This window comes from Vibrio hepatarius (assembly GCF_043642085.1).
Lineage (GTDB): Bacteria > Pseudomonadota > Gammaproteobacteria > Enterobacterales > Vibrionaceae > Vibrio > Vibrio hepatarius_C.
In genome coordinates, this window is the sequence record NZ_JBHZSA010000006.1 from 178,119 (window position 1) to 235,789 (window position 57,671).

Here is a 57,671-nt window from a genome sequence, read left to right on the forward strand (position 1 = left end):
CAATTGGCTTTATTTGGATTTGATTAGCCATATTCAAAAGCTGGGTTAGCTCTTTTTGCACTGTGCGGATCAAGATGACGCTTTCTACACCTTCGGCTTCAAGCTGACGGAGTATTCTTTGCGAGCGTTTTGCTTTACCTGCAAGTAGGGCATCAATCCAGTGAAAAGCGGTAAAGTGGTTATGGCGACTTAGCGACTCTTCCAGTCTGACTAGGTTTAATATGCCATCAGGGTATTGTAACGCTAGCTTCTCAAGGCTCTGGGTTAATGCGAACAGGTTACCTTCATGCCACTGAGCAAGCATTTGCACGGCTTCCTGATCCGGTTTTAGGTTTAATGCGCGGCAACGAGCTTGAACAAACTGGGGTAACCTTTGAATATCAGGGGATAAGCAGTTTACCCAACAACCATTATTTGCCAGCGCTTTAAACCATTTAGCATTTTCTTGAGCTTTGGTCAGCTTACTGCCAATCAGCACAAAGATAATATCGCTATGCAGCATCTCTGATACGGAGAGCAGTTCTTTGGCAATGCCAGCGTTAACGCCAGACTCCGGTAGTTCAAGTTCTATGATTTGTTGAGCTGAGAATAGGCTCATAGCTTGGCAGCAGTCGTAAACGGCATTCCAATCAAATGAGCTATCAATGGCAAAACGATGGCGCTCTTCAAAACCTTGCGCAAAGGCGGCTTTTTGAATGGCTTGGCGAGACTCCTGAATGAGTAAAGGTTCACTGCCAAAGATAAGGTAAGTAGGGTGGAGCTGCTTATTGAGCTGCTCCACTAAACGGTCGGCGAAAATTCGCATAATAATTATTGATTCACTGGCGTTTCAGAAGTTGTCTGACCTTGAGCATCTTCAGTGTAGAAGGTTTTCACTCGGTACTGCTCTTCTTCCGCTTTCAACTGAGCTTCTTGTTCTTGCTCAAGCAGTTCATTAGCTTCAATATCGGCTCTTAAACGGCCCATCTGGCGAATGATTTGCGTTGCGGCAAGTTTACGCATTTCGTCTTCGATCATGTCGCGTTCTACCGATTTCGCAAGGGCAGTTAGCGGGTTATCTAGGTAACTACGCGTTACGCTGGTTGAGAAAGTTTTTGTTCCAAGGTCTGGAATCGTCACACGGTAAGAAGTGCGGAACGTCAGTTCTTTTTCTGCTGCGCGGGTATTTTGGTATAGAGATAGAGTACGTTCACCAACGCCCTCACTCACTAGGTGAAGGTTAGGAACGTTTGCTGCAGGTGGAACAACTTTGATTTCACTCATGCGCAGCTGGCCTTTCATCATGCGAGTAAAGGTGCTGTATTGGTCATAACTGGTTAGAGAAATTGTTTCTAGCTCTTCTGGTACAGAGTAATCACCGCGAAGATGGAAACCACAAGCAGATAGAAGGCTGGCCATTAGAACAACACTGGTTAGCTTGATTGATGACGTTGAGATCAGGCGTGATGCGCTATGAAACATGGATATAGGGCTCTCGATTATTGGAATATTTATCTTACGATTCTATGCCTTGAGTAGAGGCTAAAACCTTAAGATAAATAAAGCAGGGTAATGCTTTTGTTCAAGAGAACAGAGTTACCCTGCTTATGACTTATTTAACAGCGATTAGCTCGCCGCAATTTATTAGTTTGCCACAATGTTGAGAAGTTTACCTGGTACGTAAATTACTTTACGAACAGTTTTATCTTCTGTGAACTTAGTGACATTCTCATCGTTTAGGCCTAGTGCTTCAATATCTTCTTTTGAGATATCTGCAGGGACTGTCAGCTTCGCACGTAGCTTGCCGTTAACCTGAACGATGATTAGCTTCTCGTCTTCAACTAGCGCTTTCTCATCGTGAGTTGGCCATGCCGCGTTGTCGATATCAACTAAGTCTTCAGAACCTTGACCCAAACCTGCCCACATTTCGTAAGAGATGTGCGGAGTGATTGGGTAAAGCATTGCTACGACTGCTTTTAGTGCTTCATCTAGGATTGCACGATCTTGCGCTGACTCTTGAGGCGCTTTCGCTAGCTTGTTCATCAGTTCCATGATCGCAGCGATTGCCGTGTTGAACGTTTGGCGACGAGCAACATCGTCCGTCACTTTCGCGATAGTCTTGTGGACGTCACGACGTAGAGCTTTTTGGTCGCCAGATAGCGCTGAAGTATCAACAGCTTCTGCCGCGCCTTTTGATGCGTGCTCGTTAACCAGTTTCCAAACACGTTTCAGGAAGCGGTTTGCACCTTCAACGCCAGATTCTTGCCACTCAAGTGTCATGTCAGCAGGTGATGCAAACATCATAAATAGACGTACTGTGTCAGCACCGTACTTGTCTACCATCTCTTGTGGATCGATACCGTTGTTCTTCGACTTAGACATCTTGATCATGCCTGAGTGTGTTACGTCACGGCCTTCGTTATCTTTTGCCGAAGTGATGCGGCCTTTACCGTCACGCTCTACAGCAACGTCAGTTGGAGCAACCCACTCTTTACCGCCTTTATCGTTCTCGAAGTAGAACGCATCCGCTAGAACCATGCCTTGACATAGTAGCTGCTTGAACGGCTCGTCAGACGTTACGTAACCAGCGTCACGTAGCAACTTGTGGAAGAAACGAGAGTACAGTAGGTGCATACAAGCATGCTCGATACCACCGATGTACTGGTCTACAGGTAGCCAGTAGTTGGCTTTTTCTGGATCTAGGATGTCGTCAGCTTGTGGTGAACAGTAACGCGCGTAGTACCAAGAAGACTCCATAAAGGTATCGAATGTATCTGTCTCACGTAGAGCAGGTTCGCCGTTGAAAGTTGTCTTCGCCCATTCTTTATCAGCTTTGATTGGGCTAGTTACGCCGTCCATTACCACATCTTCAGGAAGAATTACTGGTAGTTGGTCTGCTGGTACTGGGTGAACTTCACCATCTTCAGTCGTTACCATTGGGATTGGCGCACCCCAGTAGCGTTGACGAGATACACCCCAGTCGCGTAGACGGAAGTTAACGGTTTTCTTACCTTTGCCTTCTGCTTCTAGCTTCGCAGCAATTGCGTCGAATGCTTCTTGGAAAGCAAGACCATCGAACTCACCAGAGTCGAACAGTACGCCTTTCTCAGTGTAAGCCGCTTCAGATACATCTAGTTCAGAACCATCTTCTGGCTTGATTACTGGAATGATATCGATGCCGTACTTAGTCGCGAACTCGTAGTCACGTTGATCGTGAGCTGGAACCGCCATTACCGCACCTGTGCCGTAATCCATCAGAACAAAGTTTGCTACGTAAACAGGAACAACACGACCATTAAGAGGGTGGACAGCCGTTAGGCCAGTATCCATGCCTTTCTTTTCCATCGTTGCTAGTTCAGCTTCAGCAACTTTAGTGTTACGACATTCTTCAACGAATGCAGCAAGCTCTGGGTTGTTCTTAGATGCTTTCTCTGCAAGTGGGTGACTAGCAGCGATACCAACATAAGAAACACCCATTAGTGTGTCTGGACGAGTTGTGTAAACTTCTAGTGGCGCTTCTTCACCGTTAACAGCGAAAGATAGCTCAACACCTTCAGAACGGCCAATCCAGTTGCGCTGCATGGTCTTAACCATCTCAGGCCAACCTTCAAGGTTGTCTAGATCGTCTAGTAGCTCCTGAGCGTACTCAGTGATCTTAATGAACCACTGTGGAATCTTCTTTTGTTCTACAGGCGTATCACAACGCCAGCAGCAACCGTCTTCAACCTGTTCGTTAGCTAGAACGGTTTGGTCGTTAGGACACCAGTTAACTGAAGACGTCTTCTTGTACACCAGGCCTTTGTTGTAAAGCTTCGTGAAGAACTCTTGTTCCCAACGGTAGTACTCAGGAGTACACGTTGCGAATTCACGGTTCCAGTCGTAACCAAAGCCTAGAAGCTTAAGTTGGTTCTTCATGTACTCAATGTTTTCGTAAGTCCATGGCGCTGGCGCAGTGTTGTTTTTTACTGCTGCGTTTTCAGCAGGTAGACCAAACGCATCCCAACCGATTGGTTGCATTACGTTTTTACCTTGCAGGCGTTGGAAGCGAGAGACTACATCACCGATAGTGTAGTTACGCACGTGACCCATGTGCAGTCGGCCACTTGGGTAAGGGAACATAGATAGACAGTAGAATTTTTCTTTGTTTGGGTCTTCACTTACAACAAAGGTCTTGTTGTTGTCCCAGTGCTGTTGAACTTTCTGTTCAATATCTTGCGGGTTGTATTGTTCTTGCATCGATGATGTCCGGTTATCTTGGAATTTGTGAGTTCGGTTAGAACAGACTTAAATAGATCGTCATAGAATACCTAAAGGAACGAGGTACAACAATAGCTATCCCCGTCATACTTCTATTTAGGGGAGCACATGGATTGGAATCTTGAGGAGGTTCGCTATGCCAAAACGCAAAGCAGGTTATGAAGAGATGCTAGATGACGTGGTTGAAACACTCAAACATAGCCCTGATGAAGTGAACCACGTCATTGAAACGTCGGGGAAAGTGGCTCAAGCCGCGAATGACTTGACTAAAGATGAGGTGGCATTGGTTTCAGCATACGTTAAGTCAGATTTAAAAGAGTTTGCAGACAGCTATGAAGATTCTAAAGGCGGCCCATTTTATCTGATGGTTGCTGACTCTATTTGGCAAGGTTTGCTCGATATCACTGACCGAACCAAGGTGGAATGGGTGGAACTATTCCAAGATCTAGAGCACCAAGGTCTATATCAAGCCGGTGAAGTGATTGGTTTAGGTCATTTAGTCTGTGATGACTGTGGGCATAAAACTCAATACAACCACCCAACGGTTATTATTCCATGTACCAAGTGTGGCTGTAAGGGGTTTAGCCGTCAGGCATTGAAGCCGTAAAGCTTTACCCAATTAGACAATAACTGTCATTCCATTGAGTGACGAAGGAGCGAGTAGGGAGTCTCGCTAAGTATTCTACTCGCTTCAAGAGATCCCCAACTCACACGTTCCTCGTTCTTGGGGATGACAATGATAAAATGAGAAGCGTCATTCCATTGAGTGACGAAGGTGCGAGTAGGGAATCTCACTAAGTATTCTACTCGCCTCAAGAGATCTCCAACTCGGTCGTTCCTTCTTCTAGAGGGGGCAGTAAAAAAGAGGGTTGATGTTTTCACACCAACCCTAAGATTTTCTCGCTAGTCTCTCAACTTCCAACCAACAACCAGACTCAACACCACCCAAATATACAGCGGCCAAGTGCCCACTTGTCGATAAGGTGTTTCACCTGTGGTAGATGTGATTTCTGCTCTTAATACCGCAGTTTCAAACTGTGGCACTTGCGCAGTGATATGGCCCAAATAGTCAGTCACGGCGGTGAGGCCGTTGTTGGTCGCACGAATCACCGGTTTACCTAGCTCTAGAGCGCGCATGCGCGCAATTTCCATATGCTGTAACGGGCCAATTGATTTACCAAACCACGCATCGTTAGATAGTGTGAGAATGTAATCTGTTTGGTCGTTGACGTTTTGTCTGACTTGCTCGTTAAAGATGATTTCATAACATAGCGCTGGTGCCATCTGCTTATTGTTGGCACTGATGTTCGGCTGGATAAAGTCACCACGGCTAAATGAAGACATTGGTAAATTAAAGAAAGGCGCAATTGGTCTTAAGATATCTTCGAACGGAACAAACTCACCAAATGGAAGTAGGTGATGTTTGTGATAGCGCTTGTCCATGTCGTAGCTGTAATCACCGTAAGGGGTTTGGCCTAGGGTCAAAATGCTGTTGTAAAACTGCTTATCTTCGCCTTGGTTTACGATACCTGTGATAACCGCACTGTTATTCATACGAGCGGCAGCATCTAAGTTGCGTAAGAACGATGAAATCTCAAATTCAAAAGCAGGGATGGCTGCTTCAGGCCAAATGATGATGTCCGCATCCCAGTTCTCTCGAGTGAGATCAGTGTACTTCATGATGGTTGGCCAGCGCTCGCTCGGCTTCCACTTTAGCTCTTGAGGAACATTGCCTTGAATCAGAGCGATCTTAGTGATCTTTTCAGGGCTAGGTGTCACCCACTGAGCCGATTGCAGCCCGTAGCCAGTCATAACAATAACTGCTGGGATCACTAGGTGTAGCCATTGTCGGTTTAGCGCCGAGTAGGCAATAGCGCCAGCACTAACAACGACAAGTAAAGTGAGTAGCTCAACCCCCCCAATAGGGGCGAAGTTAGCCAGTGGACTTTCTATTTGACTGTAGCCCAACCATAACCAAGGAAAGCCAGTCATCACCCAGCCACGTAGCCAGTCAAAAATGAGCCACAGAGCCGGTGCCGCTAACAAATAGCGGGTACGATTACCGTTAGGGAAGAAACGATTCAGGCTCCAAGAAAAGAGCGCCGAATAAATGGCAAGGTAGCCGATAAGCAGTGACATTAAAAACACACTGGCTATCTTTGGCATGCCACCGAAGTTATCAATACTGACGTGCACCCAACTGACGCCGGTTGCAAATTGACCTAGGCCCCAAGCATAGCCAACCCACAGTGCGCGCTTAGCGGATTGCTGGTGGATCAGTAAAAGGAGCAGAGCAGGGCTGATAAAAGCGATAGGCCATAGCTCGTAAGGAGCAAAGGCAAGAGTCGTGGATGCGCCAACAAAAACGGCCGCGAGCGGCCGTTTGAGGCGATGAAAAAAGGAATTGATCATCGGTATTATTCTTTTTGTTCCCGCAAGGGAGCGTAGCGTTACTCTTCGGTAGAGTCTGTAATGAGCTCTTCGTCAGGGATGGTCACTTGTAGCTGTAACACACGACGGTTGTCAGCAGAGGTAACTTTGAAGTTGTACCCTTCAATTTCGACTACTTCACCGCGTGATGGTAGATGACCAAACGCAGTCATTACCATACCACCTACAGTATCGACCTCTTCATCACTAAATGATGTGTTGAAGGTGTCATTGAACTCTTCGATTGTTGTCAGAGCTTTTACTGCAAATGTGTGTTTGCTTAGTTTGCGAATATCCAGTTCTTCTTCATCGTCAAATTCATCTTCGATTTCACCAACGATTTCTTCAAGAATATCCTCGATAGTCACAAGGCCAGAGACCCCACCAAACTCATCAACAACGATAGACATGTGATAACGTTCTTCACGGAACTCTTTCAGTAGGCGGTCTACACGCTTACTTTCAGGAACAACCACCGCAGGACGGATAACTTGTTCGATATCAAATGGTTCGCTGCCAGAGCCTAAGTATTTAAGTAAGTCCTTCGCAAGCAGAATACCTTCTACATGGTCTTTATCTTCACTGATAACTGGGTAGCGTGAGTGCTGAGCATCAGTAATGAGGTTAATTAGAGTGTCTAAATCGTCACTACGATCAACCGTAACCATTTGCGAACGCGGTAACATGATGTCACGCACACGCATTTCAGAGATCTCCATAACACCTTCTAGCATATCGCGGGTGTCGTGGTCGATCAGGTCGTTTTCTTCTGAGTCGCGGAATACTTCCACAAGCTCTTGGCGATCTTTTGGTTCACCTTGAAAAATTTGACCTAGGCGTCCGAAGAAGGACTTTCTACTCGGACCTTCAGATTTTTCTTTCTTACCTTCTAGAGAAGAGGGCGAATTGTCTTCGTTCATTGTTTCTCATTTAAGTAACGCTATCAGATGTGTGATAGCTCACGTCAGTAGTGCTAAGTAAGATTACTTACATTACTCTTTCTCATCAATGTAGGGGTCATTAAAGCCCATACGTTGCATGATTTCTGTTTCGAGTGACTCCATCTCTTCAGCTTCGTCATCCTCGATATGATCATAACCTAGCAGATGCAAGCTGCCATGTACAACCATATGCGCCCAGTGAGCCATTAGAGGTTTGTTTTGCTCGATGGCTTCACGTTCAACAACTTGGCGGCAGATGATTAAATCACCCAATAAATCCATCTCAATGCTTGGAGGCGCTTCAAACGGAAAAGAAAGCACATTGGTTGGCTTGTCTTTGCCACGATAGTCATGGTTAAGCTGGTGGCTTTCTTCTTCATCCACTAAACGAACCGTTACTTCGGCCTGTGGTTGAAAGCTTGTCACAGCAGAGCTTAACCAGAGATGAATATCGTCAAAAGTCGGTAAGCCGTTTTCATCTTCGACAGCTAATTGAAGATCCAGTTCAATACTCATGCTTAGTTACTCTCTTTTGCCGTCGTATTACTTACCGTTGCCGCAGCGTCAACTAGAGCTTGGTTAGCGGCCTGCTGAGCTTCACGCTCTTCACGGCGGATGCGGTCACGCTCTTTACGCTCTTTCTGATCTTTCGCTTCCCACTTCTCATAAGCGTTAACGATGCGCGCTACCACAGGGTGGCGAACAACATCATCGGCTAAGAAGAAGTTGAAGCTGATGTCATCGACATCACTTAACACTTCGATCGCATGACGCAGGCCTGATTTCGCCCCACGAGGCAAATCAATCTGAGTAATATCACCGGTAATCACCGCACGAGAGTTAAAGCCGATACGCGTCAAGAACATCTTCATCTGTTCTACGGTGGTGTTTTGACTTTCATCTAAGATGATGAATGCATCATTGAGTGTTCGACCACGCATATAAGCCAGCGGCGCAACCTCGATAACGTTACGCTCAATCAGTTTCTCTACCTTTTCAAAGCCTAACATTTCAAAAAGGGCATCGTATAGTGGACGAAGGTATGGGTCGACTTTTTGGCTTAAATCACCTGGTAGGAAGCCGAGCTTCTCACCTGCTTCTACTGCTGGACGAGTAAGCAAAATACGACGAATTTCTTGGCGCTCTAAAGCATCAACTGCTGCAGCAACTGCTAGGTAAGTTTTACCTGTACCTGCCGGACCAATACCGAAAGAGATGTCATGGGTAACCATGTTCATCAAGTATTGACCTTGGTTTGGTGTACGCGGTTTGATGACGCCTTTTTTGGTCTTGATGAACACTTCTTTGCCGTGCTCGAAGCTCGCTTCTAGATCTTGCTCTAGTACACCTGTTTCTTTAATCGCAAGATGGATTTCGTCTGGTTCAACATCAGGAATGTTGCCGCGAACAGGTGCCGTATTTACGTAAAGTGTTTTAATGATTTCAAGCGCTGCAGCACTGGTATGTGGCTTGCCTACGATGGTAAAGAAGTTACCACGGTAGCTGATTTCAACGCCTAAGCGACGTTCTAAGTGCTTGATATTATCGTCGAAAGGACCGCAAAGGCTAGCTAGACGGCGATTGTCAGAAGGTTCTAGATTGATTTCTAGAGTTACAATTTTATTGCTCAAAGTTGCCTCTCAAAGTGTGCCACTCTAAAAAAGCCCGATTTAGACCGGGCTTCTAATGGCGATCGTTACCTATCTCTAAGATGGTAACTTATACAGCGATTTTCAAGCTTAAGGCGTAAAGGTTGCTACACCTAGCTCATCTTCGCGCTTTGTTTTTGCCATCATCTGAGTAGGAGAGATGACTGTGCGAAGGTCCATGTCTTTTTCAGTGCGAACCAGGTCCCCACGTAAAGAGTTAGCAAATACGTCAGTGATCTTCACATCAACAAACTGACCGATTAGGTCTGCACTGCCTTCAAAGTTCACTACACGGTTGTTTTCAGTACGTGCGCGAAGCTCCATAAGGTTCTTTTTCGACGGGCCTTCAACAAGAACGCGCTGCTCTGTATCAAGCATAAGGCGTGAGTAGCGCATTGCTTGTGCATTAACCGTTTGTTGCAGTTCGTATAGACGCTCTTTTTTCTCTTGCTCTGGCACGTCACATGGGTAGTCAGCAGCTGGCGTACCTGGACGTGGAGAGAAGATAAAGCTGAAGCTCATATCGAAATCAACGTCTTTGATTAGCTTCATTGTGTCTTGGTGATCTTTCGCTGTTTCACCAGGGAAGCCAACAATGAAGTCAGAACTGATTTGAATGTCAGGACGCGCTTTACGTAGCTTACGAATGATTGACTTGTATTCAATCGCTGTGTGAGGACGCTTCATCATAGTAAGAATGCGGTCACTACCACTTTGTACAGGTAGGTGCAGGAAGCTTACAAGCTCAGGCGTATCTTCATAAACTGCGATGATGTCGTCAGTGAACTCTAGTGGGTGGCTGGTTGTAAAGCGAATACGGTCGATGCCATCGATAGAAGCAACAAGACGAAGCAGTTCAGCGAATGAGCAGATATCACCTTCGTGTGTTGGACCACGGTATGCGTTTACGTTTTGACCTAGTAGGTTGACTTCGCGTACACCTTGATCAGCGAGCTGTGCGATTTCGAATAGTACGTCATCCATTGGACGGCTTACTTCTTCACCACGAGTGTAAGGTACAACACAGTAAGTACAGTACTTAGAACAGCCTTCCATGATAGAAACGAATGCTGTTGCACCTTCAGCGCGAGGCTCTGGTAGACGGTCAAACTTTTCAATCTCAGGGAAAGAGATGTCCATTACTGGCGCTTCATTCGATTGAGATTGTTTGATCATCTCTGGAAGGCGGTGCAGTGTTTGTGGACCGAAGATTACGTCTACAAAAGGTGCACGTTCACGGATGTGGTCACCTTCTTGTGTAGCAACACAGCCGCCAACACCGATAACAACGCCTTCTTTCTTATCTTTTAGCGTTTTCCAACGACCAAGCTGGTGGAACACTTTCTCTTGCGCTTTTTCGCGAATTGAACAGGTATTAAGAAGTAGTACGTCTGCCTCTTCTGGTTCTTCCGTCAGCTCATAGCCGTTAGCCGCGTTCAGTAGATCCGCCATTTTTGATGAATCGTATTCGTTCATCTGGCAGCCCCAGGTTTTAATTAGCAGTTTCTTACTCATTTTGTTCGCTCGATCGTTAGTTTAAATTAAGGGAGCAAATCGCCCAGTGTTACTTATAGTCATCTATAAAATGTAATGCTTGATGACCGAATTTTCTGCTCACAATGCAGAGAGCGGCGTATTGTACTGCTTTAAAAACCAACTGACTAGTGTTGCGGATAAATCAATTCAAAGCGTTATCAAACAAGGGATTTGCCCGTATGGCAATTGAGGTTTTTGGTTACATTTTGGTAATGAAAACGTACAATAAAAAACAGCAAATAATCAATATGATGAAGTACAAATTATGAGCAATTTTGATGTTGCAGTGATTGGTGGAGGCATGGTTGGGGCCGCAACCGCGATTGGTTTTGCCAAGCAAGGCCGCAAGGTAGCGGTCGTTGAAGGTGCCAAACTCAAGCCGTTTAGCCCAGAGCAACCATTAGATATTCGTGTTTCTGCCATTTCTGAGCATTCAGTTTCTATTTTGACAGAGTTAGGTGCATGGAATGTAATCCAATCTATGCGTGTTTGCCCTTACCGACGTTTAGAAACGTGGGAGCATCCTGAGTGTCGAACTCGCTTCCATGCTGAATCTCTGGGTATGGAGCAACTGGGCTACATTGTTGAAAATCGGCTGATTCAACTTGGTTTATGGCAGCAGTTAGAATCGCTCGATAACGTAACACTTTATTGTCCTGACACACTTGATGATATTATCTTTGGCGAAACGAATCAGGTTAAGCTGTCATCTGGTCAATCTATCTTTGCGGAGTTAATTGTCGGCGCTGATGGCGCTAACTCAAAAGTTCGCCAGTTGGCTGGTATCGGTATTACCGCTTGGGATTATCGTCAGCACTGCATGTTGATCAATGTTGAAACGCAGCTTCCTCAGCAAGATATTACTTGGCAACAGTTTACGCCGTCTGGTCCAAGATCGTTTCTTCCTCTTGCATCGCTTCACATTGATGGAAAGGAGAGTACTCAAGGCTCGTTGGTTTGGTATGACTCTCCAAGTCGTATTAGGCGGTTATCAGCGATGTCATCAGTTCAATTGCGCGAAGAAGTATTGGCTCACTTTCCGCAAGAGCTTGGTGATATCAAAGTGCTTCAAGCTGGTTCATTCCCATTGACGCGTCGTCATGCGCAATCTTATTCCGCCAACCAGTGTGTGCTTGTCGGCGATTCCGCTCATACGATTAATCCACTGGCAGGGCAGGGTGTGAACCTTGGCTTTAAAGATGTTGAAGTGCTACTTGAAGTGACAGAAGGCAAAGACGCGTTATCACAAAGTGTTTTAGCGCAATATGAAAGGAAGCGCCGCCCAGATAATTTGCTGATGCAGTCAGGAATGGACTTTTTCTACAAAGGGTTTAGCAATGATATTGCGCCGTTAAAACTCGTGCGTAATGCGGCACTGAAAATTGCTGAAAATACAGGGCCTTTGAAAGCCCAGGTATTGAAGTACGCATTGGGGCTGAAATAGCCTGAATAAAATACTGAGATATAAAAAACGCAGCCAATCGGCTGCGTTTTTAATGTTTGGCTAAGTAAGATTACTTAGTTACACGTAGTACTGGAGTTTCACCAACAGTTACAGAACCAGCAAGCTTGTTCAGCTCTTTGATTTCGTCCATGTTTGAGATAACTACAGGAGTAAGAGTTGACTTAGCTTTCTCTTCTAGAAGAGCTAGATCGAATTCGATGATAGTGTCACCAGCTTTAACTGATTGACCTTCTTCAGCGATGCGCTTGAAGCCTTCGCCTTTTAGTTCAACAGTATCGATACCGAAGTGAACGAATAGCTCAACGCCGTCGTCAGATTCGATAGAGAACGCGTGGTTAGTTTCGAAGATCTTACCGATAGTACCGTTTACAGGAGCTACCATTTTGTTGCCAGCAGGCTTGATCGCAATACCGTCACCAACGATTTTCTCAGCAAAAACAACATCTGGCACATCTTCGATGTTTACGATTTCACCAGAAAGAGGTGCGATGATTTCGATTGCACCAGCGTCAGCGCTGTCGTCAGATACTAGCTTCTTAAGTTTGTCAAACAGACCCATTGTGTCATGCTCCTAACGTTTTCGTTTAATTCTGTCGAATTATAGTATACCAATCTTGCGAGATAGACGACTTTTTTTACCGTCTATCTCATTGGAATTAGTTGATTATTGAGTTTTCTCTGCGATGAATTTTTCTACAACTGCTTCAATTTCTGCTGCTGTTGGTAGAGAAAGCGCTTCTTCAGCCATCGCTTTAACTTCTGTGAAGTTAGAGTTACGGATAACTTTCTTCACTTTAGGGATAGAAATACCGCTCATTGAGAACTCATCTAGGCCCATACCTAGTAGAAGTAGCGTTGCACGCTCGTCACCTGCAAGCTCACCACACATACCAGTCCATTTGCCTTCAGCGTGAGAAGCATTGATAACCTGCTTGATCACTGTTAGTACTGCTGGAGATAGTGGGTTGTATAGGTGAGAGATCATCTCGTTACCACGGTCTACTGCTAGTGTGTACTGAGTAAGGTCGTTAGTACCGATTGAGAAGAATGCTACTTCTTTCGCTAGGTGGTGCGCGATAGCTGCTGCTGCAGGTGTCTCAACCATTACACCGATTTCGATGTTTTCGTCGAATGCTAGACCTTCAGCGCGAAGTTCAGCTTTGTACTCTTCGATTGCATTCTTCAGTTCACGGATCTCTTCAACAGAGATGATCATTGGGAACATGATGCGAAGCTTACCGTGTGCAGATGCACGTAGGATACCGCGTAGTTGGTCACGAAGGATCTCACGACGGTCTAAGCTGATACGTACTGCGCGCCAGCCTAGGAATGGGTTCATCTCTTGTGGAAGGTCCATATAAGGAAGATCTTTATCACCACCGATGTCCATAGTACGGATGATGACCGACTCACCGCTCATTGCTTCAGCAACTTCTTTGTACGCTTGGTACTGCTCTTCTTCAGTTGGAAGTGCATCACGGTCCATAAATAGGAATTCAGTACGGTACAGACCAACGCCTTCACCACCGTTACGGATGATGCCGTCACAGTCTTTTACAGTACCGATGTTACCGCACACTTCTACACGGTGACCGTCTAGAGTTTCAGCGTGTAGGTCTTTTAGCTTAGCCAGTTCTTCTTTCTCAGCAACGAATGCCGCTTTTACTGCTTTCGCTTCTTCTAGCTCTGCTTCAGATGGGTTGATAACGATCTTGTTGTTCATCGCATCAAGAATCAGCATGTCGCCATTCTTAACGCGCGATGTGATGTCGTTAGTACCAACGATAGCAGGAAGTTCAAGTGAACGAGCCATGATTGAAGTGTGAGAAGTACGACCGCCGATGTCACAAGCAAAACCAAGAACGTAGTCTAGGTTGATCTGTGCCGTTTCAGATGGCGTTAGGTCGTAAGCCACTAGGATAACTTCTTCATTGATATCGCTTAGAGAAACAATGTTGATGCCTAGTGCATTTTTAACGAAACGTGTACCGATATCACGGATGTCAGTTGCACGTTCCTTTAGGTATTCGTCGTCTAGAGATTCTAGAGCAGCTGCTTGCTCTTCGATAACAGTATAAATCGCGTTATCAGCGTGCATCTTGTCTTTTTTGATTAGTGCTAGGATTTCTTCCTCTAGCTCTTCGTCTTCAAGAAGCATGATGTGACCTTCAAAGATCGCTTCTTTTTCTTCACCGAAAGTCTCAAGTGCTTTTTGCTTAACAACTTCTAGTTGAGCTGAAGATTTGTTACGAGCGTCAAAGAAACGCTGAACTTCTGCTTCAACTTGGTCTTCAGTGATAGTGTTAGTGTTTAGAACGATTTCATCTTCTTGAAGTAGTAGTGCTTTACCGATAGCAATACCAGGAGATGCTAGGATGCCTGAAATCATAGCCTTACCTTAAATTGGTCAACTTTAAAAACGGGAGAATAATGAGTGCGCTAACGAATATTTGTAGCTTATATTTTGGCCTATTTCCAACAAAGCCATTTTGCTTTCACAAAATGGCTTTGATAATAGGAGACCGAATTAGTGTAGTTGGTCCATTAGAGCAACTAGGTGGTCTACAGCTTGTTGAGCTTGAGGGCCCTCAGCTGAGATAGAAACTACTGTACCTTTAACTAGGCCAAGAGTTTGTAGCTTGAAAAGGCTCTTAGCGCTAGCGCTTTTACCGTTAGAAGTCACAGTGATGTCCGCGTCGAATGCTTTAGCTTCTTTAACGAACTGTGCAGCTGGACGAGTGTGAAGACCGTTTTCTGCAGTGATTTCTACTTGCTTCTCGTACATGTTATATACCCCAATTGATTTATTTTTTGATAGTTTCTTAACCAGAACTAGCTTAACTCCAAATATTATATTCTGCTAGATGCAGAACGTTCATTTCGTGTCAGAACTGATACTGGTTGTAAATTATTCAATCGCGATTCTAGTCTATGCTTTCTTTCGCCATTGATAGAAATTCTTATTTAGCTCTTTATTTTGAAGCTAGAAATAAAACAGCCCTGATATTACCAAAGGTGAGGCAGGGATCAACAAAAAAGCCCCTGAATGGGGCTTTTTTAGGCGAAAAATTGATTTGACACCGTATTACTGTTGGTTCTCTTTCTCAGTAAAGATGCCAGCAAATAGGGCTGTACTTAGGTAACGTTCACCTGAGCTAGGAAGGACAGTTACAATAGTTTTTCCTGCAAATTCAGGTAGTTCCGCCAAGCGGTTTGCAGCTACAACTGCAGCGCCTGATGAGATGCCCGCTAGAATACCTTCTTCTTCCATTAGGCGACGAGCCATCTCAATCGCTTCATCAGAAGAAACGGCTTCTACGCGGTCTACAACTTCTAAATCTAGGTTGCCAGGGATGAAACCTGCGCCAATACCTTGGATTTTGTGCGGAGCTGGTTGAATTTCTTCACCTGCTAGTGCTTGAGCAATTACTGGAGACTCAGCTGGCTCTACGGCAACTGAAACAATGTTCTTGCCTTTCTCGCCTTTAATGTAACGGCTTGTACCTGTGATAGTACCACCGGTACCAACACCTGCGACGAATACATCGATTTCGCCTTCAGTTGCTTCCCAAATCTCAGGACCAGTCGTCTTTTCATGGATTTGTGGGTTAGCAGGGTTGTTGAACTGTTGTAGTAGTAGGAATTTTTCAGGGTTGCTAGCAACGATTTCTTCCGCTTTAGCAATTGCGCCTTTCATACCTTTTGCCGCTTCTGTTAGCTCAAGGTTAGCACCAAGGGCTTTAAGTAGCTTACGACGCTCAAGGCTCATCGATTCAGGCATTGTTAGCGTTAGTTTGTAACCACGAGCTGCTGCAACGAACGCAAGTGCAACACCAGTGTTACCACTTGTTGGCTCTACAAGTTCTACGCCTGGCTTAAGAGTGCCTGCCTTTTCCGCTTCCCAAATCATGTTTGCGCCGATACGACACTTAACACTGAAGCTTGGGTTACGTGCTTCTATTTTTGCCAGAACTTTACCGTTGCTGACTTTGTTAAGGCGTACTAGAGGAGTGTTACCAATAGTTTGAGAGTTGTCTTCGTAGATTTTGCTCATGGTGTAATCCTTCATCTGATTAAGTGCTTACTTAAATCAACACTATAGGGGATAAGTAAGCTTATGTTCTATATATGACGATTATGTCTGTCTGCTTAGAAGGTTATGGTAGGAATCAGGCCGAGAAAAGGATTAAAAAGTTATATGATATGAATTCAGACGAAGCGCACATAATTATATGCGCTTCGCTTTAGGGGGATAAGTTAATTATGTTGACTCTTAAACTCGTTTACCCACATTGACGTTGCGCCACAAACGGCAACAGGCATAACAATCAAGTTGAGCACTGGAATGGTTGTGAACACAGAAACGAGCATTCCAAACCCATACGCCTTGCCTTGTTTTTGTTTCAAACTGTAACGCATGTCATTAAAGGTGACTTTGTGATTATCAAATGGGTAGTCACAGTACTGAATCGCCAAAATCCAAGCAGTAAAAACAAACCACAGGATAGGGCCGACGGTTTGACCTAAAGCGGGGATTAACAGCAACAAGAATAAACCTATAGCTTTCGGCAGAACGTAGACAAGTTTGCGCCATTCGCGAGCTAAAATACGTGGCGTATCTTTAATCACCGCCAGCATTCCATCTTCATTCACTTTCTTTTGGGTTAAGTGCTCTTCCACTTTCTCTGCGAGTAACCCGTTAAATGGCGCAGCGATAAAGTTCGCCAATGTACTAAAGAAGTAAGAGAAGGTTGCCAAGATAGTTAGAACTAATAAAGGCCATAGTAAGTAACTGAGCCAAGAGAGAAAGTCAGGTAACTGACCCATTAACTGCTCAATCCAAATATTGAGGTTTGAGAAAAGATAAAACAGCGCTCCGCCAACAAGAATGATATTGGCAAGCAGTGGCATTAGAACAAATTGACGAATGCCAGGAGTGAGTGCGAGTTCAATGCCATGAAAGAAATATCCAAAGCCGGAACGTTGTTGCAAATGTGTTTTCATAATCATTACTAGTGGTGTAAAAACGAACGCTTTCTATCTTAACAAGAAAAAAGCGTGTTCAAAATCACAACATTAAAGGAACTTCTAACATTAAGTTGTTCTAAAACAGGGGAGAGTTTTGGTAGAGTAACTCATAGTAAGGTTAAAACAGATTTGATATGAGTTATGTTAATTAGCTGATATCGAGCAAATGAGAGCTAAAAATGCAGGAACTGCGATTTGTACTCATAATTGTCGGAGCATTGGCGATTGCCGCTTTATTGTTCCACGGATTATGGACAAGTAAAAAAGAAGGGAAGGCCAAGTTTGGCAATAAACCGCTTGGCAAGTTGGATGTCGACAATGATGGCACGGACGTAGTACCTGAACGAGCGTTTGCTCCAGAAGATGATTTTGAAATCATCAAGAAAGAGCGTAAAGAGCCTGGCTTTGTTGAGCAAGAGGAAATGGCTGCCGATCCGTTGATCGATAGTTACCCAGCTCCTGAAGCTCCAGAAACACAAGCGTACTCAGAAAAAGCGACTGTTGCTGAAAAAGAGCAAGAAATTGAACTTGAGGTCCCATCATTCTCAACTAAGTCGCTTGATGAGGTGGAAGAAATTGCGCCTGTAGTTGCTGAGCCTGTGATTGAAGAGCCAGTTGCGGAGCCAGAACCAGAAGTTGAGCAAGAAGTTCCATTGGAAGTGATTGTTCTAAACGTTCATTGCGCGGGAGATGAATCATTTGTTGGCACTAAGCTCTTTGATAGCATGCAGCAAAATGGTTTGATCTATGGTGAAATGGATATTTTCCACCGTCACGCAGATCTTTCAGGAACTGGTAAAGTGTTATTTAGTGTCGCGAATATGATGCAGCCTGGTACATTGAAGCATGATGATCCCGCTGAATTTACCACCAAAGGCATCTCATTCTTTATGACCATGCCATGTTTTGGTGACGCAGAGCAGAACTTCAAGTTAATGCTCAGGACTGCTCAGCAGATAGCAGATGATTTGGGTGCTAATGTTCTTGATGACGCAAGAAATCTAATGACGCCAAATCGATTGGACAGTTATCGAGCGCAAATTCAGCAGTTTAAAGCGGCTCAACAAGCTTAAGCCAACTTAACTAATTTAGAAGGCTCCTTTTAGGAGCCTTTTTTCGATCACGATAGAGTTGCGAACAGTGATGGGGATGTTCATACTCCCATTTTCAAACTCAGATGATTTAACTAATCACCTCGCATTAAAGAAATAATAGAGTTAGCCATGTCGATAGAGATTCAAGAAAAGCTTAATCAGCTACGTGAAACGCTCCACTACCACGGAGTGAAATACTACGTTGAAGACAGTCCGGAAATTCCAGATGCCGAGTATGACCGCTTAATGCGCGAGCTTATGGCGCTTGAATCTCAGCACCCAGAGCTAATGAGTATAGATTCACCAAGTCAACGTGTTGGTGGTACACCTTTAGATGGTTTTGGCTCAGTAAAGCATGAGATCCCAATGCTATCGCTTGATAATGCGTTTGATGATGGTGAGTTAGAAAGCTTCCACAAACGCATGAGAGATCGCATTGCGGGGGCGACATTTGACGTATTTTGCTGTGAACCCAAACTTGATGGTTTAGCGGTAAGTCTTTTATATGAAAACGGTGTGCTAGTTCAGGCGGCAACGCGAGGTGATGGCGCAACAGGTGAAAACATTACCGAGAATGTTCGTACGATTAAAGCGATCCCACTGAAGCTACAAGGTGAAGGTTGGCCAGCGCGTATTGAAGTGCGTGGTGAAGTGTTTATGCCTAAAGCGGGTTTTGACAAACTTAATGAGCTAGCGCTGAAAAAAGGGGACAAGGTTTTTGTTAACCCTCGTAATGCAGCCGCTGGTAGCTTACGCCAGTTAGATTCTCGAATTACCGCAACACGTCCATTGAGTTTTTATGCTTACAGCGTTGGTGTCGTTGAGGGGGCGGAACTTTCCTCTAGCCATTATGAGCGCTTCCTACAGCTCAAAGGCTGGGGGCTACCAATGTGCCCAGAGACGAAACGTGTTTCTAGCCTTGATGAAGTCAAAGCGTACTATCAAGATATCCTCGAACGCCGTGAGTCACTAGCGTATGAAATCGATGGTGTGGTGATTAAAGTTGACGATATTGCACTCCAAGAACAGCTTGGCTTTGTCGCTAGAGCGCCTCGTTGGGCTATTGCTTATAAGTTCCCTGCGCAAGAAGAGATTACCTTACTTAATGATGTCGAGTTTCAAGTGGGACGCACTGGTGCAATTACACCGGTAGCGAAACTAGAGCCAGTATTCGTTGGTGGTGTGACTGTGAGTAACGCAACGTTGCACAATGCCGATGAAATAGAGCGTCTTGGTGTTATGGTTGGCGATACGGTTGTTATCCGCCGCGCGGGCGATGTGATTCCTCAGATTGTGTCGGTTGTTAATGAGCGTCGCCCAGATACCGCTCGTGAGATCGTATTCCCTGAGAATTGCCCTGTATGTAAATCTCAAGTTGAACGTGTTGAAGGTGAAGCGGTAGCACGTTGTTCTGGTGGTCTTGTCTGTCAAGCACAGCGCAAAGAAGCTCTTAAGCACTTTGTTTCTCGTAAGGCACTTGATGTGGATGGCTTGGGTGAGAAGGTGATTGAGCAGCTTGTTGATCGTGAAATGGTCGAAACGCCAGCCGATCTGTTTAAGCTCTCTGCAGGTATTATTACTGTACTAGACCGCATGGGGCCAAAATCTGCACAAAATGTAGTTGATGCGCTAAACAAGTCAAAAGAAACTACGTTGCCTCGTTTCCTATATTCATTGGGTATCCGTGAAGTCGGGGAAGCGACAGCTGCAAACCTTGCTCAACACTTTAAAACCTTGGATGCAGTTAAAATGGCAACTCATGAAGCCTTGGTTGAAGTTCAAGATATAGGCGAGATTGTCGCGAATCATATCACCGCGTTCTTTGCTCAAGAAAAGAACCTTACCGTGATTGATGATCTTGTGCTGCAAGGCGTTCACTGGCCAGATATCGAAGAGAAAGATGACAGCACTCCACAGCCATTAGCAGGTAAGACAGTTGTTCTTACTGGTTCTTTGTCGCAATTGACACGTAGTGATGCTAAAGCTGCGTTGCAAAATTTAGGTGCGAAAGTGACGGGGAGTGTGTCTAAGAAGACTGACATTCTTTTTGCCGGTGAAAATGCTGGCTCTAAACTGGCAAAAGCGCAAGAACTAGGCATCGAAATACGAAGTGAAGAAGACTTAATTTCCCTTATGTAACCTTCTGTTTTGATGAAAAAGCCACCACTGAGGTGGCTTTTTTTATATCTGGAATAATGTCTGATTTTTGACCTTCATATCATGGGATATGCTTCTGTGATTGATCTCTTATTCATGAGTAAAACGTAATTTATCAAATAAAAAATGCGAGTCACTTCAAGTTGGTTTATCTTTTTTGTTTTGTAACCTTCTGTTTTTATGTGGTTTTTATGTTTTATGGCTATTTGGTGGCGTAAAATGGAGATCTGGATCACTGGAATTATAAAAGTTTGTAGCGGGTCATATTTTTTTATATGGAAATTAAGTTCTGGTTGATGTTTTTCGATGCGAAGTTAGTCTGAGAAGCATGGATACACCGCGTGTATGCAGGAAAAAGAAAATTGAAGTTCATGATGAGTTTTGGTTTTCAACATAGGAAATGCTTTCTCCCTTCGGCGGCCAACTTAAGGTGAGAAAAAATAATAAGACAGCTATATCCATTTTTAGGAGTTTATTCCATGGACAAAATGTTTAAACGTACTCTTCTGGGTGCAACTATCGCACTAGCGTCATCAGGCGTAATGGCAAAACAAGTAGGTATCAACTCAGATTTCACAGTTGAAGTTTACGGTGTTGCAGCAATCTCGCTTGTAAACTACAACACAACAGATAACGATCTAGCAGATAGCTCAACGGGCATTGACCAAGGCTATGTTGTAGAAAACGAATCACGAATCGGTTTCCGTGCTCATAAAGATATGTTTGAAAACTTTAAAATCACGATGCAAATCGAATCAGGATACGTAGATAACACTGATTGGGGCCATGGTGGCGTTTCTGGTGGTGTGCTAGGTTTCCGCGATACATACATTGGAGCTTCAGGTGACTGGGGTAACCTACGTGTAGGTCGTGTTCTGACTCCAACTTACGAATTGATTGACTGGCCATTCTCTAACCCAGGTCTAGGCTCTGTATTTGACTGGGGCGGCATTAACGCTCATTACGACCGTCAATCTAACCAGATTCGTTACGACTCTGCGAAGATGGGCGGCTTCTCGTTTGCTGCTTCTGTTGGTCGTGATGATGGTGCCAATGGTGGTGGTTTAGAGACAACCAAGGATTCGACATTTGTAAGTGCGAACGCTAAATACAGCTTTGACAAAGTGACTTTAATGGCTGGTGTTGAAACCGGTAGCGATTTCCGTAAAGTTGAAAACCAAGATAACTTAACTTATTTATTCGGCGCAGAGGCAAGTCTACCAGGTGGCTTTGGTCTAGCAGCAGCTTATAAAGTTGAAGAGCTTGATAATTTTGAAGGAATTATTGGTGCGAATGTTGATCAAGCTTCTTACTCTATTGTTGGTCAATACTGGAATGGCCCTCTAGGTATTAAGTTAGGCTATGCTGCTAACGAAGATGCTAAGTTAAATGGTATGAAAGTTGAAGACACAGACTCCAATACAGTTTCGCTTCAAGTTATGGGTGTAATTGATGGCTTCGTACCATACGTTCGTGTAGCTGGCCGTACGTTAGGTTCACTTGATACTGATATCGTAACTCGCTTCGGTCTTGAGTACGGCTTCTAAGATTACTTAACAAATCGTTCATATTTGTGATAGTGATGAGTATAAAACGCTGGCTTTATGTCAGCGTTTTTTATAATAATTTAGTAACTAAAAAAAGTTGCCAACCCGTCATGTAGTGAGGTAGATGTATATGCAAAAAATGGGTGTTGTATTAGTGAGCTTTGCTCTTGGAGCTTGCTCATCATTAGATGCAAACAGTGATTTTATTGATGCAATTGATACTGTAAAAGATCGAAAGAATTTTGTGGAAGTTATTGCAAAGGATTACTCGCCTTCATTTAAGACTATTAATGGCGCTGATATTATGAGGTCAGGGCTAATTTTAACAGCAAACTTCCCTAAAGCTGATGCAAAAGTACCAGAGTCAAATGTATATTTTGAAGTAAGCTATTTTCAAACCCATGATGAATATACCTCAGTGAGTTATGGTGGTTCGACTTATCCACTTAAAGCAGAGAAGGAAAACTTCCAAAACTGCAATGAGCATTGTACTACGACACAGTATGTTAGTTTTCCCATAGATATTGATGAAATTGAGCAGGCTGCAGATAAAGGTCTAGACTTCACACTTTCATCATCGGGTAAAGGGATGGTGACAGAATTTGAAATCCCTGCAGGTTATTTTAATGCAGTCGTTGAAGAAGCTGAAAGGTACACTGTATCTCAACCTGCGGTAGTTGCTGCACCTGTTGTGGTTGCAAAGGCCCCAGTAGAAGAAGCCTCCAAATCAGTCCAAATGACAGAATATTGGTATCAAGAAGCAAGTAGTGAAGTTAAGTCTGAGTTTGCAGACTGGGCATTCGAAAATCGTAAAGGGCAGGTATCTGAATTTGGCAGTGCTGAACAAAGTGCACAAATGCTTGAATATTGGTTTAGTAAGTCTAGTGAATCGGAGAGAAAACAAATTATTAAATGGTTACTAGAACAATAACCGTATAGTAAGAAACCTCTACCAAAGTAGAGGCTTTTTACTTTTTGAATGTTAATTTCAGTGTACAATTTTACCACCGCTGTGTTTGCAAATAACAACTGGAATATATTTTATGTCTCCAGACTCAAGTTCACAGGTTACATTTGGACCCGTGGCAGAGTGGCCCGGTTGGCTTGCAAATGTTGCGCTTGATACTAGAGCTAAAATCAGAATTGCTAGAAATCTCATAATTATGTCCTCATCAAAGTAAAAGTTCATCTCTATAAGAGATACGTTTAGTATGATAAGTGACCGATAAAGATCACAAATAATTACAAGAAATCAAAATTTTCCATTATAAATAAGTGACGAGATTTATATCAGGCGCTCTTATATACTTCTGATTTTGAAGGGTGTTTTAATAATGGGCTTATGATTAAAACGTTTAACTCGGTAAGTTTTCTCTGAGTATGCAGTTACTTAATTTTGCGAATTAAATCTTAAATTAATAGTATTATCAGCCAGTTAAGTATTTTAACTGACTGATAATAGTCATGTGGTGGAATTTAAAGTGTGAACTCTAACTTTTGTGCGGTTCTATAGTTAAAATAATTCCTTTTACTTGGGTTATTTGTGCCAATTCACCTGCGGTAATAAAGCTATCTGACTGTGCACTCCAAGTAGTATCGCCCACTTTAATTCGTCCTTTACCAACTGGAAAGTCTTCTTCAAGGCGGATAGTTTGGCCAATTAGCTGCTTACTCTTTTGGTTGAGCTCTCGGCTAGCGTCACCTTGCTTATCTTTTTTAAACTGCTTACGCCACCACAACCAAGTTGTGGCAAGTGAAAATGCGCCAAATGATACCCATTGAAGCTGCCAACTCATAGGGATAAACGTGAGTAGCGCCCCAACGATAAGTGCGGATAAACCTAGCCATAGAAAGTAGCCAGCAGTGCCAAGCAACTCTAGTGCTAGCAAAGCAAGGCCGAAAGCTAACCAGTGCCAGTGATTAATACTGTCTAATAATTCAATCAAATTGACCTCTACTCACTCTTATCATTCGAGTGCTTAAACATTTCGGCGATGCCCGCGACTGATCCCATTAAGCCGGTAGCTTCCAGCGGTAGCATGATAATTTTACCATTCTCAGCCTGGCCGATTGATTTAATAGCATCGGTATAGCCCTGCGCAATAAAGTAGTTCACAGCTTGCATGTCGCCTTTCGCAATAGCCTCAGAAACCATGGTAGTCGCACGTGCTTCGGCTTCTGCCGCACGCTCACGAGCTTCTGCTTGAAGTATAGCGGCTTGCTTATCACCTTCTGCCTTTAAAATCTCTGATTGTTTGTGGCCTTCCGCGCGTAGGATCTCTGCTTGTCGAACACCTTCAGCCTCAAGTACTTCCGCTCGTTTATTACGCTCTGCTTTCATCTGCGCGTTCATCGCAGCGGTTAAATCTGCTGGTGGTTGAACATCTTTAATCTCAATACGAGTAACTTTCACACCCCATGGGTTGGTTGCTTCATCGACAATAGACAGCAGCTTAGTGTTGATCATGTCGCGCTGGCTAAGCATCTCATCTAATTCCATTGAGCCGAGTACAGTACGAATGTTTGTCAGGGTTAAATTACGAATCGCGTGCTCAAGGTCGTTGACTTCATAGGCTGCTTGAGCGGCATCGATGACTTGAACAAAACAAACGGCATCAATGGTGACATTTGCGTTGTCTTTTGAAATTACCTCTTGGGCTGGAATGTCTAAGACTCGTTCCATCATGTTGATTTTATGACCAATACTATCAATAAATGGAATGATAATGTTGAGACCCGGTTTTAATGTATGAGTGTAGCGACCAAATCTTTCGACGGTCCAATTATTACCTTGAGGGACGGTTTTGACGGCGGCAAAGATCAGCGCAACCGCTACGACGAGGAAAACACCAATTGTAATCAATGAATCAATAGCCATATCTGAAGTTCCTTATGAGAATAGTTGACTAATTGTTGCTTAATTGCTCAATTGAAACAATGGTATAAATGAGAACTCTGGCATATTTCAGGCAGAATAAAAGCCGGATAAACCGGCTTTAAGTAATTGATTTAGAAGAGTCTAATAAAGAACAGAGTAAAGTTGACGACGGTATTTACCTGCTACTGGGTTGCCTTGTCCTAATGCCGCGAGGATATCCATAAATGATTTCTTTAGCTCGCCATCAAGCGCATTAAGATCAGACTTAAGAAGGTTCCAAAGTAACTCTAATGCTTCTTCGTCACGATTGACTTGGTGATAGCTCAAAGCAAGCTTGTTGATGAGTTCGATGCTATCGGGCTCTTGCTCTAGTGAAGCTTCAAGAAATTGGATTTCTGGGCTGTTAGCCGCTTGTGCATGTAACTCTAACTTAGCGACTAGACCTTTATAGTAATTGTCTTGGTATTCTAGTGGGATGTGCTCTAGCAAGGCTTTTGCTTGATCAAAACTTTGCGTTTCAAGGTAGCAATCTGCAAGGGCAAGTTTAATGTCGCCTTTCTGTTTTAAAGCGTCTTCTAATCCTTCGAGAAGGGGTAAAGCTTGGGCGTGCTGACCAGCCTGAATTAATTCACTAACTTGCTTTAAGGTAAGCTCATCTTGGCTAGGTAAATGCTTGGTTAGCATCTCTTTTATCGCTTCAATCGTTTGTGGTCCACCCATGCCATCGACCGCTTGGCCGTTGAGAAATAGGGCAATTGTTGGCAAGGCTTGAACACCAAACTGACTTGCAATCGCCTGCTCTTGTTCACAGTTGAGTAAAGCGAGAGTAAACGCGCCATTGTATTGCTGAGCGAGCATTTGTAGATCTGGAATGATTTGCGCACCTTCTTGGCTCATTGGGGCCCAAAAATGGATGAGCACAGGCGTTTGCATTGAGCCTTCCAGGACTTGACGGAAGTTCTGTTCATTTAGCTCGACAATAAAAGGTGATTGCATCTGAGTTTTCCTTGCAACGTGGTCTATACAGCAAAGATATGGGCAGAGAGATAAGACTTCAAGATAAGTTATTGAACAATGTCATGATGATAAACAAAAATACCGCCAAATAAGGCGGTATTTTTGTTTCCCGAAAGGGCAAGCGAAGGTGTCTATAAAACGATAAACAACGTTAGCGCAACACCGACACTCAGCCAGTTTAACTGGTTTAATGACATATTATTATTCCGAATGTAGCGCTTAAATCTATTGGTTAGGGTATGCCCTAATGGTTAATTTAACGTCTTATTGTTACGGAATAATTACAAACATACATTTTGTTTTACGCGGCTTGTCTCAATATCTTATCTAGTAGCCTAGTTGGTAAGAGTCGCTTTAAAACAGCAAATACCTTGGTTGGCGTTGTGATTCTATAGCGTATCTTTGGTTTAGGGGACTCCAACGCATCAATCAATGGTGCGATGCAGGACTCAGCGGGTAACACAAATGCATTGTTGGATTTATCTTTGTCTAGGCGCGCCATTTGTTGATGGTATTGAGCTTCATGTGCGCTCCCCTCAACGGAAATCCAGCGTTGGAAGGCGAGTAAAGCATTGGCGCGAAATTGTGTTTCAATAGGGCCTGGCTCAATTAGGCTTATATGGATATTTGTGTCCATTAGCTCTAATCGCAATGTATCTGTCCATCCCTCAATAGCAAACTTTGAAGCATTATAAGCTCCACGATATTTCATCGCTGCAAATCCCAATACTGAGCTATTTTGCACAATGCGCCCATGGCCTTGCTTTCGCATTGTTGGTAGTAGTGAACATACCAATTGATGCCAACCAAAAAAATTGGTTTCAAACTGCTCTCTAAGCCCGTCTGTAGGGAGATCTTCGAGTGCACCTGGCTGGCCATATGCTCCGTTGTTAAACAGCGCATCTAGCTTTCCATTGGTAAGGCGTAGCGTCTCAGTTACCCCTTGCTCAATGCTGTCTGGGTTCGCTAGATCTAGCTGTATACAGGTTAAACCCTCAGATTGCAGTCTCTGCACATCTTGTTGTTGTCGGCAAGAAGCGATGACTTGGTAGCCTCGCTTATGTAACGCGTGGGCACAGGCGTAACCGATACCTGTTGAACATCCGGTAATGAGAATAGATTTGTTCATTTTGAGCGAGAAAAGTTATCCATAAGACGGACTAGGTTACTGGATTATTCATGGTGTTGTAATAGGTTTTTTAACGCGGGTTCAATGCGTGAGTAACTAAAGTGGAAACCAAGTTCTGTCAGTTTCTTCGGTTTAGCTCGAATGCTATCAAACAGTAAGACTGAGCTTTCACCCATCGCAAGAGACATGATCCATTTTGGCGTTTTGAGAATATGAGGTCGCTTGAGTGTCTTGGCTAAGGTTTGGCTAAACTGCTTATTGGTGACGGGGTGGGGAGCACAGAGATTAAACTCACCATGTGCATGAGGTGTGTCGAGGAGATAGATGATACCGCGCACCATATCTAGCATGTGGATCCACGGCATATATTGGTCACCTTGCCCAAGAGGACCACCAAGTCCGAGACGGTATGGAGGCAGCATCTTATTTAGTGCCCCTCCCTGCGGTGCTAAGACAACCCCTGTTCTTAGTAAGCAGACACGGGTCATTTCAGAGCGTGCACGATTGGCAATCTGCTCCCACTTCGCGCATACCTCATGAGGAAAGCCTAGGTCACTCACATGCAGTGTTTCATCAAAAGGATGTTCTTGTTGGTCACCATAGTAGCCCACCGCTGAGCCACTAATAAATACTTCAGGAGGCGTGGTGCTTGCGTGAATAAGCGCCACTAAATTCTCAGTCAGTTTCCAGCGACTATTACAGATAGTGAGCTTTTGTTTCTTTGTCCAACGTTTATCAGCAATCGGTTCGCCAGCTAAGTTAATGACGGCATCAAAATCATTCAGATGGTTAAATTGGTCAAGATCAGAAATATAGGTGACATTTCCCATGTCTGTGTGACTGAGGGCGCGTTTGGCCGCTTGAGGGTTTCGAGTGAGTAACACCACTTCATGAGTGGTTAAATGTTTTAATAGCTCTCGCCCGATAAACCCTGTTCCACCTGTCAGCAATACCTTCATTTGAATCTCTTTCACTCCGTTAGAATCGGTTTTTATGCCACCGTTAGTCTTTAACCATAGCCAACTATTGTTACTAATTATAGCGACTTAGCGCCAAACGTGATCACATGTAGCAATATCACATAATTCACATTTGGTTACATTTGTCATGCGCTATGTCGCTGCTATCACATTCGAAAGGCGAATTGTTTGCCATGCTTAGATTATACGGAGCGCTAAGACTAAGTAAGGACAACTAATGGAAGCAATGACCGCGCTGCTAAAAGCGCTTTTTGGTAGCTTACGTGATTTGATGCCAATTATTCTTGTGATTGCGTTCTTTCAGCTCATTGTTTTGCAAGAGCCCCTGCCCAATTTAGTCTCGATTCTATTAGGACTCTTGCTTGTCGTATTCGGTTTAACCTTTTTTATTTTTGGCTTAGAGATGGGGCTATTTCCTATCGGGGAAAGTATGGCCCAAGCGTTTGCACGTAAAGGCAGTGTTTTTTGGTTACTGATCTTCGCATTCTGTTTGGGTTTCGGCACTACGGTGGCTGAACCAGCTTTAACTGCCGTCGCTGGCGAGGCGGCTGAAGTGGCAGCGGAAGGTGGGATGATCGCGAACGATGTGCTTGCGATGGAAGAGTATGCCAATGGTCTTCGCTACACTGTAGCACTGTCAGTTGGCATTGCGATTTTGTTAGGCGTGCTGAGAATCCTTAAAGGCTGGCCGATACAGTACATGATCATCGGCGGTTATATCGGTGTCGTTATACTTACTATGTTCGCTCCGCCTAGCATCATTGGTGTTGCGTATGATTCAGGTGGCGTCACCACATCGACGATTACCGTCCCTCTAGTGACAGCGCTTGGGGTCGGGCTGGCTTCTGCGATTAAAGGACGCAATCCAATGATTGATGGGTTTGGTTTGATCGCTTTCGCTTCTTTATTGCCGATGATGTTTGTCATGGTGTACGGGATGGTGGTGGCATGATCGCGTGGAGTCATTTTGCTGAGATATTCATTGATACGGTTAGCGATGTTGTGCCGATCGCGAGCATCATTTTTGGTTTCCAGTTTGCTGTATTAAGAAAACCGATTGCCAACCCTGCCAAGGTGATGTTGGGCTTTTTTTACGTGATCCTCGGCTTATCCCTGTTTCTTATTGGTCTTGATCTCGCTTTGTTTCCACTCGGTGAGATGATGGCATCTCAACTCACAGCGCCAAACTTCATTAAGCAATTTCAGCTTTCGCTAGGGGCCGACTTTGAGTGGTTTGATTACTACTGGGTTTACCTTTTCGCCTTTTTTATTGGTTTTAGTACCACCATTGCTGAGCCATCGTTAATTGCCGTAGCTCTAAAAGCCAATCAGGTATCCGGTGGCAGTATCAGTGTCAATGGACTACGAATAGCCGTCGCGCTTGGGGTTGCTTTTGGTATCTCGCTCGGGAGCTATCGGATTGTGGTTGGCGATCCTATTCATTACTACATCATTTTCGGTTACGTAATTGTAGTTATTCAAACCTTTTATGCTCCCAAGCTCATTATTCCATTGGCCTACGACTCTGGTGGGGTCACGACTTCGACTGTTACTGTGCCTTTAGTCGCGGCATTAGGTTTAGGGCTTGCCTCTACGGTTCCGGGTCGTAATCCAATGATTGATGGTTTTGGCTTGATTGCGTTTGCGAGTTTATTTCCAATGATTTCCGTTATGGGGTACGCGCAAATAACGCAGTGGCTCAATAAAGAAACAAAACGTGAGGATGAAGAAAATGCGCTTTAAATTGCTATTGGCCTTCGTTGAAGACAGCAAAACAGACGCGGTACTGACTGCAGCAAGAGATGCAGGTGCTACCGGGGCAACAGTGATTAACAATGCTCGAGGCGAAGGGCTCAATCAGAAGAAAACCTTCTTTGGCCTGACGTTAGAGGTACAAAAGGATGTGCTTTTGTTCGTAGTGGAAGAGCATTTATCTCGTCATATTCTAGAAACTATCAGTGATGTAGGCGAGTTTGATCAAGAGTCGGGGCAAGGAATCGCAATACAAATTGATATTGAAGATGCCGTTGGCGTAGCACACCAAGTCGAGAAGTTAACCAAAGTGGTTGAGGATGAATTATGAATCAGCAAACGAAAGTCCGTGTTCGGGATGTTATGGCCAATACTTATGTGATTATTGATGGCTTAACAACGGTTAAAGAGGGAATTCACTTAGCGCGAGAGCACGGGGTTAAAGCGCTGGTGGTCAATAAGCGCTGTGATGATGACGAATATGGTTTAGTTCTAATGAATGATATCGCGAAAAAGGTACTCGCTCAAAACCGCTCTCCGGAACGGACTAACATTTACGAAATTATGACCAAACCTGCGCTAAGCGTTGAGCCTGAGATGAACGTCAAGTATTGCGCACGATTGTTTGAACGATTTGGTATTAGTCGAGCGCCTGTGATTGAACAAGGAAAAGTCATCGGTATGGTCAGTTACAATAATATCGTCATTAACGGCATGGCTAGGGATGACTAATCGACAAAGTGTGCGTAGAATTTCCTGATTAATTTTGAGGAGATGATGTCGTGAAACTCTTTTTTGCCTCTGATCTACATGGCTGTTTGCCTGCAACTGAAAAAGTACTGGCTGAATATAAAAAATCTGGCGCTGAGACGTTGGTTATTTTAGGTGATGTGCTTAACCACGGCCCACGTAACCCTGTGCCGGAAGGATACAACCCACCAGCGGTTAGTGAGCTTCTCAACCAATATGCTGACCAGATCATTGCTGTACGTGGTAACTGCGACAGCGAAGTTGACCAGATGCTGCTCTCGTTTCCTATGATGATGGATTATGCTTGGGTGATGCTACCTTCTGGGCAGCGTTTGTTCTTAACTCATGGCCATCTCTATAATTCCAATAAGCGACCACCATTGAAACAAGGTGATGTCATTGTTCATGGGCACACGCATATCCCAGTTGCAGAGTTGGATAATGGTCAGTTTATTTTTAACCCAGGTTCGATTACTTTCCCGCGCGATGGGTACGCCGCGAGTTATGGTTTGCTAGAAGACAACCAACTTAGCGTGGTTACTTTTGACGGTGAAGTGCTAGCACAAACGTCACTCAGCTAGTTGAATGGCAGGCAGCCTTGCTTGGCTGCCATAATTTTGAGGGCGATGAGATAGGTTACTTACTATCCGAATGGCCGAGATCTCTTTCCGGATCAATTTCATCTCTTACGCGTTGCTTTAGAACTTTTGCTTCAGGAAAGCCGCCATCCTGTTTTCGCTCCCAAATCATCTTCCCATTGCAGTGGATTTCGAATCTCCCCCCAGTGTCAGGATGTAGTGAGACAGTTTCGATTTCTTCGCTAAACGTGTGCAATAGCTCTTGTGTTAACCAAGTTGAGCGTAGCATCCAGTTACACTGGCGACAGTAATAAATATCAATTTTGGCTTTTTCCATTTCATCCTCTTCAGACTAATAATTTAACGCCAACCGCGAATGTGAGAACTTCAAAACAGGTTTTTATTACCTTGTTACTATAACGTGTCGTAAGGTAGGCGCCAAGGCTACCGCCTAAAAATGAACCCAGTAGCAACACAGGTAACCAAGGCCAGTAAATAGGGGCACCAGCTTGGGCAACAGCGATGCCGCCAATCCCATTCCAGAATAGACCAACGCATAGCATGGTCAGGGCAACCGCTTGTTTATAGCTGTATCCAAACCAGCGGACAAGAAACAAAGTAACCAGCAAACCAGAACCGGCGGTTAACGATCCATTGATCACCCCGATCAGCATCAGTCCTATCCCACCTATAAACCAACCCAGTGGATCACGGTGAGATTGAACTTCTTCTTGGCCAAGTTGCTTTTTGAGGCGAGAGTAGATACCCAGCGCCAAAATCATTATCCCAAGCATTTTTTGAGCAAGGTCTTCTGGAATGAGAAGGACAATGTTGGCACCGATCACGACGCCAATGCTACCCACGCAAATTAAGTAGACGGCAACGCCAACTGAGAAGCTTTTATTTTTGATATGCGCGTATGCCGCGCCAAGCCCAAGAGCAACACTGGCGATTTTATGCGTCGCCAAAGCGACCGAAAAAGGTAAACCAAAGAAAATCAGTAGCGGAAACTGCAGCAATCCCGCACCACCACCAGAGAGTGAAGCGAGTGTATTAGCTAGCAATGAACCAAGAAATAGGGCGAAGGTATTAATCCAATCCATGATACTAAGAAAAAGAAAGGGGCTTCATGCCCCTTTAATTGAATTTAGTTACTGAAAAGTACGCTAGAGCCGTGACTCAGACTGGTCAGTAATAAGGTCTTTTCATTGACGATATCGATGCGGCGGCTTTGCTGCGCATCCATCTTAAAGATCTGAGTGATGAGCTTAAGCTGCGCTTCAGTAAAGTCTTTGCTTTGTGCAGAGGAGACATCTTTGAACTCAGTTGGAGAGACCAACAGGTAGTTGTCGCTAATGTCCCAATCACCGGTTTCAGAGATGTTAATAACACTCTCAGCAGACTGATCATCATTGGCGTATAAACGAACTGTGGCGACACGGATATACGTATTGTTCGGCAAATACTTCACGTTAGAAGAGACATCTACTTTACGTAGTGGACCAACCGACTCTTCCTGAAGTGGTGCTGTAATGACGGTAACCATCTTTGATTGCCACTCATGAGAAGTAATGACTTGCTCAACTTTTAAGTCGCTACCCCAATATAGCCATCCACTAAACAGTGCTGAAAAAACAAGTAGGCCTGCTGCAATTTTCTGATTCATTGTGATGCTTCCTATTGGCAAACTTTACTTAGATCTTCTTGTTCAGCGAAGATGCGTAGTGTGATGTTTTGACCGGAATGATCTAACGAGTGAATGTAGTTCAGCACCAGTTGATTATTCTGACCTCCGGTTGCAATCACTTCAATTGGCGCAACGTCATCCAAGTGTGTCTCATTGTATTTTTTCACACACTGCTTAATTGAAGGGTACCACTGAGTTAAGTCTGGGTGGTTGATTGGCGTTTTCACTGGAGTATTGCCAAATACACCCAATTCACGGAATTCAGATTCTGCAGGATTAGTAAATAACACAACACATAATGGTAGGAATAAAGCCAATGCCAAGAACAACTTAGATGTCAGGCTCCAAGCTTGACGCGGGGCTGGCTGTTCCACTGATTTTGCTGGCTGCGATTCTTCAACCTGAGGGCTAACTGGTGCCTCTGCGACTGTATCAGTATCAATGATATCGACAATTTCAACGTCATCTGTCGCGACGTTTTCTTCAATATCAGACTCGCCACTCATTAACGGAGTAGTACGTTCTACAGTACAAATTAGCTGATAACCACGCTTTGGCACGGTTTTCACAAACATTGGAGATTTAGTGGAATCTTTAAGGAGCTTTCGTAGCGTCGAAATTGCTTGTGTTAGGCTTGAGTCATCAACCTCAAAGCCTTGCTTGCGCCAAACGAAATCATGCAGATCGTTTCGGGAGACAATTTCACTCGGTTTTTCACACAGTAGCAGAAGAATACGGCTCTCGTTGCTTCCTAAGCGAATAAGCTCATTATCGGTTTCCTTATCGATAAGAGAGTTTGTATTCGGGTCAAAAGTGAATCTGTTTGCAAGATTAAACTTAGTACCTATATTACTCATCAATCATTGGCCATTTTTTGTAAGGGTTTCAGAAGGTCGTACTTGCCCAGTACTAACTATCACTTGTGCAAAAAGTGACTAGTTTAGAAATTTTGATTTTTTAGAGGTGCAAGGATAGTCAAAATAAAACCAAAAAAACACTGTTTTTATGCTTATTGACCTTGAATTTACATTTGTCACCCTCATGTTAACTGACAGATTTCGGCCAATTACAAATTCTTACTATGAATGTATTGGCTTGATAAGTATAGAACTTATGGAGTTATCATGAGCGAAACTGCAACACATAACAAAGAAACTCGTGGCTTTCAGTCAGAAGTAAAACAACTACTTCATTTAATGATTCATTCTCTTTACTCCAACAAAGAGATCTTTCTTCGCGAGCTAATTTCGAATGCGTCTGATGCTTCTGACAAACTGCGTTTTCAAGCATTGTCTAATTCGGATCTTTATCAAGGCGACGCCGAGTTAGGTGTAAAGCTCTCTTTTGATGAGACATCGAACACTCTAACGATTTCAGACAATGGCATCGGTATGAGCCGTGAAGACGTTATTGAGCACCTAGGTACTATTGCTAAATCGGGTACTGCTGATTTCTTCTCTAAATTATCTGAAGACCAATCTAAAGACTCTCAACTGATTGGTCAATTTGGTGTTGGCTTTTATTCTGCCTTTATTGTTGCTGATGCAGTGACGGTTCGCACTCGTGCAGCAGGTCTTGCCTCAGAACAGGGCGTGCAATGGCACTCTGCTGGTGAAGGCGAGTACACGATTGAAGATGTGACAAAAGAATCACGCGGTACGGATATCATTCTTCATATGCGTGAAGAAGGTAAAGAGTTCCTAAATGAATGGCGTCTGCGTGAAGTGATCAGCAAGTATTCTGATCACATTGGCATCCCTGTTTCAATTCAGACTGCTGAACGCGATGAAGAAGGCAAAGAGACAGGTACTAAAAAGTGGGAGCAAATCAATAAAGCTCAAGCACTATGGACTCGTAATAAATCAGATATCGCTGAAGAAGAGTACCAAGAGTTTTATAAACATGTTTCACACGACTTTGCTGATCCACTTGTATGGAGCCATAACCGTGTAGAAGGCAAGAACGACTACACAAGCTTGCTTTACATCCCATCTCAAGCGCCTTGGGATATGATGAACCGAGACCACAAATCAGGTCTAAAGCTTTATGTACAGCGTGTATTCATCATGGATGACGCTGAGCAGTTTATGCCATCGTACCTACGCTTTGTTCGCGGCTTGATAGATTCAAATGATCTTCCATTGAATGTTTCTCGTGAGATCCTGCAAGACAATAAGGTGACTCAGTCGCTGCGTGGTGCGTGCACTAAGCGTGTTCTGACTATGCTTGAGCGCATGGCTAAGAATGATGAAGAGAAATATCAAACCTTCTGGAAGCAGTTTGGCCTAGTAATGAAAGAAGGCCCTGCTGAAGACATGAGCAATAAAGAGAAGATTGCAGGTCTTCTACGCTTTGCTTCTACTGAAGTGGATTCTGCGGATCAGACTGTTGACCTAGCCTCTTATGTTGAGCGCATGAAAGAAGGCCAAGATAAGATCTACTACCTAACAGCGGACAGCTATGCAGCGGCAAAAAACAGCCCTCACCTAGAGCAATTTAAAGCCAAAGGTATCGAGGTTGTTCTAATGTACGATCGTATTGATGAGTACGTGATGAACTACCTAACTGAGTTTGATGGTAAGCTGTTCCAGTCCATTACGAAAGCTGGTCTTGATCTCAGCAAGTTTGAAGACGAAGCGGAAAAAGAGAAGCAGAAAGAGACTGAAGAAGAGTTTAAGTCTGTGGTTGAACGTACCAAAGAATATTTGGGTGACCGCGTTAAAGAAGTTCGTACGACATTCAAACTGGCAAGTACACCAGCGGTTGTTGTTACTGATGACTTTGAGATGGGAACTCAGATGGCGAAGCTTCTAGAGGCAGCAGGTCAAGCGGCTCCTGAGGTCAAGTACATCTTTGAAATCAATCCAGAGCACGCTTTAGTTAAGCAAATGGCAGATGAAGCAGATGAACAAGCGTTTGGTCGCTGGGTCGAGGTTTTACTGGGCCAAGCTATGCTGGCTGAGCGTGGTTCAATCGAAGATCCATCTCAGTTCTTAGGCGCAATCAATACGCTTTTGACTAAGGGCTAATAGCTCATTTGATACAAAAAGCTCGCATCTTGCGGGCTTTTTGATTTATTTGCGCTTATCGTGAATAAAATTGCGTGAAAGAGTCGGGAGTGTGAGTGTTTAAGCATTCTTTAGTCGTAAACCGCGCTTTGGTTTTAAATTGTATGGTAGAATGCAATCTTGAAACCAAGTGAACAGGCGTGTAATGTGCACGCCTGTTTTATTGCTAAATACAAGAACGGTTATACCGAAACTTACCGTGACAAGCGGCGAAGTCGTGACTTGGCTAAGTATAGTGAGCTTCGGTATAAATCATTATTATCTTAAGAGGATTCAACATGCGCATCATTCTTCTAGGTGCTCCAGGTGCAGGTAAAGGCACACAAGCTAATTTCATCATGGAAAAATACGGTGTTCCGCAGATCTCTACTGGTGACATGCTACGTGCTGCTATCAAAGCAGGTACAGAGCTTGGTAAGCAAGCTAAAGCTGTAATTGACGCTGGTCAGCTAGTTTCTGATGAAATCATCCTTGGTCTAATCAAAGAGCGTATTGCTCAAGATGACTGCGAAAAAGGTTTCCTACTAGACGGTTTCCCACGCACTATCCCACAGGCTGACGGCCTTAAAGAAATGGGTGTTGACGTAGATTACGTTATTGAATTCGACGTTGCTGATGATGTGATCGTTGAGCGTATGGCTGGTCGTCGTGCTCACCTACCATCAGGTCGTACTTACCACGTTGTTTACAACCCACCTAAAGTGGAAGGTAAAGACGACGTAACGGGTGAAGAACTCGTTGTTCGTGATGACGATAAAGAAGAGACAGTACGTGCGCGTCTAGGTGTATACCATGATCAAACGGCTCCACTAATCTCTTACTACGGTAAAGAAGCTGAAGCAGGTAACACTAAGTACCTTAAGTTTGATGGTACTAAGCAAGTTGCTGAAGTTAGTGCAGATATCGAGAAAGCACTAGCATAAATCGCTAACAGCGATTTTTGAAAATTTGTTATAGTGAAAGCGACCTTTATTAGGTCGCTTTTTTTATGTTCGCGCTTTGATCCATGTTGGACCTTTTCACGTAAAGAACGATTTGAGTATTGATAGGAACCTATGCAAAACAATAAAAAACAAGGTGTGTTACTGGTTAATTTAGGGACACCTGATGAAGCAACTGCTCCAGCAGTAAAACAATTCCTTAGTCAATTTTTGCATGATAAGCGTGTTGTTGATATGACCCGCTGGCTATGGTGCCCAATCTTACATGGTGTCATTTTGCCGATTCGTGCGCCAAAGGTTGCCAAACTTTATCAGTCGGTTTGGACGGAAGAGGGCTCTCCTCTTATGGTGTACTCAAAACGTCAGGCTGAAAAGTTAAAGCAGCTGGTGGATATGCCAGTTGAGTTGGGCATGACTTACGGTAATCCAAGTCTGCAAACAGGGGTTGAATCACTGCTAGCTCAAGGGGTTGAGGAGGTAATCGTGCTGCCTTTATACCCGCAGTATTCCGGTACCACAACGGCAGCAGTCTCTGACGGTTTGACTAAAGCATTTAAGAAGATCCCAGTTACGCCAAGTTTTCAGTTTATCCGTGACTACCATGACCATCCCACCTATATCAAAGCACTAGCAGAAAGTGTCAAATGCTCATGGCAAGAGAAGGGAAAGGGTGACTACTTACTCTGTTCTTACCATGGTATTCCAAAGCGCTATGCTGATAACGGTGATATTTACCCTCAGCACTGTCAGCGCACGACAGAACTATTGGCACAAGAGTTAGGGTTAACTTCAGAGCAAATCGGAATGACTTACCAATCTCGTTTTGGACGAGAGGAGTGGTTACAGCCATACACAGATAAAACCTTAGAAGCACTACCTACCAAGGGGATAAAAAAGCTTGATATCATGGCACCTGCCTTTTCCGTTGATTGTTTAGAGACATTGGAAGAACTTTCAGAAGAGTGCCGTGAGATCTTTATTGAGCATGGGGGAGACACTTTCACATATATCCCGTGCTTAAATGACGATGAGCTTCATTTAAAGATGATGGCAGAGGTAACTCGCTGTCACTAAGTGATAAGTTTTCGTTTGAGAAGGCTGCCGTGAGGCAGCTTTTTTTATGCCCATGGTTTGCTGAGTCAAAAGTGTTAAAGGATTCGTATTGATCATGCTTATATTGAAGTGATCGAGATCTCATTATTATTATTGAAAATTAAGTGGAATCTAAATCCGGTGTGACCCAGACCCATATAGTTATACGGTATAAGGATGGTAGTGTGATAACGATCACTTCTCGTCATTTTTGATATTTTTACCTTTATTTAAGTCATTGAAAATAAAGAGTTAAATTTCTTTTCCGTTTTTGACGGTGAGCCATGTCTCACTAAGTGGGTATTTATTTTTCATTGGAAAATAATTCTTGCAGTATGAAAAGCAAGCCAGGGAGGCAAACCTTCTTTGCGGTCAATGGTAAAGAATTACCGGAATAAGAACCGCGGCGACTTTTGATATATTAAGGCAGATTCTAATGAAAACACTATTTACGCTAAGCGCACTTTCTCTTGCTTTCGCTTCAACGGCATTCGCGGGTTCTTCATACGTAACAGGTAACGTTCAATTCCATGATGATGGTCGTATCCACGGCTCTAGCGCGACTTCAACACTAGAAGCTGGCCATACTTTTGATAACCAGTTTGGTGGTCTAACAGTTTACACTGAGTTTGATGGTATTCAGCTTGGTAAACTTGAAACTGAAAATGGCGGTGCAGGTAATACTACTCCAGCGATCACCGTAGGTGGTGAGCAATCATTTAACATCACTGATAACCTATGGGTTGCGGCTGGTTACCAGCACCTATTCTCAGCGGGTGAAAACATTCAATACCGCCCATTAGTTAAAATTGGCTACAACTTTGACAACGGCATCTCTCTAAGCAACCGTACTCGTGCACACATTGATGCAACTGACGCTGATGCGAAAACAGATTACCGCATGGATAACCGCATTGGTTACGTAATGGATGAAAACGTAACGTTCAGCTACAACAACGTATACATGATTGAAGCTGAAACAATGGACCACGAGCTTCGTGCAACGTGGACGCGCCAAGGTGTTCAACCATACTTCGAGTTCCGCTCTCAGGCTCATGGCGCTGAAACGGTAACAGGCGATAGCCTAGTTAACAATGCATTCGTATTCGGTGCATCTTACGGCTTCTAAGTCCAACTTATTACTGTCCTAAAAAAGCCCAGCATCTGCTGGGCTTTCTTTTAGTCTTGATTGGTTGGGGCACAAAAACGCTCGACTCCTTGCCAAAGGATGCTATTCGGCATATGGATAGAACCAATATTAGCGAGCGCATCTTTCCATAGACCTAGGCAGGCAAATTGTTTGTTTTCGCTGGTGTAGTGTTCGAGCACCTGAGTGGCAGGTAGAGTAATGGTTAGTGCTGCTGTAGCTTTAAGATAATTACTTAAGTACTGCTCGATGTTGTGTGTTTTATGACTAATGTTCGCTTGTAGCATCAATATTAACGCGTTACTTGGTATTTCAGCGACATATTCTCTTTGTAGCATCTGCAGGCTTTTCTCTATGTCTCCAGCACGATAGGTGAGAAGGGCCAACAACATGTGTAGTTCTGGAGAAGGGGGAGTTGTCTGTTTAACTTTATTAATCCATTGAGTAAGTACTTCTTCGGACTGAGTGCTGAACAACAGTTCCCTAGTATAAAAGCTGATCTCTGCGTCACTCATATCTTGGTTAACTAATTGTTCAAACTGGATTTCTGATAGCGTACTTAAGTCGGTTTTTAGATTCTGCTCTATCGATACAATCGGTTTAGGTAGTTTGAAATACTCGGTTAAATCGGAGTTGAGTCTGTTGATGGTCTCTACCAATTGCTGGCCGTTTAGCGTGTATATATTTCGCCACGCGACACGAGCTGAAGCTGAATGGTTAAGAATGACTTCAAGTTTGTCCGTATCGCTGTCATCTTTTATCAAGTTAAAGGTGAGTTTGTAGTCTGAATCATTAAGCGCATCAGAACCTGGGAAGTAGTCATGCTCGCTAAGACTCATTAAGTAGTAACTTGGCGAACGCATATTGGCCAAGTGGATGTAAGGAGAGTGGCTGTACGAGTGAAGAAGCAACACTTTGAGCTTGAGTGCGTCTCGACGTGTCGTCTGCTTAGATGAAGATATTTGATCAAGTAAGAGACGAACTTGAGGAACATATAAAGCCTGCCCCTTGGATTTAACTTTTACATCAAAGAAAGTATTTACTAGGGTAACTAGGATGGTAAGGCTAGCAACAACGAGCAGCGATAACGATAAAGTTTTTTTTGAAGAAGTTGGCTTCGGCGTGTTTTTTGCGATATTTTCGCAAGATACTCTAGAGGCTTTGTTGAATGGTTCGACAAGTTGGACGTGGCTTTGAGGTATGTAGTAACCTTTTTTGGGGTAGGTTACGATAAGCTTATTTGAATCAATATCAGGTATGTTTTCGCGTAAAATATTACGTAGTAAACTGATTCGATTTGTTACCACATTTTTAGAAACATACTGACTCTCCCAAACCTGCGTTATAAACTCTTCAATAGAGGTTGGCTGGTTGATATTTGATAATAATACTTCGAGCAATGCGATATTGCGGGGCTCTAACGGGATATCTTTATTGCCATCGCTGAGCGTTTTACTTGCGGGATTATAAATTAGATTAGCGAAAGCAATAGCATTGCCAGTTCTTTTTGCTTCGTCAAGTAGGTCCATAGTTAGTATAGTGATGTTAAACGTATGCTCAGTATGTTACAAGAATAGCTTCATAACTAATAGCCTACCCAATGTTTTCCTAATGTTGGAAAGAGAGCTTGGTACTTAATAAGCACCAAGCTTGGCGCTTAAAACTTAAAAATGCCATTTATGAACGCAATGTTTGACTCTTTAAAGGTACCAAACTCAGCGTTTCCAAACTTGTGCTCATTGCCAACAAAATAGCTATAGCGATAGCCTGCCTCCATGCCAAGTTTGTTGGTGAACATATATCCGACTCCTGTATTTAAACCGTAAGTTACCCCTGAATTGCTACTAGTTATTTTTGAGGTTGAATTTAATAGTCGATGTTCTAATTCCAGTTCACTTTTATAGTAGCCAATCCTTGCTCCAGCCAATAGATAGAGGTTACTGGTTAGGTTGTAGGTGTAGTCCGCGCCTAAACCAAGCTGATGACCATTCAAAGTAAATGTTTCTGACTCTAAAAGCATGCTTTGTGTGTATTCTGACTCAGCATCAAACTGAAAGTATCCATAAGAGCGAAAGTTGTCATTGATGATAAAACCACCTTTAACTGCAAGGGAACCGACTTCATCCATGTCATGGATGATCGCATCATCACTCGGCACTGATGTGCTGGTGTTATATTTACCACCTGCCAGTTCAACGGCAATGTATGGCGAGTTAGCAAATGATGGCAAGGAAACGACAGCAGTTGCCGCAGCAATAAGTAGATGTTTACGCATATAGTACTCAAATGTATCCGATAGTAGTGTTTAACTCTGCATCTCTGGTTGTGTCGTCGATGCAGTTAGGCAATGGTGAACGCTAGAGAGCAGGGCATTGCTCAGCAGGAGGGAAAGTTATCTGAGGATAGAACAAAGTGCCAAAAACAAAACTACACGGAGTTAAACTTGATCTATATTTAGATCTATATTTTTGATTTTATGGGATAAATTTGCGCTTTCTTCAGTGTCACTGAATAAGAAAGCGCAGTCCAAATCTGATCAACAGATTTTGTTATTGGTTACCTTTATAGTGGCGGTATTCAAACACCTGACCTTTTTCATTAAAGGCGTACACTGAGTACTCATCTTGTTTGTCGCCATATTCCATACCTGGTGAACCCATTGGCATTCCTGGTACCGCAAGACCTTTCGCATTACGTGGTGGGTTTTCAAGGAAGGCTTTAATGTCATCGGCAGGAATATGCCCCTCAAAGACATAGCCATCGATCTCTGCGGTATGACATGAAGCTAGTTCAGTCGTTACGCCAAACTTTTGTTTAATCGGGTTCATATTCTCATGCAGTTTTTCTTCAACGGTGAAGCCAGCGTCTTGCATGTGTTTTGTCCATTCGGTACAGCAGCCACAGTAGGGAGACTTATGGTTAAGAACGTCAGCTGCGATGGCATTACCTGACAAAAGGAATAGTGCCGTAAGGGCGAAAGTTTTGCTTTTCATAGGAACCTCTACGAAGTTTTAAATAATCTTAATCGGTTAGCGTTACTAACCACGGTAATCGAAGAAAGGGCCATGGCAGCCCCTGCCACCACAGGGCTCAATAAAAAGCCAAATGTTGGGTATAAAACACCAGCAGCGATCGGAATTCCCAAAGAGTTATAGATAAACGCGCCAAATAAGTTTTGCTTCATATTTCGCACGGTTGCTTTGGAAAGTTCAATTGCTCTGATTATTGAAAGAGGTGATGAATTGAGTAGTGTCATTTGTGCACTCTCGATAGCGACATCACTGCCACTGCCCATTGCTACCCCGACGTTAGCTATCGCCAGTGCTGGAGCATCGTTGACACCATCACCGACCATTGCAACGCACTTACCTTGTCGTTGAAAACTTTCAACATGGCTAGCTTTCTCGTCGGGTAAGACTTGCGCAATTACTTGGTTAATTCCTAGCTGCATGGCAATCGCTTCAGCCACCACCTGGTTGTCACCAGTGAGCATCACAGGGACAATATTCATTGCTTTTAAAGCGGTGACGGCTTTTTTTGCATCCGTTTTGATTGGGTCAGCTATCGCTATCACACCTTTAACTACACCGCCCACTTGGACGATAATCGGCGTCCAGGCATTATTGAGATATTGCGTGAGAGTGGGGTGTAGCTCTTGGATATCCCATTGTTTTTGCTCGGCAACATTAAGTGATACTAGTGAGATAGGGCTATTGTCGTATAATGCTTCGACCCCTTGTCCTCGATGATTTTTAAAATCGGAGACATCTACGAGTGCGATGTTTTTCTCTAGTGCTTTATTAACGATGGCTTTTGCCAAAGGGTGCTCTGAGTATTGCTCCACGGAAGCGCTGAGTGAAAGAAGTTCCTGCTCATTTCCGCTCAAGGCATAGATAGCTTGGACTTGCGGCTTACCTTCGGTCAATGTGCCTGTTTTATCAAACACAACCGTATCTATTTTACTCGCTGATTGTAAAACATTGGCGTCACGGATCAGAATGCCCATTTCAGCCGCTTTTCCAACCCCAACCGTCACAGATAAAGGCGTCGCTAGACCCAGAGCACATGGACACGCGATGATCAAAACAGTGGTAGCGACGACCAACATATAGCTCGCACTTGGCTGAGGGCCAACTAAATACCAAACCAACGCCGAGATAAGTGCAATAGCGACGACGATAGGAACAAATACTGCGGAAATTTGATCGGCAAGTTTGGCAATTTTTGGTTTGCTGCTTTGGGCCTGGCGAACCATTGTGACAATGCGTGCTAGCATTGTATTGTTGCCAACGCCCTGAGCTTCAATAACCAGAGCTCCATCTTGGTTGATGGTGCCTGCTGAGACGGTATCGCCGATCTGTTTGTTAACCGGCACAGGTTCGCCTGTCAGCATTGACTCATCTAAATAAGATTCACCCGATTGAACACGTCCGTCTACAGGAATTTTCTCACCGGGTTTTACCCTCAGTTGCATACCAACTTGAATAGTTTTGATATCAATAACTTGCTCACCTTGATCGGTAACTAAATTCGCAGTTTGAGGCTGAAGGCCAATTAGCGCTTGCAGAGACAAGGTGGTCTTAGCTTTGGCTTTGGCTTCGATATAGTGGCCAAGGGAGATAAGACCGACGATCATGGCGCTTGCTTCAAAATAAACATGGCGCGATGCTACTGGGAAAAAATCAGGCACTAGCACAACCAGCATTGAAAATACCCATGCGGATCCAACACCTAATGCTACCAGCGTATCCATGGTAGCTCGTTTGTGAGTGAGTGCTTGCCACGCATTGACAAAGAATGAGCGGCCCGCTGTTGCAAGTAGCCAAAGACAAATCAGGCCGACAATCCCCCAAGCAACTTGGTCTTGGGAGCTGCGAATCATCATATTTCCGCCCAGCACTCCCCAAAGCATAAGTGGGGCTCCGACGGCTAAGCCAAACCAAGCGCTGCGTTTGTGGTGGGCTTGTATCAACGCTTGCTGTTGCTGCTGTTTTAGTTGTTGCGTTTCAGAGTCAGTTACAAGTTGCGCCTGGTAGCCTGCCTTAGCTATTGCAGGAAGTAGCAGGGCCTCAATTTGGCTGCTTGCTAATGCGCTATAAACAATCGCACTTTGTTCTGCGAGGTTAACTTGTACTTTATCTATACCAGCGACGCTGATTATTGTTTTTTCAACCGACGCAACACAGCTTGCGCAAGTCATGCCAGAGATCAGAAGCTGGTGGGTATGAAGTGCATCAATACTGTTGTTCTCTATCGATGAGGTTTGGAGTTCTTCTTCAGCTTCTTCTTCCGGAAGCTCATTTATTGTGGCTTGATAGCCAATCGATGCAACTAAAGCCTGTAGGGTTTCTAACGAATGTAGGGATGAGACTGAAAGTTCACTTTTTGAGGCGCTGAACTGACCGACATACGCATCCTCATTCAACGCTTTTTCGAGCTTGGCGACACATTTTCCGCAATTGAGTCCACTGAGGTGTAGCTGATAATGATTACCAGCTTGGTAGCCAAGTTCCTCTACTGACTTCTCTATATCAAGAAATGTTTGTGCGCTCTCTATTGAGATAAAGGTTGGTGAAAGCTCATAGACTGATGCATCAAGCTCAGAAGTGAGTTTATTCTCTACTTTTCTCGCGCACCCCATGCAATTGAGCCCTGATAGGGGAATATCAAACTTAGCCATAACCTTACCTGCATTAAAAGCGATGATGACTAAGCATAAACCTTAACTCAAGGGCAAGGTCAAACATTGATTATGCGAAAGTCAAAATCGTTAATCTTTGTTTTTTGCTTAGGACTTTTAACGTCTTTTTATGCGAGTCACCTCTAACTTTTTTATTGGTGAATATAAAGTTCCGTAAAATGTTCAAAAATTAATGAGATGTAGATAACGATTTTAGTGGGGAATTGGCAGTGTTTGGCTTGTTTTTTCTAAAATTAACGTTTTTTATGTTTTATGTTTTTGTTGTAAGTTGTTGATTTTTAATAGTATGTAAGAGGTTTGGCTAAGCCCGTTTTGAAGTGAGTCAGATTTTTCTTTGGATAGTTTTTTGAAGCAAAAAAAGTTTGCCAAGATGAACCCGTCCATAAATGGTTCTCCCCGTTAAATCATTCAGTTAGACGGTTTTCTGGGGAGTGCTAACAAAAAATAAATTCTTAATAATAGGGGTTAATCTTATGTCTCATTTCAAAAAGACACTGCTTGGAGCAGCTGTATCAAGCTTAGTTTTAAGTGGTGCTGCATTTGCTGATGGCGCAAATAGCGACGCTGCGAAGAACTACTTAACTAAAGATTCGTTTGCATATGAAGTCTACGGTATTATTGCGATGCAGGCCGCGTATCGCGATTATGACTCAGGTAGTAATGCGACTGATGATGATCTTGGAGGCATGCAGTTTAACAACGAATCACGTATCGGTTTCCGTGGTAAAAAAGACTTTGCTAACTTCGGACCAACGTTTATTTGGCAAATTGAAGGTGGCTATGTAGACCCAAGCTTTGGTGGTGAGGGTGCTGGTCTTGGTGAGCGAGATACGTTTGTCGGTTTTGAAGGTGAGTCGTTTGGTCAGGTACGTGTCGGTCGTGTATTGACACCTATGTATGAATTGGTTGACTGGCCTGCTTCTAACCCAGGTTTAGGTGATGTATATGACTGGGGTGGAGCTATCGGCGGTGCTAAATACCAAGATCGTCAGTCAAATACTGTTCGTTGGGATTCCCCAATGTACGCAGACAAGTTCTCATTAGACATCGCTGCTGGTGCTGGTGATAGCGCTGGTATGGGGGCTGGTGATGATTACTGGGGTGGTATTGCAGCTCATTACAAGTTAGGTCCAATCCAATTGGATGCTGCGTATGAAGGCAACCGTAATATTGAAGCTGAAGGTCAAACGTGGGAAAACAACAGTTACCTAGTTGGTGTCCAAGGTTGGTTCGAAAATGGTATTTCATTCTTCGCTCAATACAAATATATGGAAGCGGACGCAAATAACGGTGTTAGCGAGAAACAAGATGCTGTTTCTGCTGGCCTGATGTACACGACTGGTGATTGGCAGTACAAGTTAGGTTACGCAGCAAACTTCGACTTAGAACGCGATGGTCAAACAATCGACAATACGGGTGATGACGTACTATCAGCACAGATCATGTACTTCGTAGATCCATCAGCAGTACTTTACGCTCGTGCTCGTACGCTAGACTTTGGTGACGGTGCGTCTCAACTAGACAAACCAACAGAAGCACGCTGGAAGTCTGCTGACTACGATGAGTTCTCTGTAGGTGTTGAATACTACTTCTAATTTAGAAGTAGCTAAAAGGGCGGAAACGCCCTTTTTGTATTGATATCTATTCACATAAGCCATTGAAATGACCGGCCTGTTAGTTTCAGTGGCTTATCTAAATTGGTATAAGACGAGAAAACCATGATGAAAAAAACAACCACACTATTAGGATTTTGCGCACTACTTTCTGCGCCTGCATTTGCTGCTCAACTGACTCTGCAAGCGGAATTGGTTCCTCGCGTTATCAACGGTGAGTTCGTCTACCCTGAGTGGATCTCTGACAACAACAGTATCAAAGTTGAAGATGGCGCAAACCAACTGGCTGTGAATGTGGGTCAAATTGTGTTTGAAGATGGCAAGCGTCGTAAGTTCGATTCACAGCCGCTTTTATTAGAGTTTGATGCTCCGAAAGATGCTAAGTTAACGCTAACGTACAACAAGTTCCGTACCATTGAAGAAGCAAATGCTTTTGAAATGGACCCAAAACTGACGCTAAAAGACGCAAACGGCAAAGATGTTGATTTTTCTATGGTTCAACTGCGCAAAGGTGGCCTACAAGGTTTCCGCGATTACGAGCGTGAAGTGGCCGATTACAACAAGGCTATGAACAAGGAATCGACTAAGGCAAGTATCGCTGCTTCTCCGGCGGTAACCAAAACGTTGAAAGAATCGTTCCATGATTTAAGCCGTGAAGAGCAACAAGAGTTCATGCAGTGGGCGATGAAGAACTTAAAGTAACTTATTTCCAAATAGCGTAGTAAGAAACAGTCAGGGCAGTACCCAATAGGGTGTCTGCCCTTTTGCTATTTCTGCCATCAATCAGCACGGAATGATTGTAGTATTGACTTTCGGTGGTAAAATGTCGCCACTTTTATCCTTGATATATCATCGAGAGCTCTCTCGTTGCTCATTACCCTTAAGGAACTCAAATGACGGTTAAAACTCGTTTTGCTCCTAGCCCTACAGGCTACCTTCACGTTGGTGGTGCACGTACTGCACTTTACTCTTGGCTATATGCTAAAAGCCAAGGCGGTGAATTCGTTCTACGTATCGAAGATACAGATTTAGAGCGTAACTCTCAGGAAGCTGTGGATGCGATCCTAGAAGGCATGCAATGGATGGGTCTAGAGTGGAATGAAGGTCCTTACTTCCAATCTAAGCGTTTTGACCGTTACAACGAAATGGTTGATAAGCTACTTGCTGAAGATAAAGCATACAAATGTTATGCGTCTAAAGAGCTGCTAGATGAAATCCGTGCAGAGCAAGAAGCAGCGAAAGAGATGCCTCGTTACGATGCTAATCACCCAAAAATCGTTGCAGCTAATGCTGAAGCGAAAGAAGGCGATGCGTTTGTTATCCGCTTCCGTAACCCGAAAGAAGGCAGCGTAGTATTTGATGACCAGATTCGTGGTCGCATCGAAATTGCTAATAGCCAGCTAGATGACCTAATCATCCGTCGTACTGATGGCGCACCAACGTACAACTTCGTGGTTGTGGTTGATGACTGGGATATGGGCATTACGCACGTTGTTCGTGGTGAAGACCACATCAACAACACACCTCGTCAAATCAACATCTACGAAGCACTAGGTGCGCCAGTACCGGTATTTGCTCACTGTGCAATGATCCTAGGTGATGACGGTGCGAAACTGTCTAAGCGTCACGGCGCAGTTTCTGTTATGCAATACCGCGATGAAGGTTACCTACCAAATGCACTTAACAACTACCTAGTGCGTCTTGGTTGGTCTCATGGTGACCAAGAGATCTTCTCGCAAGAAGAGATGATCAATCTGTTCTCTCTAGATGCAATCTCTAAATCAGCGTCAGCGTTCAATACTGAAAAGCTACTTTGGTTGAACAACCACTATATTAAGACGTCTGCTCCTGAGTATGTGGCTGAGTACCTACAATGGCACCTAGATAACCAGAAACTAAACGTTGAAAACGGTCCGGCAATCACTGAAGTGATTAAGCTTGTGGGTGAGCGTTGTAACACGCTGGTAGAGCTAGCAGAGCAGATCCGTTACTTCTACGAAGATTTCTCTGAGTTTGAAGCAGGCGCGGCTAAGAAGCATCTACGCGGCGTAGCTAAAGGCCCATTAGAGCTTGCTCTAGCGAAAGTTGATGCGTTAGAAGAGTGGACAACAGCAAACATTAAAGAAGGTGTTATCGCCGCTGTTTGTGAAGAGCTAGAAATCGGCATGGGCAAAATTGGTATGCCATTGCGCGTTGCAGTAACAGGTGGTGGTCAGTCTCCATCTGTTGATGCAGTTATGGAACTTGTTGGTAAAGAGCGTGTTATTGCCCGTATCAAGATGGCAATCGCATTTATCGAAGAGCGTGAAGCGAACGCATAGTCTTCGTTCTCTCGATTAGATATCAAACCGCAGTTTAATACTGCGGTTTTTTTATATGTGTCAAAGAGTGCTTATGGTGGCTGCTACGTTCTAGTTAACTGATTATTTGTTCGCATCAGTTGGTGTTTTATTTTGAAAAAACCTCACTTAATCGAGTGTAATACTAATTTTGTTTGGGAAAGTACCTACAAAATATCGTCTTGAATTTAAGAAATTTTACTCTAGGCGCATTTTTTTTCGTGGAAAACGCAAAAAGTGTGAAGGCGCGCTAGCCCTTATGTGGCAAGAGCCGAGAGCGCTCCCTGAAACTTCTCTGACTTTAATGCAACTAAATGCTGACATTTCTCCCCTTTATTAATGGAACTGATCCTCTTTATAGTGCTCCCCGTTGGTTACATATAGTCACATTTATTGTTAGCTAAAGCACCGGATTAACCTGGAGCGAAATGACACATCAGGAAGTGAATGAATGGATCTCATCTCCACTTTGCTTGGAGAGATTGAGTGAAGGATCAAAGCTAAACGATAACGAAATTAATATTAAGTATTAAGGAAACAGTAATGAAAAAATTAGCAGCGGTAATCTCAGCGTCACTTCTTCTAGCATCTGCACCTTCAATGGCAGAGCTGTATGTTGGTGGTAAAGTCGGTAAATCATGGTTAGATGACGCGTGCACAACAGCTACAGCAAACTGTGACGACGAAGCATCGACAGCAGGTGTGTTCGCTGGCTACGAAATGTGGGACTTCCTATCAATTGAAGGTGGTTACGATTACCTAGGCAAATTCACTGCTGATGGCCTAAATGACGACAAAGTTGAAGCATTCACTTTAGCTCCTAAACTAAACCTACCTATTACTAACGATATCTCACTGTACGGTAAATTTGGTGGTGCGTACGTGAAATACGGCAACCAAGATGATTACTCTTACCTAGGTGCTGCTGGTATCGAATTCGATTCACATGAAAATGTGACAGTTCGTGTTGAATACCAAACAATTACTGATGCAAACAATGATCAAGTACGTGCTATGGGCAACAGCGCAACACTTGGCTTCGTTTACAAGTTTGGCGGCAGCGAAGAAGCGGCACCAGTAGCAGTTGTTGAAGAAGAAATGACAGAAGAAGTGGTAGTAGAAGAAACTCCAGCTGAACCTGTTGTAGAAACAAAAACATTTGAAACGCAACAACTAGGTACAGGTAGCTTTAAGCTAAACAGCACTGAGCTAAACCAAGACAGTGCAGCTCAACTAGACGAGTTAGTTGAGTTCCTAAACACTTACCCACAAGCTAATGTAGAGATCGTTGGTTACACTGATACTTCAGGTGCTGCGGAATACAACCAAGTTGTTTCTGAGAAGCGTGCACTGTCAGTAGCAAACGCTCTAGAAGAAAAAGGCATCGATTCTTCACGCATTACCGCTCGTGGTGAAGGTGAAAACAATCCGATTGCATCTAACGAAACTCGCGAAGGCCGTGAGCAAAACCGTCGTGTTGAAGTAATCGTTCCTGAATTTGAGTACCAAGTAGCTCAATAATAATTCAATAAATAACAGCGTCAGAAAAAAGCCTCGACTTAGGTCGGGGCTTTCTTATTTTTGAGAGCAAATATAGGAATATAATGATTTCCGTTCCATCGCTCATGTTTTATTTGATCTGATTATGCGTTAGTGTGCGTATGTGGACTGTCGGGTTCACATCACTCGTTGATTAGCGAGCGAAGGCGTAAATGGAAAACAATAAGGAAATACGCATGAAAAAATTAGCAGTGGTAATTTCTGCAAGCTTGATGCTGTCTTCAGTAGCAAATGCAGAGTTCTATCTTGGCGGCAAAGTTGGTAAGTCTTGGCTAGATGATGCATGTACTTCGGCAACCGCAAATTGTGATGACGAATCTATTACCGCCGGTCTGTTCGCTGGCTATGAGTTTATGGACTATCTATCACTTGAAGGTGGGTATGACTACTTAGGTGAGTTCACCGCAGATGGTATTGATGGCGATAAAGCCCATGCTTGGACATTGGCGCCGAAGCTGACGATTCCATTCAATGACACTGTCTCTCTATACGGTAAGTTTGGTGGTGCCTATGTCGAATATGGCGATAAAGATGATAACTCTTACTTAGGTGCTGTGGGTTTGGAGCTGAACTCTGATAGCAACGTAAGAGTCCGTCTTGAGTATCAACGTTTGACAGACGTTAACAATGATTTGGTTAAGGCGGCTGTCAATTCGGCGACCTTAGGTTTTGTTTACCACTTTGGTAATAACGACCAAGCGCAGCAAGAGCCTGTCGTTGTAGAAGAAAAGACGGAAGAAGTAGTAGAGGAAGTGGTTGTTGTGACTCCTGTCATCAAGAGCTATGCAACCAAAGTTGATTCTGGACACTTTGCATTAAACAGCACTGAATTGAAGCCAGAGAGTAAATCTCAACTTTCAGAGTTGGTTCAGTTTATGGAGCAATACCCTCAAGCAACTGTTGAAGTTACTGGGTATACCGACTCAAGTGGGGCTGCGGAATACAACCAAATGCTTTCAGAAAAACGCGCTCAAGCGGTGGCTGATGAGTTAGAGAGCCAAGGTATTGAAGCGTCACGCATTACCGTCAGTGGCGAAGGGGAAAATAACCCTATCGCTTCGAATGACACTCGTGAAGGTCGTGCTCAAAACCGTCGCGTCGAGATCACGGTACCGGGCTTCGAATACGAAGAAAAGTAGCGAAAGAAAAAAGCAGTTAAAAAGAAAAGCCTTGGCATATGCCAAGGCTTTATTCGTTGTCGTTACTGTCGACCATAAAACTCTATGCCACAGATTATCTGCTAGCTACTTTAAATCAATACTGTTTAATCGGCCCATAAACTCAAGGATCTCTAAGTTCTCCTTGTTGGCCGCAAGTAGTGCTTTCTTAGTTTTAGAGTAGGCGGCCAACCGGCCATGTTTCTTTATTGAGCAAACCACACTTCTGTAGATGAGTTTGCCGTTCTCATCATAGCTGCGCCATGCGGCGATATAGCATTCATCTTTGGCGTCTGGGTTATCTTTGGTCGGTCTAGGTTTAAAGATAATCTTGGGTTCAAGTGAGTGGGGTAAACGTGTCATGAGGTAAGGGTCTTTGAGTAGACGGCGCCAAAATTTGCCCCACATCTCACTGCCCATTTCATTTCGCAACTTAATCGCTTTCTGCAGGCCTTTCTTCTCTCCAATACGAATGTAGCCGACAGAGCGGTGGATGACTTTGTCATCTGGAGTATGGATATGAATTTTGAAGGCTGTTTTGGCCTTAGAGATGAAGCGATGACCAGTGTTGGTCTCTAAGTTACTTTTTTTCATTGTTTGACTATAGATAACTTTATTAATAATTATTTTAGATGAAAGTTAAAGGATGGTGAAGCTAAGAAAGCAAAAGGGCCAAGCATTTTTACTTGGCCCTGATAAAAGGAAGGTGTTTACGCTGGGATTCGACCTGTTAGGAAGAGAATACACTACCTAGCTTTGCAACGGAGCGTAGTGGCATTCTCGTCGAATCACTATAACAGTTTGTGCATAACATCTCCGAGCTGAATACTGCCTGCTAATTCTGCTTGATCGACAGAAAGCTCCGCTTCGTTTTCATATACGCGAGATACCGTTAGTGTTATGTCAGTTTCTGTAACTTTGTTTCGCGGTAAACCACGCTGGTCGATGAATGACCCAGTGTGCCAAAGTTGTAGTTTGTCACCCTCTTGAACGCCATGAACACGCCCTAGGTCAATCGTAATGGTATTGCCCCACTTAGCGACGACTTCTGGCAGTGTGATTTTACAAGATACTTCTGACTCTAGATCGAGCATGATATTTCGACTGACACGAAGCATCATATCACCGTAGGTTGACGCCCAGAAACGAGCACTTTTAGTATCGACTTGGCTTGTTTTGGCAAAAGGCCAACGAGCAACTTCACGGTAGTTGCGGTTATAGACTTCATTGCCAGTCTTGCCATCGAAGATGGTCATCTCGAGCGCAAACTGGCGGTTGATGACGTCATCTTTAATCAGATTTTTTTCTATGGTAGCGGTGAGGTCGGTAATCACACCCCCGATAATGTACTGCGCGCCTGTATCCTCAGCGATCATTTTAAGTCGCTCTGGGTATTTCTTACTGATCTCAAAGTCGGTCGTACCAACGGAAATAAAACTAGCCGACTCTTGATCTAATTGACGGTTGATGACGTTGGCAAAATCGTCACCGACACTGTATATCTGGCCCATTACCGCTTGTTGAGGGGAGGCGAGATCAATATTTCCAACTAAGAATGTCTTTTTATACTGACTGACATGGCAACCTGTTGCCGATGGATAAATATCGATACGCGCTTTGACGAACATAACGCCACTGCGAGTTCTTTCCTCTTCGACTAAGATATAGCGCACTTCAGTGCCCGTGAATTGATACTCTTTACGGCCACTTTCAAGCAATGGGCGCAGGTTAGCGATGCTACCGATATCAGCACCTGAAAAGCTCACTGCTTTGTAGATTGCGTCTTCTAGCGCATGAACACGGGCCACTTCTTCTGATGAAACGATAGTTGAAGTCCCCGTCACTTCATACCAACCAGCCAGTGCATTGTGTGCAAATAGGCTTAAGCAGACGGTTGATAAAAAGTACAGAAGCGATTTTTTCATGATTGATTACCAAGTTGGTTCATTTTTTGCTTAATAAATCTTAGCTGATTTAGGCATTGCCTTTCTTAATAGTTGCATTGATAGAAAAGCAAAGAATGTTCCACTTTTCGTTTTTTCGTAAAAGAGTCGACATTTAGGCCTTAATGTATCGGAGATTAGAGAATGAAAAAATGGTTATCGCTTGTGCCAGTGGTATTTCTGACCGCCTGTGCGTATGCGCCAATATATAATGGTAAAGAACCGTATAATGGTTCCCAGTTTATGCTGATGGACAGCCCGCGTCATACTCTTGACTTTTTTGTTGAGAGCATGACCGAAGACTTAATGATTTCAAATACGAGTGTATCGGCTCGTACACCGATTGCGGTAACGTCATTTGTTGATTTGCAGAATATGGATGCCACCAACTGGTTAGGTAATTCTGTATCGGAAGGGTTTATTCACCAGTTCCAACGTCGTGGGTTTAAAGTTGTTGATTTTAAAACAACCGGATCGATTCAGGTCACGCACCAAGGTGATTTTGCCTTTAGTCGAGATTGGAAAGATCTGGCGCAAGAACAAGATATCCAATATGTGCTGACGGGTACCATGCTTCGCCAAGAAGGTGGTGTGCTGGTAAATGCACGTGTTGTTGGTATGCAGTCAAGAATCGTTGTTGCAACGGCTCAAGGCTTCTTGCCAGCGGATCGTATTGGTCGAGATCTTGATACGCTTAATAGTATTCGTACGCAAGATGGGGTATTAATTCGCTCTGACCCAACAATGACCCAACCGTATACCGTGATTCTGCGTCCATAGGAGAGACAATGAAAAAGTTATTACTTCTTGTTGTTGCTTTGATGATGGTTGGTTGCCAACCTCTGCAGAACATGCGTCCTGATGACTGGTTGACTGCAGTTGGTTATGCCAGCATTAGTGAGCAAAAAGGGCGTAACGAAGACGAAAAACAAGTCCGCGCGATGCGTGCATCAAAAATCGACGCCTACCGTGAACTTGCTGAACAAGTATATGGCATGCGCGTAAGTGGTAGAGCCGATCTTAAAGATCAACGTCTAGGGACTGAGCTTACCTCTGGTGCGGTAGACGGTGTTATCCGTGGCGCTGAGGTTGTACGAAGCTATAAAGTCGGTGACAGTTACGTGACGGAACTTCGTTTAGATATCGAGAAGATGAATAAACTGCGTGATTATGGTGAAGTTCAGCAAGTGCCTGAAAAAAGGCAGCAAACACTTTTCTAACTGAATATTCTCTCTGATACAAATAAAAAGCGGCAATCATTGCCGCTTTTTATTTGTTTGGGTTTTCTATGCAGTTGGCGAACAAATTGGCTAGGCCTTAATATTTGTTCCAAGCGTTGTCACATTCTTCGTTTGGCCTTCAGCGGTATAAGTCATACCGAGTTTACCTTGAGACTGCTTCATCAAGTTATTTAGCTTATTGTAGCTTAACTGTGCACGTTGCAATGCTTGACCATTCACTTCATTCGCTTGCTGGCATTGAGATATAAGCGTACGAATTTGCTCTACCAGAGGGCTCAACTCTGGGTCTGAGGTTAAGTTTTCAACGTCAGGGTGGCGACGAATACGATCATCAGTGACTTGCAGTTGTTCAATGAGGGTGACTTTTTTGTTGGCTATCTGTTCAATATCTTTGGATTGGCGACTGGTGATGGCATGTTTTTCTTGCTCAAGAACATCACTCAGCTCTAGAGCATTTTTCAATTGAAATTCGACTAAACCATGTAGTGCTGCCATCTATTGAACTCTCACTCGCTATTTAAAGTCCACCAAGTTCTTTTTCGAACTTCATCATATTATCCGCCAGTTTCTCCGGATCTACCGTGTAAGAACCGTTGGCAATAGCTTCTTTAATCGCAGCAACTTTTGCTTGATCAAAGCTAGGTTGGCTAACCATTTGATTATGCATCTCACCGACAGCCTTGCCCTGAGAGCTTAGTGAAACAGCGTCTTGCGCAACGGTTGATTTCTTTGCTGAGTCAGAACCGCTAGTCGTTGAGTTATCATTTCGAACTGAGCTTCTCGTCGTTGTCGAGAGTGTTTGCCCCGAACGTATATTATCAATGCCTGCCATAGATGAGCCTTTTTAAAATAGAACTTGTACTGTCAATATCGACGAGTGCGGTAAGAACTTTAGCTTTTTTTTAGATTGGCTAAAAGACAACCGTGACTTCCGAAATTCCAGATACTCGTCCTTCAATTATACGGTTGGATTTACTATTTTTCACTCTTATCTGCTCACCGTGTGAACCATCTGTCAGAGCAACTCCTTTTGTTGTAATGGTCATCCCAGATTTCACGGCTTTGATCGTAACGGTTTCATTGCGGCATACAACACAAATGTCTCTATCCTCAATAACTTCTCCGGCACGAAGATTTTTCTTCGCTTTTGCACCGATTACCGCATCAATCGAGGTAAATCCTTGCCGTCTAAAACGTTGAAGGTCTACCATACTTAGAGTGACATCGTATTCAGAAATCAGTTGGCCACGAGAAATAGGCGAGGTCAGGGTGACTTGAGGGCCTGTACGAATCAGGCGCACTGGAACGTAGACCCGCCAGTTATCCTCGGGACATTCAACCAACACCGTAATATTACTGGAGCTAGGGTTAGTCGAAGAGGAAGAGCTTGATAACGGGCTTGGGCAATCGGTGGCAAATATACGACTATCGATATTTGCCGCTTTAGCTTCTAGTTGCCCCCCAACTGGCCACTCAATTTCGGCGATAATGTACTCTTCTGCAGCTTGTTGAATAAGCTCTATTTGGCTTTCTGTTGCGGAAAATACTGAAAAACTAAAGAAAAAGAATAAAAAGCCGATAGACTTACGAAACTTTTTATAGAAAGCTCTACAATTAGTTATGGAAATTGAGCGTAATGATGTTTTAGGATATATCATTCTGTTTCTCTGGTTTTTCATGGCCACTATGTAGATTACCATTTTTTTAGCATGAAGTTTGAGATGGAGATGAGCTTATGACCGGTATTCTTGATTCAGTGAATCAGCGTACGCAACTCGTCGGTCAAAACCGATTAGAACTCCTAACCTTTCGCCTGATGGGGCGCCAGCGTTACGGAATTAACGTATTTAAAGTAAAAGAGGTACTTCAGTGCCCTAAGCTTACTTCAATGCCAAACTTGCACCCTCTAGTGAAAGGGGTTGCTCATATTCGCGGGCATACCGTGTCAGTGATTGATCTTAGTTTAGCGATTGGCGGACGCCCTACCACTGACGTTGATAAAGCATTCGTCGTCATCGCAGAATTTAACCGTACGATACAAGCGTTTTTGGTGACGTCTGTTGAACGTATCATCAATATGCACTGGGAGGCAATTTTGCCGCCACCAGACGGTGCTGGTAAAGCGAACTACTTAACTGCGGTCACTAATATCGACAATGAACTGGTTGAAATTTTAGACGTAGAGAAAATTCTTGCTGAAATTGCTCCGGTTGATGAGACTATGGACTCGTCGATTAGTGAAGAGATTGCCCAAGCAGAAACTGAAAAAGAAATTGTTCGCCGTATTCTTATTGCCGATGACTCTACGGTTGCTCGTAAGCAAGTAGAACGAGCGATCACTTCGCTAGGTTTTGAAGTTGTTTCGGCAAAAGATGGCAAAGAAGCGTATGATAAGCTAGTCGAAATGGCGGCAACTGGTAGTATTTATGATCAGATCTCTTTGGTGATATCTGATATCGAAATGCCAGAGATGGATGGCTATACTTTGACTGCAGAAGTTCGACGCCACCCTGATTTGAAAGATCTGTATGTGATCCTTCACTCGTCATTGAGTGGGGTATTTAACCAAGCGATGGTCGAGCGTGTTGGTGCAAACTCATTTATTGCGAAATTTAACCCGGATGAGTTGGGTAATGCAGTGAAATCGGCACTTACTAATTAAAAGAGAAGTGAATGACAGCAATAACTATAAGCGATCAAGAGTATCGTGATTTCAGCCGTTTCTTAGAGTCACAATGCGGTATTGTCCTTGGTGATAGCAAGCAATACCTCGTTAGAAGTCGTCTTAGCCCACTTGTTACTAAGTTCAAGTTGGCTTCTCTTTCTGATCTATTAAGAGATGTGGTGAGCGGGCGTAACCGTGAACTACGAGTTGCTGCTGTCGATGCAATGACGACCAATGAAACACTTTGGTTCCGCGATACTTACCCATTTGAAGTATTAGCCAATAAGCTACTACCGGAAGCAGCAGCGAATAAACGCCCGATTAAAATTTGGTCAGCGGCCAGTTCTTCA

Annotated in this window: 55 protein-coding genes (2 of these 55 cut by a window edge); 24 read left to right on the plus strand and 31 right to left on the minus strand. The window is 43.8% G+C overall.

What is annotated here, in order from left to right:
* The 3 genes from holA to leuS form a co-directional block, all read right to left on the minus strand.
* Positions 1-805, minus strand: partial view of a DNA polymerase III subunit delta gene (gene holA / locus ACHUFZ_RS13900; RefSeq protein ID WP_394127619.1) — the 5' portion only. Its footprint begins 209 nt before the window's first position; only the first 805 of its 1,014 coding nucleotides appear in the window; the start codon lies at positions 803-805; the stop codon falls past the left edge of the window.
* Positions 806-810: 5 nt separating this feature from the next.
* Complete coding sequence (locus ACHUFZ_RS13905) at positions 811-1,461, minus strand: LPS-assembly lipoprotein LptE (protein WP_394127620.1); 651 nt, start codon at positions 1,459-1,461, stop codon at positions 811-813.
* Between the two features lie 162 nt (positions 1,462-1,623).
* The gene (gene leuS / locus ACHUFZ_RS13910; RefSeq protein WP_394127621.1) at positions 1,624-4,215 is read right to left on the minus strand and encodes a leucine--tRNA ligase; all 2,592 of its coding nucleotides are present in this window, start codon (positions 4,213-4,215) and stop codon (positions 1,624-1,626) included.
* A gap of 157 nt (positions 4,216-4,372) precedes the next feature.
* On the opposite strand from leuS, the gene ACHUFZ_RS13915 reads away from it, so the two are divergent.
* On the plus strand, positions 4,373-4,843 hold the full coding sequence (locus ACHUFZ_RS13915) for a zinc ribbon-containing protein (protein WP_053441763.1): 471 nt from the start codon (positions 4,373-4,375) through the stop codon (positions 4,841-4,843).
* Positions 4,844-5,139: 296 nt separating this feature from the next.
* Here the strand turns inward: ACHUFZ_RS13915 and lnt are convergent, their stop codons facing one another.
* The 5 genes from lnt to miaB all read right to left on the minus strand — a co-directional run bounded on the left by lnt (position 5,140) and on the right by miaB (position 10,771).
* The gene (gene lnt, locus ACHUFZ_RS13920) at positions 5,140-6,648 is read right to left on the minus strand and encodes an apolipoprotein N-acyltransferase (RefSeq protein WP_394127622.1); all 1,509 of its coding nucleotides are present in this window, start codon (positions 6,646-6,648) and stop codon (positions 5,140-5,142) included.
* A 38-nt stretch (positions 6,649-6,686) separates the two neighbouring features.
* Positions 6,687-7,586, minus strand: coding sequence for a CNNM family magnesium/cobalt transport protein CorC (corC, locus tag ACHUFZ_RS13925; protein ID WP_053441765.1), 900 nt, complete (start codon positions 7,584-7,586; stop codon positions 6,687-6,689).
* A 72-nt stretch (positions 7,587-7,658) separates the two neighbouring features.
* Positions 7,659-8,123, minus strand: a complete 465-nt coding sequence (gene ybeY, locus ACHUFZ_RS13930) for an rRNA maturation RNase YbeY (protein ID WP_394127623.1) — start codon at positions 8,121-8,123, stop codon at positions 7,659-7,661.
* 2 nt (positions 8,124-8,125) lie between these two features.
* Positions 8,126-9,238 (minus strand): PhoH family protein, encoded by a 1,113-nt coding sequence (locus ACHUFZ_RS13935; protein ID WP_134836251.1) that lies wholly within the window; start codon positions 9,236-9,238, stop codon positions 8,126-8,128.
* A 108-nt stretch (positions 9,239-9,346) separates the two neighbouring features.
* On the minus strand, positions 9,347-10,771 hold the full coding sequence (gene miaB / locus ACHUFZ_RS13940) for a tRNA (N6-isopentenyl adenosine(37)-C2)-methylthiotransferase MiaB (RefSeq protein ID WP_004415119.1): 1,425 nt from the start codon (positions 10,769-10,771) through the stop codon (positions 9,347-9,349).
* 286 nt (positions 10,772-11,057) lie between these two features.
* On the opposite strand from miaB, the gene ACHUFZ_RS13945 reads away from it, so the two are divergent.
* Entirely contained in the window at positions 11,058-12,236 is a 1,179-nt protein-coding gene (locus ACHUFZ_RS13945) for a 2-octaprenyl-3-methyl-6-methoxy-1,4-benzoquinol hydroxylase (protein WP_394127624.1), read from the plus strand.
* A 70-nt stretch (positions 12,237-12,306) separates the two neighbouring features.
* Here the strand turns inward: ACHUFZ_RS13945 and crr are convergent, their stop codons facing one another.
* From crr to cysZ, 5 genes are all read right to left on the minus strand, one after another.
* Positions 12,307-12,816: a PTS glucose transporter subunit IIA gene (gene crr, locus ACHUFZ_RS13950; RefSeq protein ID WP_053441769.1), complete on the minus strand. Its 510-nt coding sequence runs from the start codon at positions 12,814-12,816 to the stop codon at positions 12,307-12,309.
* A gap of 105 nt (positions 12,817-12,921) precedes the next feature.
* A complete protein-coding gene (gene ptsI / locus ACHUFZ_RS13955; RefSeq protein ID WP_394127625.1) occupies positions 12,922-14,646 on the minus strand; it encodes a phosphoenolpyruvate-protein phosphotransferase PtsI in 1,725 nt (574 codons plus the stop codon).
* Positions 14,647-14,784: 138 nt separating this feature from the next.
* Positions 14,785-15,042: an HPr family phosphocarrier protein gene (locus ACHUFZ_RS13960; protein ID WP_004415108.1), complete on the minus strand. Its 258-nt coding sequence runs from the start codon at positions 15,040-15,042 to the stop codon at positions 14,785-14,787.
* Positions 15,043-15,342: 300 nt separating this feature from the next.
* A complete protein-coding gene (gene cysK, locus ACHUFZ_RS13965; RefSeq protein WP_394127626.1) occupies positions 15,343-16,311 on the minus strand; it encodes a cysteine synthase A in 969 nt (322 codons plus the stop codon).
* Positions 16,312-16,514: 203 nt separating this feature from the next.
* Positions 16,515-17,261, minus strand: a complete 747-nt coding sequence (gene cysZ / locus ACHUFZ_RS13970; protein WP_394127627.1) for a sulfate transporter CysZ — start codon at positions 17,259-17,261, stop codon at positions 16,515-16,517.
* Between the two features lie 203 nt (positions 17,262-17,464).
* Between cysZ and zipA the strand changes: the two genes are divergently transcribed.
* From zipA to ACHUFZ_RS13990, 4 genes are all read left to right on the plus strand, one after another.
* The gene (zipA, locus tag ACHUFZ_RS13975; protein WP_394127628.1) at positions 17,465-18,358 is read left to right on the plus strand and encodes a cell division protein ZipA; all 894 of its coding nucleotides are present in this window, start codon (positions 17,465-17,467) and stop codon (positions 18,356-18,358) included.
* Between the two features lie 150 nt (positions 18,359-18,508).
* On the plus strand, positions 18,509-20,518 hold the full coding sequence (gene ligA / locus ACHUFZ_RS13980) for an NAD-dependent DNA ligase LigA (protein ID WP_394127629.1): 2,010 nt from the start codon (positions 18,509-18,511) through the stop codon (positions 20,516-20,518).
* 497 nt (positions 20,519-21,015) lie between these two features.
* Positions 21,016-22,083 carry a porin gene (locus ACHUFZ_RS13985; RefSeq protein WP_394127630.1) on the plus strand — a complete coding sequence of 356 codons (1,068 nt, stop codon included), beginning with the start codon at positions 21,016-21,018 and terminating at the stop codon, positions 22,081-22,083.
* Between the two features lie 130 nt (positions 22,084-22,213).
* Positions 22,214-23,014 (plus strand): hypothetical protein, encoded by an 801-nt coding sequence (locus tag ACHUFZ_RS13990; protein WP_394127631.1) that lies wholly within the window; start codon positions 22,214-22,216, stop codon positions 23,012-23,014.
* 559 nt (positions 23,015-23,573) lie between these two features.
* Here ACHUFZ_RS13990 and ACHUFZ_RS13995 read toward each other — a convergent pair.
* The 5 genes from ACHUFZ_RS13995 to ACHUFZ_RS14015 form a co-directional block, all read right to left on the minus strand.
* Positions 23,574-24,029 carry an NfeD family protein gene (locus ACHUFZ_RS13995; protein ID WP_394127632.1) on the minus strand — a complete coding sequence of 152 codons (456 nt, stop codon included), beginning with the start codon at positions 24,027-24,029 and terminating at the stop codon, positions 23,574-23,576.
* Between the two features lie 8 nt (positions 24,030-24,037).
* Positions 24,038-24,961, minus strand: a complete 924-nt coding sequence (locus ACHUFZ_RS14000; RefSeq protein WP_394127633.1) for an SPFH domain-containing protein — start codon at positions 24,959-24,961, stop codon at positions 24,038-24,040.
* 141 nt (positions 24,962-25,102) lie between these two features.
* Positions 25,103-25,957 (minus strand): co-chaperone YbbN, encoded by an 855-nt coding sequence (locus tag ACHUFZ_RS14005; protein WP_394127634.1) that lies wholly within the window; start codon positions 25,955-25,957, stop codon positions 25,103-25,105.
* Between the two features lie 322 nt (positions 25,958-26,279).
* On the minus strand, positions 26,280-27,107 hold the full coding sequence (locus ACHUFZ_RS14010) for an SDR family oxidoreductase (RefSeq protein WP_394127635.1): 828 nt from the start codon (positions 27,105-27,107) through the stop codon (positions 26,280-26,282).
* A gap of 44 nt (positions 27,108-27,151) precedes the next feature.
* Positions 27,152-28,066: a TIGR01777 family oxidoreductase gene (locus tag ACHUFZ_RS14015; protein WP_394127636.1), complete on the minus strand. Its 915-nt coding sequence runs from the start codon at positions 28,064-28,066 to the stop codon at positions 27,152-27,154.
* Positions 28,067-28,304: 238 nt separating this feature from the next.
* Here ACHUFZ_RS14015 and ACHUFZ_RS14020 point away from each other — a divergent pair, with 238 nt between their 5' ends.
* The 5 genes from ACHUFZ_RS14020 to yfcE are packed head-to-tail and all read left to right on the plus strand — an operon-like array spanning position 28,305 to position 31,170.
* A complete protein-coding gene (locus ACHUFZ_RS14020) occupies positions 28,305-29,039 on the plus strand; it encodes a DUF1538 family protein (protein WP_394127637.1) in 735 nt (244 codons plus the stop codon).
* Positions 29,036-29,830 (plus strand): DUF1538 domain-containing protein, encoded by a 795-nt coding sequence (locus ACHUFZ_RS14025; RefSeq protein WP_394127638.1) that lies wholly within the window; start codon positions 29,036-29,038, stop codon positions 29,828-29,830. The genes ACHUFZ_RS14020 and ACHUFZ_RS14025 overlap by 4 nt, the downstream gene beginning before the upstream one ends.
* Positions 29,820-30,170: a P-II family nitrogen regulator gene (locus ACHUFZ_RS14030; protein WP_134836235.1), complete on the plus strand. Its 351-nt coding sequence runs from the start codon at positions 29,820-29,822 to the stop codon at positions 30,168-30,170. Before ACHUFZ_RS14025 ends, ACHUFZ_RS14030 begins: the two co-directional genes overlap by 11 nt.
* On the plus strand, positions 30,167-30,571 hold the full coding sequence (locus tag ACHUFZ_RS14035) for a CBS domain-containing protein (RefSeq protein ID WP_394127639.1): 405 nt from the start codon (positions 30,167-30,169) through the stop codon (positions 30,569-30,571). Before ACHUFZ_RS14030 ends, ACHUFZ_RS14035 begins: the two co-directional genes overlap by 4 nt.
* A gap of 50 nt (positions 30,572-30,621) precedes the next feature.
* Positions 30,622-31,170, plus strand: a complete 549-nt coding sequence (gene yfcE / locus ACHUFZ_RS14040) for a phosphodiesterase (RefSeq protein WP_394127640.1) — start codon at positions 30,622-30,624, stop codon at positions 31,168-31,170.
* Between the two features lie 55 nt (positions 31,171-31,225).
* Here the strand turns inward: yfcE and ACHUFZ_RS14045 are convergent, their stop codons facing one another.
* The 4 genes from ACHUFZ_RS14045 to ACHUFZ_RS14060 are packed head-to-tail and all read right to left on the minus strand — an operon-like array spanning position 31,226 to position 33,711.
* Positions 31,226-31,504: an Rdx family protein gene (locus ACHUFZ_RS14045; RefSeq protein ID WP_394127641.1), complete on the minus strand. Its 279-nt coding sequence runs from the start codon at positions 31,502-31,504 to the stop codon at positions 31,226-31,228.
* 10 nt (positions 31,505-31,514) lie between these two features.
* Entirely contained in the window at positions 31,515-32,270 is a 756-nt protein-coding gene (locus ACHUFZ_RS14050) for a sulfite exporter TauE/SafE family protein (protein ID WP_394127642.1), read from the minus strand.
* 44 nt (positions 32,271-32,314) lie between these two features.
* Positions 32,315-32,833 (minus strand): regulatory protein ToxS, encoded by a 519-nt coding sequence (locus ACHUFZ_RS14055; protein ID WP_394127643.1) that lies wholly within the window; start codon positions 32,831-32,833, stop codon positions 32,315-32,317.
* Between the two features lie 11 nt (positions 32,834-32,844).
* On the minus strand, positions 32,845-33,711 hold the full coding sequence (locus ACHUFZ_RS14060; RefSeq protein WP_394127644.1) for a winged helix-turn-helix domain-containing protein: 867 nt from the start codon (positions 33,709-33,711) through the stop codon (positions 32,845-32,847).
* Positions 33,712-33,978: 267 nt separating this feature from the next.
* Here ACHUFZ_RS14060 and htpG point away from each other — a divergent pair, with 267 nt between their 5' ends.
* The 4 genes from htpG to ACHUFZ_RS14080 all read left to right on the plus strand — a co-directional run bounded on the left by htpG (position 33,979) and on the right by ACHUFZ_RS14080 (position 39,084).
* On the plus strand, positions 33,979-35,883 hold the full coding sequence (htpG, locus tag ACHUFZ_RS14065) for a molecular chaperone HtpG (protein ID WP_394127645.1): 1,905 nt from the start codon (positions 33,979-33,981) through the stop codon (positions 35,881-35,883).
* Positions 35,884-36,200: 317 nt separating this feature from the next.
* The gene (gene adk / locus ACHUFZ_RS14070) at positions 36,201-36,845 is read left to right on the plus strand and encodes an adenylate kinase (RefSeq protein ID WP_053441791.1); all 645 of its coding nucleotides are present in this window, start codon (positions 36,201-36,203) and stop codon (positions 36,843-36,845) included.
* Positions 36,846-36,977: 132 nt separating this feature from the next.
* On the plus strand, positions 36,978-37,937 hold the full coding sequence (hemH, locus tag ACHUFZ_RS14075) for a ferrochelatase (RefSeq protein WP_394127646.1): 960 nt from the start codon (positions 36,978-36,980) through the stop codon (positions 37,935-37,937).
* Positions 37,938-38,391: 454 nt separating this feature from the next.
* On the plus strand, positions 38,392-39,084 hold the full coding sequence (locus ACHUFZ_RS14080; protein WP_394127647.1) for an oligogalacturonate-specific porin KdgM family protein: 693 nt from the start codon (positions 38,392-38,394) through the stop codon (positions 39,082-39,084).
* 50 nt (positions 39,085-39,134) lie between these two features.
* Here the strand turns inward: ACHUFZ_RS14080 and ACHUFZ_RS14085 are convergent, their stop codons facing one another.
* From ACHUFZ_RS14085 to ACHUFZ_RS14100, 4 genes are all read right to left on the minus strand, one after another.
* Entirely contained in the window at positions 39,135-40,631 is a 1,497-nt protein-coding gene (locus ACHUFZ_RS14085) for a winged helix-turn-helix domain-containing protein (protein ID WP_394127648.1), read from the minus strand.
* A gap of 128 nt (positions 40,632-40,759) precedes the next feature.
* Positions 40,760-41,377, minus strand: coding sequence for an outer membrane beta-barrel protein (locus tag ACHUFZ_RS14090; RefSeq protein WP_394127649.1), 618 nt, complete (start codon positions 41,375-41,377; stop codon positions 40,760-40,762).
* A gap of 274 nt (positions 41,378-41,651) precedes the next feature.
* Positions 41,652-42,095 (minus strand): DUF411 domain-containing protein, encoded by a 444-nt coding sequence (locus ACHUFZ_RS14095; protein WP_394127650.1) that lies wholly within the window; start codon positions 42,093-42,095, stop codon positions 41,652-41,654.
* An 8-nt stretch (positions 42,096-42,103) separates the two neighbouring features.
* Entirely contained in the window at positions 42,104-44,782 is a 2,679-nt protein-coding gene (locus ACHUFZ_RS14100) for a heavy metal translocating P-type ATPase (RefSeq protein ID WP_394127651.1), read from the minus strand.
* 494 nt (positions 44,783-45,276) lie between these two features.
* Here ACHUFZ_RS14100 and chiP point away from each other — a divergent pair, with 494 nt between their 5' ends.
* From chiP to ACHUFZ_RS14125, 5 genes are all read left to right on the plus strand, one after another.
* Positions 45,277-46,398 carry a chitoporin gene (chiP, locus tag ACHUFZ_RS14105; protein ID WP_394127652.1) on the plus strand — a complete coding sequence of 374 codons (1,122 nt, stop codon included), beginning with the start codon at positions 45,277-45,279 and terminating at the stop codon, positions 46,396-46,398.
* A 123-nt stretch (positions 46,399-46,521) separates the two neighbouring features.
* Positions 46,522-47,118, plus strand: coding sequence for a YccT family protein (locus ACHUFZ_RS14110; protein WP_394127653.1), 597 nt, complete (start codon positions 46,522-46,524; stop codon positions 47,116-47,118).
* Between the two features lie 191 nt (positions 47,119-47,309).
* Positions 47,310-48,737 (plus strand): glutamate--tRNA ligase, encoded by a 1,428-nt coding sequence (gene gltX, locus ACHUFZ_RS14115; protein ID WP_394127654.1) that lies wholly within the window; start codon positions 47,310-47,312, stop codon positions 48,735-48,737.
* Between the two features lie 561 nt (positions 48,738-49,298).
* The gene (locus ACHUFZ_RS14120; RefSeq protein ID WP_394127655.1) at positions 49,299-50,276 is read left to right on the plus strand and encodes an OmpA family protein; all 978 of its coding nucleotides are present in this window, start codon (positions 49,299-49,301) and stop codon (positions 50,274-50,276) included.
* 215 nt (positions 50,277-50,491) lie between these two features.
* On the plus strand, positions 50,492-51,454 hold the full coding sequence (locus ACHUFZ_RS14125; protein ID WP_394127656.1) for an OmpA family protein: 963 nt from the start codon (positions 50,492-50,494) through the stop codon (positions 51,452-51,454).
* A 105-nt stretch (positions 51,455-51,559) separates the two neighbouring features.
* On the opposite strand, the gene ACHUFZ_RS14130 is transcribed toward ACHUFZ_RS14125, so the two are convergent.
* Both ACHUFZ_RS14130 and ACHUFZ_RS14135 read right to left on the minus strand, forming a co-directional pair.
* Positions 51,560-52,066: a Fe3+-citrate ABC transporter substrate-binding protein gene (locus ACHUFZ_RS14130; protein ID WP_394127657.1), complete on the minus strand. Its 507-nt coding sequence runs from the start codon at positions 52,064-52,066 to the stop codon at positions 51,560-51,562.
* A gap of 197 nt (positions 52,067-52,263) precedes the next feature.
* Positions 52,264-53,397 (minus strand): flagellar assembly protein FlgT, encoded by a 1,134-nt coding sequence (locus ACHUFZ_RS14135; RefSeq protein ID WP_394127658.1) that lies wholly within the window; start codon positions 53,395-53,397, stop codon positions 52,264-52,266.
* A 162-nt stretch (positions 53,398-53,559) separates the two neighbouring features.
* Here ACHUFZ_RS14135 and ACHUFZ_RS14140 point away from each other — a divergent pair, with 162 nt between their 5' ends.
* The gene (locus tag ACHUFZ_RS14140) at positions 53,560-54,195 is read left to right on the plus strand and encodes a FlgO family outer membrane protein (protein WP_053441803.1); all 636 of its coding nucleotides are present in this window, start codon (positions 53,560-53,562) and stop codon (positions 54,193-54,195) included.
* A gap of 8 nt (positions 54,196-54,203) precedes the next feature.
* Entirely contained in the window at positions 54,204-54,635 is a 432-nt protein-coding gene (gene flgP, locus ACHUFZ_RS14145) for a flagellar assembly lipoprotein FlgP (RefSeq protein WP_004415045.1), read from the plus strand.
* A 90-nt stretch (positions 54,636-54,725) separates the two neighbouring features.
* Here flgP and ACHUFZ_RS14150 read toward each other — a convergent pair whose 3' ends face one another.
* The 3 genes from ACHUFZ_RS14150 to flgA form a co-directional block, all read right to left on the minus strand.
* Positions 54,726-55,151 (minus strand): flagella synthesis protein FlgN, encoded by a 426-nt coding sequence (locus tag ACHUFZ_RS14150; protein ID WP_394127659.1) that lies wholly within the window; start codon positions 55,149-55,151, stop codon positions 54,726-54,728.
* Positions 55,152-55,173: 22 nt separating this feature from the next.
* Complete coding sequence (gene flgM, locus ACHUFZ_RS14155) at positions 55,174-55,488, minus strand: flagellar biosynthesis anti-sigma factor FlgM (RefSeq protein WP_004415040.1); 315 nt, start codon at positions 55,486-55,488, stop codon at positions 55,174-55,176.
* 79 nt (positions 55,489-55,567) lie between these two features.
* On the minus strand, positions 55,568-56,314 hold the full coding sequence (gene flgA / locus ACHUFZ_RS14160) for a flagellar basal body P-ring formation chaperone FlgA (protein ID WP_053441805.1): 747 nt from the start codon (positions 56,312-56,314) through the stop codon (positions 55,568-55,570).
* 77 nt (positions 56,315-56,391) lie between these two features.
* Here flgA and ACHUFZ_RS14165 point away from each other — a divergent pair, with 77 nt between their 5' ends.
* Positions 56,392-57,318 carry a chemotaxis protein CheV gene (locus tag ACHUFZ_RS14165; RefSeq protein ID WP_394127660.1) on the plus strand — a complete coding sequence of 309 codons (927 nt, stop codon included), beginning with the start codon at positions 56,392-56,394 and terminating at the stop codon, positions 57,316-57,318.
* 11 nt (positions 57,319-57,329) lie between these two features.
* Positions 57,330-57,671, plus strand: the beginning of a protein-coding gene (locus ACHUFZ_RS14170; RefSeq protein ID WP_004415035.1) for a protein-glutamate O-methyltransferase. It continues 486 nt past the right edge of the window; 342 of the gene's 828 nt are visible here — the first part of the coding sequence; its start codon is at positions 57,330-57,332; its stop codon lies beyond the right edge, outside the window.

Bases quoted from the DNA above. Each gene is read 5' to 3' on its own strand.
- ACHUFZ_RS14015 (WP_394127636.1), bottom strand. From the start codon at position 28,066: ATGAAGGTATTGCTGACAGGTGGAACAGGGTTTATCGGGCGAGAGCTA.
- leuS (WP_394127621.1), bottom strand. From the start codon at position 4,215: ATGCAAGAACAATACAACCCGCAAGATATTGAACAGAAAGTTCAACAG.
- lnt (WP_394127622.1), bottom strand. From the start codon at position 6,648: ATGATCAATTCCTTTTTTCATCGCCTCAAACGGCCGCTCGCGGCCGTT.
- ACHUFZ_RS14095 (WP_394127650.1), bottom strand. From the start codon at position 42,095: ATGAAAAGCAAAACTTTCGCCCTTACGGCACTATTCCTTTTGTCAGGT.
- ACHUFZ_RS14055 (WP_394127643.1), bottom strand. From the start codon at position 32,833: ATGAATCAGAAAATTGCAGCAGGCCTACTTGTTTTTTCAGCACTGTTT.
- ACHUFZ_RS14135 (WP_394127658.1), bottom strand. From the start codon at position 53,397: ATGAAAAAATCGCTTCTGTACTTTTTATCAACCGTCTGCTTAAGCCTA.
- hemH (WP_394127646.1), top strand. From the start codon at position 36,978: ATGCAAAACAATAAAAAACAAGGTGTGTTACTGGTTAATTTAGGGACA.
- ACHUFZ_RS14035 (WP_394127639.1), top strand. From the start codon at position 30,167: ATGAATCAGCAAACGAAAGTCCGTGTTCGGGATGTTATGGCCAATACT.
- ACHUFZ_RS14140 (WP_053441803.1), top strand. From the start codon at position 53,560: ATGAAAAAATGGTTATCGCTTGTGCCAGTGGTATTTCTGACCGCCTGT.
- ACHUFZ_RS13915 (WP_053441763.1), top strand. From the start codon at position 4,373: ATGCCAAAACGCAAAGCAGGTTATGAAGAGATGCTAGATGACGTGGTT.
- ybeY (WP_394127623.1), bottom strand. From the start codon at position 8,123: ATGAGTATTGAACTGGATCTTCAATTAGCTGTCGAAGATGAAAACGGC.
- chiP (WP_394127652.1), top strand. From the start codon at position 45,277: ATGTCTCATTTCAAAAAGACACTGCTTGGAGCAGCTGTATCAAGCTTA.
- ACHUFZ_RS14025 (WP_394127638.1), top strand. From the start codon at position 29,036: ATGATCGCGTGGAGTCATTTTGCTGAGATATTCATTGATACGGTTAGC.
- cysZ (WP_394127627.1), bottom strand. From the start codon at position 17,261: ATGAAAACACATTTGCAACAACGTTCCGGCTTTGGATATTTCTTTCAT.
- ligA (WP_394127629.1), top strand. From the start codon at position 18,509: ATGTCGATAGAGATTCAAGAAAAGCTTAATCAGCTACGTGAAACGCTC.
- ACHUFZ_RS14165 (WP_394127660.1), top strand. From the start codon at position 56,392: ATGACCGGTATTCTTGATTCAGTGAATCAGCGTACGCAACTCGTCGGT.
- corC (WP_053441765.1), bottom strand. From the start codon at position 7,586: ATGAACGAAGACAATTCGCCCTCTTCTCTAGAAGGTAAGAAAGAAAAA.
- gltX (WP_394127654.1), top strand. From the start codon at position 47,310: ATGACGGTTAAAACTCGTTTTGCTCCTAGCCCTACAGGCTACCTTCAC.
- zipA (WP_394127628.1), top strand. From the start codon at position 17,465: ATGCAGGAACTGCGATTTGTACTCATAATTGTCGGAGCATTGGCGATT.
- ACHUFZ_RS13990 (WP_394127631.1), top strand. From the start codon at position 22,214: ATGCAAAAAATGGGTGTTGTATTAGTGAGCTTTGCTCTTGGAGCTTGC.
- ACHUFZ_RS13945 (WP_394127624.1), top strand. From the start codon at position 11,058: ATGAGCAATTTTGATGTTGCAGTGATTGGTGGAGGCATGGTTGGGGCC.
- ACHUFZ_RS14000 (WP_394127633.1), bottom strand. From the start codon at position 24,961: ATGGCTATTGATTCATTGATTACAATTGGTGTTTTCCTCGTCGTAGCG.
- ACHUFZ_RS14120 (WP_394127655.1), top strand. From the start codon at position 49,299: ATGAAAAAATTAGCAGCGGTAATCTCAGCGTCACTTCTTCTAGCATCT.
- ACHUFZ_RS14110 (WP_394127653.1), top strand. From the start codon at position 46,522: ATGATGAAAAAAACAACCACACTATTAGGATTTTGCGCACTACTTTCT.
- ACHUFZ_RS14005 (WP_394127634.1), bottom strand. From the start codon at position 25,957: ATGCAATCACCTTTTATTGTCGAGCTAAATGAACAGAACTTCCGTCAA.
- crr (WP_053441769.1), bottom strand. From the start codon at position 12,816: ATGGGTCTGTTTGACAAACTTAAGAAGCTAGTATCTGACGACAGCGCT.
- flgM (WP_004415040.1), bottom strand. From the start codon at position 55,488: ATGGCAGGCATTGATAATATACGTTCGGGGCAAACACTCTCGACAACG.
- ACHUFZ_RS14050 (WP_394127642.1), bottom strand. From the start codon at position 32,270: ATGGATTGGATTAATACCTTCGCCCTATTTCTTGGTTCATTGCTAGCT.
- ACHUFZ_RS14130 (WP_394127657.1), bottom strand. From the start codon at position 52,066: ATGAAAAAAAGTAACTTAGAGACCAACACTGGTCATCGCTTCATCTCT.
- flgP (WP_004415045.1), top strand. From the start codon at position 54,204: ATGAAAAAGTTATTACTTCTTGTTGTTGCTTTGATGATGGTTGGTTGC.
- htpG (WP_394127645.1), top strand. From the start codon at position 33,979: ATGAGCGAAACTGCAACACATAACAAAGAAACTCGTGGCTTTCAGTCA.
- miaB (WP_004415119.1), bottom strand. From the start codon at position 10,771: ATGAGTAAGAAACTGCTAATTAAAACCTGGGGCTGCCAGATGAACGAA.
- ACHUFZ_RS14030 (WP_134836235.1), top strand. From the start codon at position 29,820: ATGCGCTTTAAATTGCTATTGGCCTTCGTTGAAGACAGCAAAACAGAC.
- cysK (WP_394127626.1), bottom strand. From the start codon at position 16,311: ATGAGCAAAATCTACGAAGACAACTCTCAAACTATTGGTAACACTCCT.
- ACHUFZ_RS13905 (WP_394127620.1), bottom strand. From the start codon at position 1,461: ATGTTTCATAGCGCATCACGCCTGATCTCAACGTCATCAATCAAGCTA.
- ACHUFZ_RS14100 (WP_394127651.1), bottom strand. From the start codon at position 44,782: ATGGCTAAGTTTGATATTCCCCTATCAGGGCTCAATTGCATGGGGTGC.
- flgA (WP_053441805.1), bottom strand. From the start codon at position 56,314: ATGATATATCCTAAAACATCATTACGCTCAATTTCCATAACTAATTGT.
- ACHUFZ_RS14150 (WP_394127659.1), bottom strand. From the start codon at position 55,151: ATGGCAGCACTACATGGTTTAGTCGAATTTCAATTGAAAAATGCTCTA.
- ACHUFZ_RS14020 (WP_394127637.1), top strand. From the start codon at position 28,305: ATGGAAGCAATGACCGCGCTGCTAAAAGCGCTTTTTGGTAGCTTACGT.
- ACHUFZ_RS14090 (WP_394127649.1), bottom strand. From the start codon at position 41,377: ATGCGTAAACATCTACTTATTGCTGCGGCAACTGCTGTCGTTTCCTTG.
- ACHUFZ_RS14045 (WP_394127641.1), bottom strand. From the start codon at position 31,504: ATGGAAAAAGCCAAAATTGATATTTATTACTGTCGCCAGTGTAACTGG.
- ACHUFZ_RS13960 (WP_004415108.1), bottom strand. From the start codon at position 15,042: ATGTACGAGAAGCAAGTAGAAATCACTGCAGAAAACGGTCTTCACACT.
- ACHUFZ_RS14085 (WP_394127648.1), bottom strand. From the start codon at position 40,631: ATGGACCTACTTGACGAAGCAAAAAGAACTGGCAATGCTATTGCTTTC.
- ACHUFZ_RS13985 (WP_394127630.1), top strand. From the start codon at position 21,016: ATGGACAAAATGTTTAAACGTACTCTTCTGGGTGCAACTATCGCACTA.
- ACHUFZ_RS14080 (WP_394127647.1), top strand. From the start codon at position 38,392: ATGAAAACACTATTTACGCTAAGCGCACTTTCTCTTGCTTTCGCTTCA.
- ACHUFZ_RS14060 (WP_394127644.1), bottom strand. From the start codon at position 33,711: ATGAGTAATATAGGTACTAAGTTTAATCTTGCAAACAGATTCACTTTT.
- ACHUFZ_RS14125 (WP_394127656.1), top strand. From the start codon at position 50,492: ATGAAAAAATTAGCAGTGGTAATTTCTGCAAGCTTGATGCTGTCTTCA.
- adk (WP_053441791.1), top strand. From the start codon at position 36,201: ATGCGCATCATTCTTCTAGGTGCTCCAGGTGCAGGTAAAGGCACACAA.
- ACHUFZ_RS14010 (WP_394127635.1), bottom strand. From the start codon at position 27,107: ATGAACAAATCTATTCTCATTACCGGATGTTCAACAGGTATCGGTTAC.
- ptsI (WP_394127625.1), bottom strand. From the start codon at position 14,646: ATGATTTCAGGCATCCTAGCATCTCCTGGTATTGCTATCGGTAAAGCA.